This window comes from Achromobacter sp. Root565 (assembly GCF_001427425.1).
GTDB classification, from domain to species: domain Bacteria; phylum Pseudomonadota; class Gammaproteobacteria; order Burkholderiales; family Burkholderiaceae_B; genus Achromobacter; species Achromobacter spanius_D.
Map to the genome: position 1 here is coordinate 112,030 of NZ_LMGO01000007.1, position 54,758 is coordinate 166,787.

General features: G+C 66.1%; 55 protein-coding genes (2 of these 55 only partly in view). 30 read left to right on the forward strand and 25 right to left on the reverse strand.

What is annotated here, in order from left to right; all coding sequences use genetic code 11:
- From ASD71_RS24755 to ASD71_RS24780, 6 genes are all read left to right on the forward strand, one after another.
- Positions 1–276 carry the final stretch of an NAD-dependent succinate-semialdehyde dehydrogenase gene (locus ASD71_RS24755; protein ID WP_056570838.1) on the forward strand. Its footprint begins 1,161 nt before the window's first position, so the window shows 276 of its 1,437 coding nt (coding positions 1,162–1,437); its start codon lies off the left edge, out of view; it ends in the stop codon at positions 274–276.
- 14 nt (positions 277–290) lie between these two features.
- Positions 291–638 carry a carboxymuconolactone decarboxylase family protein gene (locus tag ASD71_RS24760; RefSeq protein ID WP_056570840.1) on the forward strand — a complete coding sequence of 116 codons (348 nt, stop codon included), beginning with the start codon at positions 291–293 and terminating at the stop codon, positions 636–638.
- The gene (locus ASD71_RS24765; RefSeq protein WP_056570841.1) at positions 638–1,627 is read left to right on the forward strand and encodes an NAD(P)H-quinone oxidoreductase; all 990 of its coding nucleotides are present in this window, start codon (positions 638–640) and stop codon (positions 1,625–1,627) included. Before ASD71_RS24760 ends, ASD71_RS24765 begins: the two co-directional genes overlap by 1 nt.
- A gap of 169 nt (positions 1,628–1,796) precedes the next feature.
- Entirely contained in the window at positions 1,797–2,702 is a 906-nt protein-coding gene (locus ASD71_RS24770) for a dihydrodipicolinate synthase family protein (protein WP_056570843.1), read from the forward strand.
- Between the two features lie 83 nt (positions 2,703–2,785).
- On the forward strand, positions 2,786–3,769 hold the full coding sequence (locus ASD71_RS24775; RefSeq protein ID WP_056570845.1) for a tripartite tricarboxylate transporter substrate binding protein: 984 nt from the start codon (positions 2,786–2,788) through the stop codon (positions 3,767–3,769).
- Positions 3,770–3,788: 19 nt separating this feature from the next.
- Entirely contained in the window at positions 3,789–5,216 is a 1,428-nt protein-coding gene (locus tag ASD71_RS24780; RefSeq protein ID WP_056570846.1) for an FAD-binding oxidoreductase, read from the forward strand.
- 40 nt (positions 5,217–5,256) lie between these two features.
- On the opposite strand, the gene ASD71_RS24785 is transcribed toward ASD71_RS24780, so the two are convergent.
- From ASD71_RS24785 to ASD71_RS24800, 4 genes are all read right to left on the reverse strand, one after another.
- Positions 5,257–5,835: a DJ-1/PfpI family protein gene (locus ASD71_RS24785; protein ID WP_056570848.1), complete on the reverse strand. Its 579-nt coding sequence runs from the start codon at positions 5,833–5,835 to the stop codon at positions 5,257–5,259.
- A gap of 134 nt (positions 5,836–5,969) precedes the next feature.
- Complete coding sequence (gene ybaK, locus ASD71_RS24790) at positions 5,970–6,458, reverse strand: Cys-tRNA(Pro) deacylase (RefSeq protein WP_056570850.1); 489 nt, start codon at positions 6,456–6,458, stop codon at positions 5,970–5,972.
- A 32-nt stretch (positions 6,459–6,490) separates the two neighbouring features.
- A complete protein-coding gene (gene xerD, locus ASD71_RS24795; RefSeq protein ID WP_056570853.1) occupies positions 6,491–7,474 on the reverse strand; it encodes a site-specific tyrosine recombinase XerD in 984 nt (327 codons plus the stop codon).
- A gap of 9 nt (positions 7,475–7,483) precedes the next feature.
- Positions 7,484–8,410: a LysR substrate-binding domain-containing protein gene (locus ASD71_RS24800; protein ID WP_056570855.1), complete on the reverse strand. Its 927-nt coding sequence runs from the start codon at positions 8,408–8,410 to the stop codon at positions 7,484–7,486.
- A gap of 165 nt (positions 8,411–8,575) precedes the next feature.
- Between ASD71_RS24800 and ASD71_RS24805 the strand changes: the two genes are divergently transcribed.
- From ASD71_RS24805 to ASD71_RS24815, 3 genes are all read left to right on the forward strand, one after another.
- Positions 8,576–10,258: a thiamine pyrophosphate-binding protein gene (locus ASD71_RS24805; protein WP_056570857.1), complete on the forward strand. Its 1,683-nt coding sequence runs from the start codon at positions 8,576–8,578 to the stop codon at positions 10,256–10,258.
- 131 nt (positions 10,259–10,389) lie between these two features.
- Positions 10,390–11,583 (forward strand): acyl-CoA dehydrogenase, encoded by a 1,194-nt coding sequence (locus ASD71_RS24810; RefSeq protein ID WP_056570859.1) that lies wholly within the window; start codon positions 10,390–10,392, stop codon positions 11,581–11,583.
- 283 nt (positions 11,584–11,866) lie between these two features.
- The gene (locus ASD71_RS24815) at positions 11,867–12,853 is read left to right on the forward strand and encodes a TRAP transporter substrate-binding protein (protein ID WP_056570861.1); all 987 of its coding nucleotides are present in this window, start codon (positions 11,867–11,869) and stop codon (positions 12,851–12,853) included.
- A gap of 16 nt (positions 12,854–12,869) precedes the next feature.
- Here the strand turns inward: ASD71_RS24815 and ASD71_RS24820 are convergent, their stop codons facing one another.
- From ASD71_RS24820 to ASD71_RS24840, 5 genes are all read right to left on the reverse strand, one after another.
- On the reverse strand, positions 12,870–13,313 hold the full coding sequence (locus ASD71_RS24820) for a MaoC family dehydratase (RefSeq protein ID WP_056570863.1): 444 nt from the start codon (positions 13,311–13,313) through the stop codon (positions 12,870–12,872).
- A 72-nt stretch (positions 13,314–13,385) separates the two neighbouring features.
- The gene (gene boxA / locus ASD71_RS24825) at positions 13,386–14,636 is read right to left on the reverse strand and encodes a benzoyl-CoA 2,3-epoxidase subunit BoxA (protein WP_056570865.1); all 1,251 of its coding nucleotides are present in this window, start codon (positions 14,634–14,636) and stop codon (positions 13,386–13,388) included.
- A 42-nt stretch (positions 14,637–14,678) separates the two neighbouring features.
- The gene (gene boxB, locus ASD71_RS24830; protein WP_056570867.1) at positions 14,679–16,106 is read right to left on the reverse strand and encodes a benzoyl-CoA 2,3-epoxidase subunit BoxB; all 1,428 of its coding nucleotides are present in this window, start codon (positions 16,104–16,106) and stop codon (positions 14,679–14,681) included.
- Between the two features lie 112 nt (positions 16,107–16,218).
- Entirely contained in the window at positions 16,219–17,889 is a 1,671-nt protein-coding gene (gene boxC / locus ASD71_RS24835) for a 2,3-epoxybenzoyl-CoA dihydrolase (RefSeq protein ID WP_056570868.1), read from the reverse strand.
- A 601-nt stretch (positions 17,890–18,490) separates the two neighbouring features.
- A complete protein-coding gene (locus ASD71_RS24840) occupies positions 18,491–19,399 on the reverse strand; it encodes a helix-turn-helix transcriptional regulator (protein ID WP_056570871.1) in 909 nt (302 codons plus the stop codon).
- Between the two features lie 175 nt (positions 19,400–19,574).
- On the opposite strand from ASD71_RS24840, the gene ASD71_RS24845 reads away from it, so the two are divergent.
- From ASD71_RS24845 to ASD71_RS24880, 8 genes are all read left to right on the forward strand, one after another.
- Positions 19,575–20,048 (forward strand): DUF4863 family protein, encoded by a 474-nt coding sequence (locus ASD71_RS24845; RefSeq protein ID WP_056570873.1) that lies wholly within the window; start codon positions 19,575–19,577, stop codon positions 20,046–20,048.
- A gap of 80 nt (positions 20,049–20,128) precedes the next feature.
- Positions 20,129–21,688, forward strand: a complete 1,560-nt coding sequence (locus ASD71_RS24850; RefSeq protein ID WP_056570875.1) for a benzoate-CoA ligase family protein — start codon at positions 20,129–20,131, stop codon at positions 21,686–21,688.
- Positions 21,685–22,506, forward strand: coding sequence for an alpha/beta fold hydrolase (locus tag ASD71_RS24855; protein WP_056570876.1), 822 nt, complete (start codon positions 21,685–21,687; stop codon positions 22,504–22,506). The genes ASD71_RS24850 and ASD71_RS24855 overlap by 4 nt, the downstream gene beginning before the upstream one ends.
- Positions 22,507–22,561: 55 nt before the next feature.
- Entirely contained in the window at positions 22,562–23,722 is a 1,161-nt protein-coding gene (locus ASD71_RS24860) for an ABC transporter substrate-binding protein (RefSeq protein WP_056570878.1), read from the forward strand.
- Between the two features lie 33 nt (positions 23,723–23,755).
- On the forward strand, positions 23,756–24,637 hold the full coding sequence (locus tag ASD71_RS24865; protein WP_056570880.1) for a branched-chain amino acid ABC transporter permease: 882 nt from the start codon (positions 23,756–23,758) through the stop codon (positions 24,635–24,637).
- Positions 24,638–24,665: 28 nt separating this feature from the next.
- Entirely contained in the window at positions 24,666–25,748 is a 1,083-nt protein-coding gene (locus tag ASD71_RS24870) for a branched-chain amino acid ABC transporter permease (protein WP_082579046.1), read from the forward strand.
- Positions 25,741–26,502: an ABC transporter ATP-binding protein gene (locus ASD71_RS24875; RefSeq protein WP_056570882.1), complete on the forward strand. Its 762-nt coding sequence runs from the start codon at positions 25,741–25,743 to the stop codon at positions 26,500–26,502. Before ASD71_RS24870 ends, ASD71_RS24875 begins: the two co-directional genes overlap by 8 nt.
- Positions 26,502–27,212 (forward strand): ABC transporter ATP-binding protein, encoded by a 711-nt coding sequence (locus tag ASD71_RS24880; protein ID WP_056570884.1) that lies wholly within the window; start codon positions 26,502–26,504, stop codon positions 27,210–27,212. Before ASD71_RS24875 ends, ASD71_RS24880 begins: the two co-directional genes overlap by 1 nt.
- Before the next feature lie 55 nt (positions 27,213–27,267).
- On the opposite strand, the gene ASD71_RS24885 is transcribed toward ASD71_RS24880, so the two are convergent.
- From ASD71_RS24885 to ASD71_RS24905, 5 genes are all read right to left on the reverse strand, one after another.
- The gene (locus ASD71_RS24885; protein WP_056570886.1) at positions 27,268–28,827 is read right to left on the reverse strand and encodes an acetolactate synthase large subunit; all 1,560 of its coding nucleotides are present in this window, start codon (positions 28,825–28,827) and stop codon (positions 27,268–27,270) included.
- A gap of 200 nt (positions 28,828–29,027) precedes the next feature.
- Positions 29,028–31,433: a TonB-dependent siderophore receptor gene (locus tag ASD71_RS24890; protein ID WP_056570888.1), complete on the reverse strand. Its 2,406-nt coding sequence runs from the start codon at positions 31,431–31,433 to the stop codon at positions 29,028–29,030.
- A gap of 97 nt (positions 31,434–31,530) precedes the next feature.
- Positions 31,531–32,493, reverse strand: coding sequence for a FecR domain-containing protein (locus tag ASD71_RS24895; RefSeq protein WP_056570890.1), 963 nt, complete (start codon positions 32,491–32,493; stop codon positions 31,531–31,533).
- Positions 32,490–33,008, reverse strand: a complete 519-nt coding sequence (locus ASD71_RS24900) for a sigma-70 family RNA polymerase sigma factor (RefSeq protein WP_056570892.1) — start codon at positions 33,006–33,008, stop codon at positions 32,490–32,492. The genes ASD71_RS24895 and ASD71_RS24900 overlap by 4 nt, the downstream gene beginning before the upstream one ends.
- A 187-nt stretch (positions 33,009–33,195) precedes the next feature.
- A complete protein-coding gene (locus tag ASD71_RS24905) occupies positions 33,196–34,218 on the reverse strand; it encodes an amino acid ABC transporter substrate-binding protein (protein ID WP_056570894.1) in 1,023 nt (340 codons plus the stop codon).
- Positions 34,219–34,571: 353 nt separating this feature from the next.
- Between ASD71_RS24905 and ASD71_RS24910 the strand changes: the two genes are divergently transcribed.
- Genes ASD71_RS24910 through ASD71_RS24925 form a run of 4 tightly spaced genes read left to right on the forward strand, consistent with a single transcriptional unit; the run spans position 34,572 to position 37,808 of the window.
- Positions 34,572–35,591, forward strand: a complete 1,020-nt coding sequence (locus ASD71_RS24910) for a tripartite tricarboxylate transporter substrate binding protein (RefSeq protein WP_056570896.1) — start codon at positions 34,572–34,574, stop codon at positions 35,589–35,591.
- A gap of 43 nt (positions 35,592–35,634) precedes the next feature.
- Positions 35,635–36,315, forward strand: coding sequence for a 3-oxoacid CoA-transferase subunit A (locus ASD71_RS24915; RefSeq protein WP_056570898.1), 681 nt, complete (start codon positions 35,635–35,637; stop codon positions 36,313–36,315).
- Between the two features lie 24 nt (positions 36,316–36,339).
- The gene (locus tag ASD71_RS24920; RefSeq protein WP_056570900.1) at positions 36,340–36,981 is read left to right on the forward strand and encodes a 3-oxoacid CoA-transferase subunit B; all 642 of its coding nucleotides are present in this window, start codon (positions 36,340–36,342) and stop codon (positions 36,979–36,981) included.
- Positions 36,981–37,808 (forward strand): IclR family transcriptional regulator C-terminal domain-containing protein, encoded by an 828-nt coding sequence (locus ASD71_RS24925; RefSeq protein WP_056570902.1) that lies wholly within the window; start codon positions 36,981–36,983, stop codon positions 37,806–37,808. The genes ASD71_RS24920 and ASD71_RS24925 overlap by 1 nt, the downstream gene beginning before the upstream one ends.
- 12 nt (positions 37,809–37,820) lie before the next feature.
- Here ASD71_RS24925 and ASD71_RS24930 read toward each other — a convergent pair whose 3' ends face one another.
- The 6 genes from ASD71_RS24930 to ASD71_RS24950 all read right to left on the reverse strand — a co-directional run bounded on the left by ASD71_RS24930 (position 37,821) and on the right by ASD71_RS24950 (position 42,846).
- On the reverse strand, positions 37,821–38,864 hold the full coding sequence (locus tag ASD71_RS24930) for an L-threonylcarbamoyladenylate synthase (RefSeq protein WP_056570904.1): 1,044 nt from the start codon (positions 38,862–38,864) through the stop codon (positions 37,821–37,823).
- Between the two features lie 11 nt (positions 38,865–38,875).
- Entirely contained in the window at positions 38,876–40,066 is a 1,191-nt protein-coding gene (locus ASD71_RS24935) for a 5-(carboxyamino)imidazole ribonucleotide synthase (RefSeq protein ID WP_056570906.1), read from the reverse strand.
- A 5-nt stretch (positions 40,067–40,071) separates the two neighbouring features.
- A complete protein-coding gene (gene purE / locus ASD71_RS24940; protein WP_056570908.1) occupies positions 40,072–40,593 on the reverse strand; it encodes a 5-(carboxyamino)imidazole ribonucleotide mutase in 522 nt (173 codons plus the stop codon).
- A gap of 104 nt (positions 40,594–40,697) precedes the next feature.
- Positions 40,698–41,270 (reverse strand): disulfide bond formation protein B, encoded by a 573-nt coding sequence (locus tag ASD71_RS24945; protein ID WP_056570910.1) that lies wholly within the window; start codon positions 41,268–41,270, stop codon positions 40,698–40,700.
- 10 nt (positions 41,271–41,280) lie between these two features.
- A complete protein-coding gene (locus ASD71_RS28295; protein ID WP_175138208.1) occupies positions 41,281–41,439 on the reverse strand; it encodes a DUF5993 family protein in 159 nt (52 codons plus the stop codon).
- Between the two features lie 525 nt (positions 41,440–41,964).
- Entirely contained in the window at positions 41,965–42,846 is an 882-nt protein-coding gene (locus ASD71_RS24950; RefSeq protein WP_056570912.1) for a phosphoribosylaminoimidazolesuccinocarboxamide synthase, read from the reverse strand.
- Between the two features lie 243 nt (positions 42,847–43,089).
- On the opposite strand from ASD71_RS24950, the gene ASD71_RS24955 reads away from it, so the two are divergent.
- Entirely contained in the window at positions 43,090–43,542 is a 453-nt protein-coding gene (locus ASD71_RS24955; protein ID WP_056570914.1) for a GFA family protein, read from the forward strand.
- A 106-nt stretch (positions 43,543–43,648) separates the two neighbouring features.
- Here the strand turns inward: ASD71_RS24955 and fba are convergent, their stop codons facing one another.
- On the reverse strand, positions 43,649–44,713 hold the full coding sequence (fba, locus tag ASD71_RS24960) for a class II fructose-bisphosphate aldolase (RefSeq protein ID WP_056570916.1): 1,065 nt from the start codon (positions 44,711–44,713) through the stop codon (positions 43,649–43,651).
- 147 nt (positions 44,714–44,860) lie between these two features.
- Positions 44,861–45,760, reverse strand: a complete 900-nt coding sequence (locus tag ASD71_RS24965; protein ID WP_056570918.1) for an SMP-30/gluconolactonase/LRE family protein — start codon at positions 45,758–45,760, stop codon at positions 44,861–44,863.
- 274 nt (positions 45,761–46,034) lie between these two features.
- On the opposite strand from ASD71_RS24965, the gene ASD71_RS24970 reads away from it, so the two are divergent.
- Both ASD71_RS24970 and ASD71_RS24975 read left to right on the forward strand, forming a co-directional pair.
- On the forward strand, positions 46,035–47,348 hold the full coding sequence (locus tag ASD71_RS24970; RefSeq protein ID WP_056570920.1) for a dicarboxylate/amino acid:cation symporter: 1,314 nt from the start codon (positions 46,035–46,037) through the stop codon (positions 47,346–47,348).
- Between the two features lie 110 nt (positions 47,349–47,458).
- A complete protein-coding gene (locus ASD71_RS24975) occupies positions 47,459–47,872 on the forward strand; it encodes a hypothetical protein (protein WP_235512332.1) in 414 nt (137 codons plus the stop codon).
- A gap of 27 nt (positions 47,873–47,899) precedes the next feature.
- Here the strand turns inward: ASD71_RS24975 and ASD71_RS24980 are convergent, their stop codons facing one another.
- The 3 genes from ASD71_RS24980 to ASD71_RS24985 form a co-directional block, all read right to left on the reverse strand.
- On the reverse strand, positions 47,900–48,334 hold the full coding sequence (locus ASD71_RS24980; protein ID WP_056570922.1) for a hypothetical protein: 435 nt from the start codon (positions 48,332–48,334) through the stop codon (positions 47,900–47,902).
- A 126-nt stretch (positions 48,335–48,460) separates the two neighbouring features.
- Positions 48,461–48,622 (reverse strand): hypothetical protein, encoded by a 162-nt coding sequence (locus ASD71_RS28095; RefSeq protein WP_200949480.1) that lies wholly within the window; start codon positions 48,620–48,622, stop codon positions 48,461–48,463.
- Positions 48,619–49,575 carry a LysR family transcriptional regulator gene (locus tag ASD71_RS24985; RefSeq protein ID WP_056570924.1) on the reverse strand — a complete coding sequence of 319 codons (957 nt, stop codon included), beginning with the start codon at positions 49,573–49,575 and terminating at the stop codon, positions 48,619–48,621. Before ASD71_RS24985 ends, ASD71_RS28095 begins: the two co-directional genes overlap by 4 nt.
- Positions 49,576–49,686: 111 nt before the next feature.
- Between ASD71_RS24985 and ASD71_RS24990 the strand changes: the two genes are divergently transcribed.
- From ASD71_RS24990 to ASD71_RS28100, 6 genes are all read left to right on the forward strand, one after another.
- Positions 49,687–51,522 carry a gamma-glutamyltransferase family protein gene (locus tag ASD71_RS24990; protein ID WP_056570926.1) on the forward strand — a complete coding sequence of 612 codons (1,836 nt, stop codon included), beginning with the start codon at positions 49,687–49,689 and terminating at the stop codon, positions 51,520–51,522.
- 59 nt (positions 51,523–51,581) lie between these two features.
- The gene (locus tag ASD71_RS24995) at positions 51,582–52,556 is read left to right on the forward strand and encodes a tripartite tricarboxylate transporter substrate binding protein (RefSeq protein WP_056570928.1); all 975 of its coding nucleotides are present in this window, start codon (positions 51,582–51,584) and stop codon (positions 52,554–52,556) included.
- On the forward strand, positions 52,553–53,059 hold the full coding sequence (locus ASD71_RS25000) for a GAF domain-containing protein (RefSeq protein WP_056570930.1): 507 nt from the start codon (positions 52,553–52,555) through the stop codon (positions 53,057–53,059). The genes ASD71_RS24995 and ASD71_RS25000 overlap by 4 nt, the downstream gene beginning before the upstream one ends.
- 211 nt (positions 53,060–53,270) lie before the next feature.
- A complete protein-coding gene (locus tag ASD71_RS25005) occupies positions 53,271–53,723 on the forward strand; it encodes a GFA family protein (protein WP_056570999.1) in 453 nt (150 codons plus the stop codon).
- 36 nt (positions 53,724–53,759) lie between these two features.
- Complete coding sequence (locus tag ASD71_RS25010) at positions 53,760–54,296, forward strand: SRPBCC family protein (RefSeq protein ID WP_056570932.1); 537 nt, start codon at positions 53,760–53,762, stop codon at positions 54,294–54,296.
- Between the two features lie 157 nt (positions 54,297–54,453).
- Positions 54,454–54,758 carry the 5' portion of a hypothetical protein gene (locus ASD71_RS28100; protein ID WP_156395300.1) on the forward strand. It continues 61 nt past the right edge of the window, so 305 of the gene's 366 nt are visible here — the first part of the coding sequence; the start codon lies at positions 54,454–54,456; its stop codon lies beyond the right edge, outside the window.

Here is a 54,758-nt window from a genome sequence, read left to right on the forward strand (position 1 = left end):
ATCGCCGTGCTGTTGCCCTTTGATGAACTGGCCGACGGCTTGCAAGAAGCCAACCGGCTGCCTTACGGCCTGTCGGCATACGCGTTCACCCGCAGCGCCCGCACCGCGATAGACGTGGCCGATGGTCTGGAAGCCGGAATGATCGGCATCAACCAATATCGAATCGTGGCAACCGAATTGCCCTTCGGCGGAATGAAGGAAAGCGGACACGGCTCGGAGGGCGGCGTGGAGGGAATTGAGTATTACCTCACGCACAAGTTCATCAGCCAGGCTTGAACCAGGTACACGCCATGACCAACATCGATTTCAGCCATCCGCGCGAGGCAGCGCGCGCGTTCACGCCGGCGCTGTCCGCCTTCGTCGACAACACGCTTTACCCCGACATCTGGGGCGACCCCGCGTTGGCGGCCCGGGACCGCAGCCTGGTCACCGTGGCCGCCTTGATTGCGGCAGGCCATACAGAGGAATTGCCCGCGCATCTGCGCCGCGCGCTCGCCAACGGACTGACGCGCAATGAATTGGCGGCTGCCATCACGCACCTGGCGTTCTACGTCGGGTTTCCCGCCGCGATTACCGCCTCGGCAATTGCACACGCCACATTGGCCGCGTCACCCGAAAACAACCTTGAGGACAAATAATGAAGGCGATCACTTTTGAACAATTTGGCGATGCGGATGTGCTCCAGATGGCTGACGTTCCCCCGCCTGAGATGCGAGACGATGACCTTATCGTTCGAGTCCATGCCTCAGGCGTGAACCGCGCCGACCTGACCCATCGCCGTGGCGGGTACGGCCGCCCGAATTTCGGCGACTCGACCATCATGGGCTTGGAAATTGCGGGAGAAGTGCTGCAGGCAGGCAGTGCGGTGCGCGGCTTCAAACAAGGCGATCGCGTGATGGGCGTGGTGGGTGGCGGCGCTTATGCGGAGATTGCCCGGTTGGACTGGCGCATGGCCTTGCCGATTCCGGACGCCTTGGACTACGTCCACGCCGCTGCGATTCCTGAAGTGTTCGTTACCGCGCACGAAGCGATGCTGCATCTGGGCGGCCTGCAGGCGGGTGATTCCGTGCTGATCCACGCAGCGGCGGGTGGCGTGGGCTCGGCGGCGGTCCAACTTGCAAGGGCAACGGGCGCCACCGTGTACGCCACTGCCGAAGCCAACAAGCTCGAGCAGGTTCAGCGGCTGGGCGCCGATTACGTGATCGACTACCGCACGCAGGACTTTGCGCAGGTGGTGGCCGAGCGGACGTCGGCGCGCGGCGTTGACGTGGTGATCGACTTTATCGGAGAGCCCAACTTTGCGCGCAACATCGCCTCGCTGGCAAACGGCGGACGGCTGGTTCAGGTTGGCATCCTGGGCGGCGGCGGACAAGTCAGCATAGCCCTGGAGGACATCCTGTATCGACATCTGCATATACACGGCACGGTGATGAAATCGCGCCCCCAGGCTGAAAAACACGCGATGGTTCAGCGTTTCCGTGAGCACTGGCTGGACCGCTTTTCCAGTGGCGCGGGCCTGGTGCCCGTGGTTGACAGCACCTACCCGCTTGAACGCGCATCCGATGCGCATCGCCGAATGGAATCGGCGCAGAACGTGGGCAAAATCATCCTGACGATGACGTCCTGAATCTGATCGAGTCGTAAAGCGGCATAGGCAGGAAGGCGCCTCCTGCCGTCGCCCACGCGCTGGCTGCAACGGTCCAGAACCAGGGGAAATTCCCTATCGGCAAATATTAGCGCTAATAAAATATTAGCGCTAATATTTGCCGATATTCACACCAAGATCAGGAGACAACATGCTTGACCAAGCCCGTGGCGTGTACATCGTTGCGCAGACGCCGTCTCAGGAAAATGGCGCCATTGACCTGGAAAGCGTCGACTCGCTGACCGACTTCTATTTTTCGCATGGCGCCAACGGGCTGACCGTGCTGGGCGTTGCAGGCGAGTCCAACAAGCTCACGCCGGCGGAATCGCTGGCGGTGGCGTCGCGGTTCATCGCGCGGGCCAAGGACAAGCCGGTCGTGGTGGGGGTCAGCAACAGCAGCGTGGCGCAGATGGCCGAGCTGACCGGACAGGTGATGGACGCCGGGGCCGCCGGCGTCATGATCGCGCCGCCGGGCGGGTTGCGCACCGAACAGGAAGTGTTGTCCTACTTCGAGGCCGTGTTTGACCGGATCGGCAACGTGCCGACGGTGCTGCAGGACTTTCCGTTTTCGACGGGCACCTGGATGTCGGTGCCGGTGATCGGCCAGTTGATCGAGCGGCATCCGCAAATTCAGGCGGTCAAGGAAGAGGACCTGCCCAGCATCACCAAGATCACCAAGCTGCGCGCCCTGCCCGGCCGCCGGGTCGCCATTCTGACCGGCAACAACGCGATGTTCCTGCCGCTGGAAATGGGCCGCGGCATTGACGGACCGATGGCCGGGTTCTCGCATCCCGAGATGCTGTCGCAGGTGTATGCGCTGTACACGGCGGGCCGTGTCGACGACGCCCACGCGGTGTTCGACCGCTACCTGCCTTTGCTGAGCTACGAGAACCAGAGCCAGTGGGGCGTCGCCGTCCGCAAGGAGATCATGAAACGCCGTGGGGCAATCAAGCATGCGGGCATGCGCCGGCCGGGTCCGAAGCTGGACGCGACCGACCATGCCGAGATCGATCTGCTGCTTGAGCGCCTGAAACGCACCCTGGCCGAGGCGGGTTGACCGAATCTCCCGGACGCCGTTTCCGCGGCGTTGCGGGATGCACTGCAGTACCGAACATCAAAAACCATAAACAAGGAGACAACATGTTCAAGAGCACCAAGCAGGGCATTGCTTACGCGTGCGCGGGTCTGGTCGCGCTGGCTGCATCGGCGGGCGCGAGCGCGGCGGATAACTGGCCGACGAAACCGATCCGCATGGTCATCCCGTTCTCGGCGGGCGGAAACACCGACGTGGTGGCCCGCCTGATTGCGCCGCACATCGAGAAAGCGGTGGGTCAGCCCGTCGTGGTCGAGAACCGTCCGGGCGCGGCGGGCAACATCGCCGCGGACTTCGTGGCGCGCGCCGATGCCGATGGCTACACGCTGTTGATGGGCACCGTGGGCACGCAGGCCATCAACTACGCCATCTACAAGGACATCCGGTTCAAGCCGGCGGATTTTGCGCCGATCACGCTGGTGGCATCCGTTCCCAACGTGCTGGCGGTGACGGCCAGCCTGCCCGTGAAGTCGGTGCAGGAACTGATCGAGTACGGCAAGAAGAATCCGGGCAAGCTGAGCTTCGCGTCCAGCGGCGCGGGCAGTTCGATCCATCTGTCGGGCGAGATGTTCAAGAGCCGCACGGGTGTCGACATGGTGCACGTGCCGTACAAGGGCAGCGCCGCGGCGGTGACGGATCTGGTCGGTGGCCAGGTGCATCTGATGTTCGACAACCTGCCGACCTCGCTGCCCTTCATCAAGAATGGCACGCTGCGCGCGTTGGCGGTGACCAGCGCCGAACGCAGCACCAATCTGCCCGACGTGCCCACCATGGCCGAGGCCGGTGTGCCCAATTTCGAAGCGGGCTCGTGGTTTGGCGTGCTGGCGCCGGCAGGCACGCCGGCGCCCATCGTGAACCGGATCGATCAGGCGATCGAGAAGGCCATGGCCGACCCCGATATGCAGAAGCGCGTGATCGAGCTGGGCGCGGTGCCCACCGTAAAGGGTCCGGCGCAATTCAACGCCTTCATCGGCACCGAGATCGAGAAATGGAAAGCCGTGGTGCAAGCCGCCGGCGCTTCCGCCAACTGACCCGAAGAAAGAGCCGGCCATGCCTGACGAAGACATCAAAGCCTCTTTGCGCGCCGCCTTCCAGGGGCGCGTGCTGGACGACGCCGACGCCCTGGCGCCGCACCTGACCGACTACCGCAAGCGGTGGACGGGCCGCACCCTGGCGCTGGCGCAGCCCGACAGCACCGAGGACGTGGCCAGGCTGGTGCATTGGTGCCGTGAGCGCCGCGTCGCCATCTATCCGCAAGGGGGCAATACGGGCCTGGTCGGCGGCAGCGTGCCGGACAGCGGCGGGCACAGCATCGTGCTGTCGCTGGCCCGCATGAACGCCATCCTGGACGTGGACCGCTACAACAACACCTTGACCGCGCAGGCGGGCGCCGTGCTGGCCAACGTGCAGGAGGCCGCCGCTCAGGCGGACCGGCTGTTCCCGCTGAGCCTGGGCGCGGAGGGAAGCTGCACGCTGGGCGGCAACCTGGCCACCAACGCCGGCGGCATCCAGGTGCTGCGCTACGGCAACGCGCGCGACTTGTGCCTGGGTCTGGAAGTGGTGACCCCTGACGGGCAGATCTGGAATGGCTTGCGCGGTCTACGCAAGGACAATACCGGGTACGACCTGAAGCAGCTGTTCATTGGCGCGGAGGGCACGCTGGGCATCATCACGGCCGCCACCGTCAAACTGTATCCGCGCCCGGCCGCGCAGATGACGGCCTTCGCCGCCGTGCCGGATCCGCAGAGCGCGGTGCAACTGCTGTCCCTGGCGCAGTCGTATCTGTCGGCCAGCCTGACGGCCTTTGAACTGATCAGCGGTCCGGCGGTGGAACTGGTGCTGCGACATACGCCGGGCGCGCGCAGCCCGGTGCCCGCCAAGGCGCCGTATTACGTGCTGCTGGAATCCAGCGACGCCGAAAGCGCGGCCCATGCCACGGAGCGATTCGAGGCGTTGATGGAGGCGGCCTTCGAGGCGGGCATTGTCACGGATGCGGCCATTGCGTCGACGCTGGCGCAGTCGGCCTCGTTCTGGCAGATCCGGCATCATCTGCCCGAAGCGCAGTCCATCGACGGCGAGAACATCAAGCATGACATCTCGCTGCCGATCTCGCGCATCGGGGAATTCATCGTGGCGGCGCAGACAGCGGTGCATGGCGTTCTGCCCAACGCGCGCATCTTCGTGTTTGGCCATGTGGGCGACGGCAACCTGCACTACAACGTGTCGACGCCGCCGGGCGCGGACGCGTCGGCCTACCAGGCCATGCGCAATTCAGAGAAGGCAGTTTCAGGCGCGGTGTACGACGTGGTGGCGCGCATGAACGGGTCGATCTCCGCCGAGCATGGCGTGGGACAACTGCGGGTGGGTTCGATTGGCCGGTACAAGCCGGCCAACGAGATGGCGATGATGGCGAGCATCAAGCGCCTGTTTGATCCGCTGGGGTTGTTCAACCCCGGGCGGGTGATCGCCGCGGACTGAGCGCGGCGCCCCGCGCGCCGGCGTCAGTGCGTGATCTTGGTCAGTGGGTGATCTTGGTGCCCAGCACCGCCAGGAACTGCGACATCCATGCCGGATGCGCCGGCCAGGCGGGCGCCGACACCAGGTTGCCATCCGTGTAGGCCTGGTCGACGGCGATCTCGGCGTAGGTGCCGCCGGCCAGCCGGACCTCGGGCGCGCACGCGGGATACGCCGAGCAGGTCCGGCCCTTCAGCACGCCGGCCGCGGCCAGGATCTGCGCGCCGTGGCAGACGGCGGCGATGGGCTTGTTGGCCTTGTCGAAATGCCGCACGATCTCCAGCACCTTTTCGTTCAGGCGCAGGTATTCGGGTGCGCGTCCACCGGGGATCACCAGGCCGTCGTAGGACGAAGGCTCGACGCGATCGAAGTCGTAGTTCAGCGTGAAGTTGTGGCCGCGCTTTTCGGTGTAGGTCTGCGCGCCTTCGAAATCATGGATCGACGTGGCCACCGTGTCGCCCGCTTTCTTGTCCGGGCAGACCGCATGCACCGTGTGACCGACGGTCAGCAGCGTCTGGAACGGCACCATGGTTTCGTAGTCTTCGGCGTAGTCGCCGACCAGCATCAACAGTCGTTTGCTCATGATTGTCTCCGTGGGATGAGGGTAGCGTCCGGTTGCTTGCCCGAGGATCGGGCTCCGGTTCTTGGTGTTCTTGTCCCATTGTGCCCGCCGAGCCGGCGGGCGAGGTGGTAGCGGGATACCACCGGGCTCCTCCCCTACTCCAGCGCCACCATGACCGGCTTGGCGCCCAGCAGGTCCACCAGCACGTTCGGATCAATGCCCACCAGATAGCCACGGCGCCCGCCGTTGATGTAGACCACCGGATATTCCAGCACATCGGCTTCAACCCACACCGGCATCTTCTTGCGCGTACCGAACGGCGATGTGCCGCCCACCTGATAGCCCGAATGGCGCTGCGCGACCTCGGGCTTGCAGGGCTCGACCTTTTTCAGGCCGGCCTGGCGCGCCAGATTCTTGGTGGAGACCTCGCGGTCGCCGTGCATGACCACGATCAGCGGCTTGGCCGATTCGTCCTCCATCACCAGCGTCTTGACCACGGCATGCGGGTCCAGGCCGAGCTGGCGCGCGGCTTCGCCGGCGCCGCCGTGATCGACGTAGTCGTAGGTGTGCTCGGAGTAGGCCACCTTGTGCTGCTTGAGGAACTGGGTGGCAGGCGTTTCGGAGACGTGGCGGGCTTTGCTCATTTTTGTGCCGGTGGGTAGGAAGATGGCGGCGGTCAGCCGCGTGGATGATGCGCCGCGTGCAACGCCTTCAGGCGTTCGCGCGCCACATGGGTGTAGATCTGCGTGGTGGAAATGTCCGCGTGGCCCAGCAGCATCTGCACGACGCGCAGGTCCGCGCCGTGGTTCAGCAGGTGGGTGGCGAAGGCGTGGCGCAGCACGTGGGGCGACAGCGGTGCATGCACGCCGGCAAGCACGGCGTATTTCTTGACCAGTTGCCAGAATGCCTGCCGCGACATCGCCTCTGCGCGGCTGGTGATGAAGAGCGCGTCGCTGACGCGGCCTGACGCCAATTCGGGTCGCGCAGTGGCCAGGTACTGCGAAATCCAGTGCGCGGCTTCGGCGCCCAGCGGCACAAGGCGGTCCTTGCCGCCCTTGCCCAACACCACGCGCACCACGCCTTCGTTCAGGCTGACGTCCAGCGCGCGCACGCCGACCAGCTCGGACACGCGCAAGCCGGTGGCGTACAGGGTCTCAAGCATGGCGCGGTCGCGCAGGCCGCGCGGCTGACTGACGTCGGGCGCGCGCAGCAAGGCGTCCACCTGTTGCTCGGACAGCGTTTTGGGCATGCGCGGCGGCTGCTTGGCGGCGACCAGCGTCAGGCACGGATCGCGCTCGGCGCGGTGTTCGCGCAGCGCCCAGGCGTAGAAGCGGCGCAGCGCGGCAAGCCGGCGGTTGGCGGTGGTGGCGCGGGTTTCTTCGTGACGGAAGGCGAACCAGGCCTCGATGTCGGCCTTTTGCGCGTCGCGGATCGGCTTGGCCGGGCCGAGAGGCAGGGTCTGCGCGCGTGCGGGTTCGCCGTGCCGGTCGGCCAGTTCCCGGGCATAGGCCTCGGGGTCTTCGAGCCAGCGGGCGAAACCCGTCAGGTCGCGCCGGTAGGCAGCCAGCGTGTTGGCGGAGAGGCCGTCTTCAAGCCAGACGGCGTCGATGAAGGCGTCGATGTCGGCTTGGGAGGCAAGCGGCTGGCGGGTTTTGGACATGGCGGGATTCTACGGCGCGGCGCGGCCGGGCAGGCGCTCGCCCACGCCGGCGGCGGCGGACTTGAGCCACGTTTCAAACGCCTTCAATGCATCGGACCGTTCGCTGCGTTGCGGATAACCGAAGTAATAGCCCTGACTGACCGCCAGCGACTGCGGCACCGGCATGGCCAACGCTCCCTGGTCCAACGCCGGCTGCGCCAGAAAGCGCGGCATCAACCCGACGCCCAGGCCGGCCTGCACCGCCGCCATCACCATGGTGAAAAGCTCGTAGCGCGGGCCGCCGGCCGCCTGCGGACCATACAGATAGCCATTGGCCCCGTACCACTGGCGCCAGGCGTCCGGCCGCGAAGCCAGGTGCAGATGCGTCATGCCGGTCAGGGCGCCGCCGCTCTGCTCCGCCACGCGCACCGCCAATTCGGGCGCACAGACCGGCACCAGTTCGCGTTCGGGAAACAGCAGCCCGCCCTGCGTGCCGGGCCAGAGTCCGTCCCCGTGGTACAGCGCGCCGTCGAACGGCTGATCCTTGAACTGGAACGGCAGCGTGCGCACGGACAGGCTGACGGTGATGTCACCGTGCTCGCGCTGAAAATCGGCCAGACGCGGAATCAGCCAGGTGGTGGCCAGCGTCGGCACGACGGCGATGTGGATGCTGCGCCCCATGCCGGTCCTGCTGACGAGACCAAAGGTGTCCTTTTCGATCTGGTCCAGATGGTGACGGATGCGGCCGGCGTATTCGGCGCCGTGATCGGTCAGTACGATCCGGCGCCGCACTCGCGTGAACAACTGCACGCCCAGCCGCGCCTCCAGGCTTGCCACCTGCCGGTAAACGGCGCTGTGCGTCAGCGACAGCTCTTCGGCGGCGCGCGAAAAGCTGCCCAGCCGGGCCGAGGCCTCGAACGCCTGCAAGGCGGTCAGATTGGGGATGCCGTTTCTCATGGAAATACCGCCGGAAAGCCGGCCCGCCGCCGTGCGCCCGCATGCTGCGGCGCACCAGCCGCCACGTGCCGGGGGATCAACAGAATGTGCAATTTTATCAATTGCGTTGTGCGCTCAGGGAACATATGCTCGGGAGTTCTACCCTAGGCTAACCACGACACCACCATGCCCCAGCAAGATTCCCGCCTTGGCGGTCACATTCTGGTCGACCAACTGGTCGCCCATGGCGTCAAACATGTCTTTTGTGTCCCCGGCGAAAGCTATCTGGCGGTGCTGGACGGCCTGCACGATGCCGATATCAAGGTCACGGTGTGCCGCCAGGAAGGCGGCGCGGCCATGATGGCCGATGCGCACGGCAAGCTGACGGGCGAACCCGGCATCTGCATGGTGACGCGCGGCCCGGGCGCGTCCAACGCGCTGGCTGGCGTGCACATTTCCAAGCAGGATTCGTCGCCGATGATCCTGTTCGTCGGCCAGATCGAGCGCGGCATGCGCGAGCGCGAAGCCTTCCAGGAAATGGACTACCGCGCCGTGTTCGGCACGCAGGCCAAATGGGTGACCGAGATCGATCAGGTCGAACGCATCCCCGAACTGATCTCGCGCGCATTCCACATTGCGACGTCGGGCCGCCCCGGCCCGGTCGTGATTGCGCTGCCGGAAGACATGCTGGTCGAAGCCGCCAAGGTGGCCGACGCGCCGCGCTACGAAGTCATCGAATCCGCCCCCACCGCTGGTCAGCTGGCCGACCTGGAAAAACTGCTGGCCGATGCGAAGAACCCGGTCGCCATCCTGGGCGGCACGCGCTGGGACGCGCGCGCCGTGCAGGAATTTGCCGACTTCGCACAACGCCATGCGCTGCCGACCGCCGTGTCGTTCCGCCGCCAGATGCTGTTTCCGGCCGACCACCCGTGCTTCATCGGCGACGTGGGCCTGGGCATCAATCCGGCCCTGCTCAAGCGCGTGGCCGACGCCGATCTGATCCTGCTGGTGGGCGGCCGCATGTCGGAGAACCCCAGCCAGGCATACACGCTGCTGGACATCCCGGTGCCCAAGCAAAAATTGGTGCACGTGCATCCCGATGCCGCCGAGCTGGGCCGGGTGTACCGCCCCACCCTGGCCATCAACACGTCGCCGTCCGCCTTTGCCGCGTCGCTGGCCGACCTGAAGGCGCCGGCCACGCCGGTCTGGGCCGACGGCACCAAGGCCATGCGCGAGTCGTACCTGAAATGGAGCGACCCCGAAACCGTCACCACGCCCGGCGCGCTGCAGCTAGGCCAGGTCATGGCGTATCTGGAAAAGACGTTGCCGGCCGACGCCATCATGACCAACGGCGCGGGCAACTACGCCACCTGGCTGCATCGCTTCCACCGCTTCACGCGTTTTGGCACGCAGTTGGCGCCCACCTCCGGGTCCATGGGCTACGGTCTGCCGGCGGCCGTGGGCGCCAAGCGCGTCTGGCCGGACAAGACCGTCGTGTGCTTCGCGGGTGACGGATGCTTTCTGATGCACGGCCAGGAGTTCGCGACGGCGGTGCAGTATGACCTGCCCATCGTCGTGATCCTGGTGGACAACGGCATGTACGGCACGATCCGCATGCACCAGGAAAAGCACTATCCGGGCCGCATTTCCGCGACCGAACTCAAGAACCCCGATTTCGCCGACTACGCGCGCGCCTTCGGCGGCCACGGCGAACGCGTGGAGACGACCGAACAGTTCGCTCCGGCCTTCGAACGAGCACTGGCCAGCGGCAAGCCGGCGATCCTGCACTGCTTCATCGACCCGGAAACCATCAGCCCGTCCACGACCCTCGAGAAGATCCGCGAGGCGGCGCTGAAGGCCCAGCACTGAACCCCACTCGGGCGATAAGACCGGCGGCGCGCCCAGGCGCACCGCCGTGCAAACCCCAACTTGCCGCCCGAATTATTTTAAGTTTAAACTTTTTAGATTCCGATCTCGGAAATCCATAGCGGAGACCCAGCATGTCCTCGAACCCCTCATTCCACTGGCAAGATCCTCTGTTGCTGGACCAGCAACTGACCGACGAAGAGCGTATGGTGCGCGATGCCGCCTACGCCTACTCGCAGGACAAGCTGGCTCCGCGCGTGCTCAACGCGTTCCGCAACGAGAAGACCGATCCCGAGATCTTCTCCGAAATGGGCGAACTGGGCCTGCTGGGCGCCACGATCCCCGTCGAATACGGCGGCGCCGGTCTGAATTACGTCAGCTACGGCCTGATCGCCCGTGAAGTCGAACGCGTCGACTCCGGCTACCGCTCGATGATGAGCGTGCAGTCCTCGCTGGTGATGGTGCCGATCAACGAATTCGGCAGCGAAGAACAAAAGAAGAAGTACCTGCCCAAGCTGGCGCGCGGCGAATGGATCGGCTGCTTCGGCCTGACCGAACCCAACCACGGCTCCGACCCCAACGGCATGGAAACCCGCGCCGTCAAGACGGCCGACGGCTACAAGGTCAGCGGCAACAAGATGTGGATCACCAACTCGCCCATCGCGGACGTGTTCGTGGTGTGGGCCAAGTGCGTCGGCGGCGACTTCGACGGCAAGATCCGCGGCTTCATCCTCGAAAAGGGCATGAAGGGCCTGTCGGCCCCCGCCATCCACGGCAAGGTCGGCCTGCGCGCGTCGATCACCGGCGAAATCGTCATGGACGAAGTGGAAGTGTCCGCCGACCAGATGATGCCCGGCGTGTCCGGCCTGAAGGGTCCGTTCACCTGCCTGAACTCCGCCCGCTACGGCATCGCCTGGGGCGCTGTCGGCGCTGCCGAGGCCTGCTGGCACACTGCCCGCCAGTACACCCTGGACCGCAAGCAGTTTGGCCGCCCCCTGGCCGCCAACCAGCTCATCCAGAAGAAGCTGGCCGACATGCAGACCGAAATCACGCTGGCGCTGCAAGGCTGCCTGCGCCTGGGCCGCATGAAGGACGAAGGCACTGCTGCCGTCGAAATCACCTCGATCATGAAGCGCAACTCGTGCGGCAAGGCGCTGGACATCGCCCGCCTGGCCCGCGACATGCTCGGCGGCAACGGCATCTCCGACGAGTTCGGCGTCGCCCGCCACCTGGTGAACCTGGAAGTGGTCAACACCTACGAAGGCACCCACGACGTGCACGCCCTGATCCTGGGCCGCGCACAGACGGGCATCCAGGCGTTCTATTGATCGCCTGCCTGGTGTAGCAAAGGAAGCCGCCCGCTTGGGCGGCTTTTTTTTGCGCGTTGCTGCAGCGCCAGGTGTCTGACACCCACGACGACTTACTCGGTGTCTGACACCCTCTGAGCCGTCGGCACAAACTGACGGCCATCTCCCCGGGGTGTCAGACACCGACCGAATGGGAATACCCCATACGCCCGATCCCGCCCCGCCTGCGCATTGCCGAAAGCCCGACTAGGCGTACGCCTGTATACCTCTTACGCTTTGCGGGTCCCTTCAAGAGGAGTCGCGCATGCAAGGCATCACCCCCCTGCGCCTGGCGGCGGTCATCGCCATGGCATTCGTTGCCCACGGCGCTCAGGCCGCCACGACGCTGACCATGACCACCGAATACCCGGCCACCTCCATGCCCGGCCAAGGCGTGTCCACGTTTGCCGAGCTGGTGCGCGCTAAGTCCGCAGGCAACGTCGTCATCGACACGAGTTTCGACGCGGCCAAGGGCATCAAGTCGGGCGACATGATCGACGCGGTGCAGGCGCGCAAGGTGGATGCGGGCGACGCCTTCGCCGGCGCGCTGGCCACGAAGTATCCGCTGTTTGGCGTGTCGTCCCTGCCCTTCCTGGCGGACTCGCTGTCCAAGGCGCGCAACCTCAACAAGGCGGCGCGCCCGGCATACGAGAAGCTGCTGGCCGCGCACGGCCAGAAGTTGCTCTACACCACGCCGTGGCCGGCCTCGGGCATCTGGTCCAAGCAGAAGGTGGACAGCGTGGCGGCGCTCAAGCGCCTGACCATCCGCACCTACGATGCGACGTCGCAGGACGTCATGCAGCGTGCCGGCGCGCGCGCGGAGAACATCTCGTTTGCCGACGCCATGCCGCGTATCGCCTCGGGCGAGGTGAACGCGGTGCTGTCCTCCGGCGACGGCGGCGCGGGCCGCAAGTTGTGGGAGTACCTGCCTCACTTCGCCGAGATCAATTACGCCATGCCGATTTCGGTGGCGACGATGAACCTGAAAGCCTACGAGGCGCTCGACGCGCGTTCGCGCAAGGCCATCGACCAGGCGGCCGCGCAGACCGAGGCCGAACAGTGGAAACGCATCGAAGGCCGCCTGCAGCAGAACTACGCAAACATGCGCAAGAACGGCGTGGCCATCAACACCGCCGTGCCGCCCGCGGTGCGCAAGGCATTACAGGACGCCTCCAAGGAATCGATCAACGCCTGGAAAGCGGCGGCCGGCCCGGAAGGGGCCGCCATTTTGAAACAGGCGGGCAAGCGGTAAAAAAACGCCGCGTCGGCTAGTTGTTGCCGGACAGGTCGAACAGGCTGGTCGCGTCCATTTCCAGCACGCTTTCGTCGTGCTGGTTCACGACCGTCCACGCCCAGTTGATGATGCCCAGGTCCGGGCGCGAGGACGAATGCCGCGCGCCTTGTACGCGCGCGTGCAGGTGCAGGGTGTCGCCAGGGCGCACCGGCGTGCGCCAGCGGACTTCGCCCAGGCCGGGCGAGCCGAAGGATTCGGAATCATGCAAGGCGGCGTCAACCGCCATGCGCATGGCCAGCGCGCAGGTATGCCATCCGCTGGAGATGAGGCCGCCCCACCGGCCTGCCGCGGCGCGCTGCGGATCGGTGTGAAACCATTGGGGATCGTACTTGCGGGCAAACTCCAGGATTTCCGCTTCCGTCACGGTGACTGGCCCGCCCTTGATCACCATGCCGTCCTTGAATTCGGCGAACTTCATGTCTTGTTTTCCCCGTGCCAACGAAATCGGCGCGCCCAGGCGCGCCGATCGTCACGCATCTGTTGTTGTGGATCAGTAAGTCTCGAAGTGCAGCCGGCCTTCGCGGCGCAGCGCTTCATGCAGGATAGACCAATCCTCGCCGGACTGCACCACCACCTCGCGCAGCGCGTCCAGCACGCCGACCTCCATGCCCTTCAGACCGCAGACGTAGATGCAGGTGTTGCGATCGGCCAGCAATCCGCGTACCTGCGCGGCACGCTCGCGGAGCAGGTCCTGCACGTAGCGTTTGGGCTGGCCGGGTTCGCGCGAGAGCGCCAGGTTGATGTCGATGAAGTCGCGTGGCAGCTTCATCAATGGGCCGAAATAAGGCAGCTCGCGTTCGGTGCGCGCCCCGAAAAAAAGCATGAGCTTGCCGATGTCCGCCGTGCCGATCAGGCGGCGGCTGCGCTCGGTCATGGCGCGCATCGGCGCCGAGCCGGTGCCCGTGCAGATCATGATGAGATTGGCCTTCGGATGATTCGGCATCAGGAAGGTGTGGCCGAACGGTCCGATCACCTGCACCGTGTCGTTCTTGGCCAGATCGCACAGATAATTGGAGCAGACGCCGTGCGCGGCCTCTCCACCGTGGTCCTGCGTGACGCGCTTTACCGTCAGCGACAGGTTGTTGTACCCCGCCCGTTCGCCGTCGCGCGGGCTGGCCAGCGAATACTGGCGCGCGTGATGCGGCCGGCCCATCGCGTCCACGCCCGGCGGCAGGATGCCGATCGACTGCCCTTCCAGCACCGGAAACGGCTGTTCGCCGAAGTCGAGCACGATGTGGTGGATATCGCTTTCCGTGTCGGCGCCGGTGACACGGTAGTTGCCCACGACCGTCGCGGTGATGGGCGTCTTGTGCGTGTACAGATTCACATAGGGGTGGGCGGCGGACCACGGGGGCACGGCGGCGCCGGGCGTCACAAGCATCGCCGGCGCGGCTGCCGGTTCAGCCTGCGGATCCGCCGCGGCCTGCTGCGCGGCGTCGCCCGCCACGGCGGCGTCCACCGGCAACGACTTTTCCTGCGGCAGTTCTTCCCAGCCGAACTGGTCCTGCACGGAATAGGCTTCGGCGCGCACCACCAGCCGCCAGTTGTCGATGGAACCGGTCGGGCAAGGCGGCACGCAGGCCATGCAGCCGTTGCAGATCTCCGGATCCACCACATAGTTGTTCGAATCGTGCGTGATCGCATCGACCGGACAGGTCTCTTCGCAGGTATTGCAGCGGATGCAGATCTCGGGATCGATCAGGTGCTGCTTCAGGACTTCCACCGGTAACGGGGCGTTCATCGCCGTCCTCCCAAACGCGCGGGCACGCGGCCCGCGCGGCCATCAGTTGAAACGCACGTACTCGAAATTCACCGGCTGGCGGTTGACACCCATGACAGGCGGCGCGATCCAGTTGGCGAACTTGCCCGGTTCCGTGACCCGGCCCATCAGCGACGCGACGAACGCGCGATCTTCCGGCGTGGGCAGCCACTTGTGCTGATTGGCCTGCCATTGCGATTCGGACACGATCTCGCCCTCGGGCGACATGCGGATGCCGGCCAGCGTGCCGATCTGGCGGTTGAACGCCTTGTGCGGCACTTGCAGGCGGAAGGCCAGGCCGCTCTTTTCGATGACCTTGTTCCAGCGGCCGATGCCGGCCACCGAGTCGCGGATGAAGTCATCGCGCAGCACTTCGTTCAGCGCGTTGAGCATCGGCACCTCGATCTCCGTCAGCTTGCCGTTGCTGACGTTCAGCACCCGGTAGGTGTCGTTCTTGAGCTGATGGTCGTCGTTGCGCTTGGTCTCTTCGTAGCGGCCCTTCAAGCCCGAGCCGTAGAAGATGGCGGCGTTGGACGACTGGTCCGCGCCAAAGAGGTCGATGGTGACGCTGTAATGGAAATTCAGGTAGCGCTGGATGGTCGGCAGGTCGATCACGCCGGCCGCTCGCACGGCTTGCGGATCGTCGGTCTTCAGTTCCTTCATCACTTCGCAGGTGCGCTGAATGACGCGCGAGATGCCGGACTCGCCCACGAACATGTGGTGCGCTTCCTCGGTCAGCATGAACTTGGTCGTGCGGGCCAGCGGATCGAAGCTGGACTCGGCCAGCGCACACAGCTGGAACTTGCCGTCGCGGTCGGTGAAGTACGTGAACATGTAAAACGCCAGCCAGTCCGGCGTCTTTTCGTTGAAGGCGCCCAGGATGCGCGGGTTGTCGGAATCGCCCGAGCTGCGCTGCAGCAGCGCGTCGGCTTCCTCGCGCCCGTCGCGCCCGAAGTAACGATGCAGCAGGTACACCATCGCCCACAGGTGCCGCCCTTCTTCGACGTTGATCTGGAACAGGTTGCGCAGGTCGTACTGCGACGGCGCGGTCAGGCCCAGGTGCCGCTGCTGCTCGATCGAGGCGGGTTCCGTGTCGCCCTGCGTGACGATGATGCGTCGCAGGTTGGCGCGGTGCTCGCCCGGCACGTCCTGCCACACATCGCGGCCGATGTTCTCGCCAAAATGGATCTTGCGCTGCCCATCCTGCGGCGCCAGGAAAATGCCCCATCGGTAGTCGGGCATGCGCACGTGATTGAAGTGCGCCCAGCCGTCGGGCTCGACGCTGACCGCCGTACGCAGATAGACGTCGAAGCCGTGCGAGCCATCCGGCCCCATGTCCTGCCACCACTGCAGGTAATTGGGCTGCCAGTGTTCCAGCGCGCGCTGCAACGTGCGGTCGCCGGACAGGTTGACGTTGTTGGGAATCTTGTCGGTGTAGTTGATGCCGGACATGTCTCTCTCCTGATTCTTGGAATGGGGCCGCCAGCCGCGCGGCGCTAGGGTCTCAGTGCCTGCGGGCAGGCGCGCATGGCGCCTTGCCGCCCGCTGAGCGAACGTTTGCCGCTCAGACGCGGTTCCAGTCGAATGCCGCCTGCTCGCCCTTGCCGTACAGCTTGAGCGCGCCCTTGTCGCCCGCCGCGTTGGGACGGTTGAAGATCCAGTTCTGCCAGGCGGTCAGCCGGCCGAAGATGCGGGTTTCCATGGTTTCCTGCCCGCCGAAGCGCAGGTTGGCTTCCAGGCCGGTCAGCGCATCGGGCGACAATGCACGGCGCTCTTCCAGCGCAAGCCGAACTTCGTCGTCCCAGTCGATGCTGTCGGGGGCATAGGTGATGAGGCCAAGCTCCAGCGCGCCGGTGGCCGACAGGGTGCGCCCGGCCTGCGCGCGCACCGCTTCCAGCGGCTGCGTTTCGCCGTAGAAGCGCCGTTGCAGGCGGCTCTGGCCGTTCACCATCGGGTACGCGCCGAAATTGCGCTCGCCCACCACAATCTGCGGAGGCGCGGCGTCGATGGCTTCGTCATCCTCCACGTCCAGCATGTAGCTGCGGTCGGCGGCCAGCGCCAGTTCCAGCAGCGTGCCGGCAAAGCACGAACCCGGTTCGATCAGCGCGAACAGGCTGCGCGACGTCACGTCCAGCCGCGCAAGCGTGCGGCGCAGCATGCCGGCGGTCTCGCGCACGAACCAGTGATCCGCGTGCCGTTCCAGCGCCGCGTCGGCCGCCAGCACGGCCTCGGGGTCGCCTTCGGTCTTCAGGATCCAGGTGCCGATGTCCAGCTCGTTGGTGCGCATCGACAGGATGGCGTCGTCCAGTTCCCGCGCCATCTGCAGCGGCCACCAGGCGGCGCCCGCGGTGACGATGTCCTGCAGTTCCGTTTCAATGGAGTCTTGCGGGGCGCGAACCGTCCACGTCGCCTGGCGCTTTTCGCGGTCAAGCTGCACGTCTACGTAGCGATACGACAGGCGGGTCTCGGTCTCGGTACGTTCCAGCGGCGTCAGCGACACGCCTTGCTCGCCAGCCGGGCGGTGGCTGTCCTGCGCCAGCGCCTGCGCGCGGGCGCGGACTTCTTCTTCGAAGCGAGCGGGCTTGACCACGTCGTCCACCAGCCGCCAATCCTTGGCGCGTTGCCCGCGCACGCCTTCGACCAGCGTGCAAAAGATGTCGGCATGGTCGTGCCGCACGCGGCGCTTGTCGGTGACGCGGGTCAGTCCGCCCGTGCCGGGCAGCACGCCCAGCAGCGGCACTTCGGGCAGGGCAACGGAGGACGAGCGGTCGTCGATCAGCAGGATTTCGTCGCAGGCCAGCGCCAGTTCGTAGCCGCCGCCCGCGCAGGCGCCGTTCAGCGCGGCGATGAACTTCAACCCGCCGTGGCGGCTGGAGTCTTCAATGCCGTTACGGGTTTCGTTGGTGAACTTGCAGAAGTTCACCTTCCAGGCGTGGGTGGACAACCCCAGCATGAAGATGTTGGCGCCGGAACAGAAGATCCGGTCCTTCATGCTGGTGACGACCACGCTGCGCACTTCCGGGTGTTCGAAACGGATGCGCTGCAGGGCGTCGTGCAATTCGATGTCGACGCCCAGGTCGTACGAATTGAGCTTGAGCTTGTAGCCGGGGCGCAGGCCGCCGTCTTCGGCGACGTCCATGGCCAGTGTCGCGACCGCACCGTCGAAGGCCAGGCGCCAATGCCGGTACTGGGCGGGATCGGTTCGGAAGTCGACCCGGCTGATGGGGCTGCTCATAGTGTGTCTCCTCATACGCCCTGTGCTCGGACAGGAAAAATACTGCACCACATGAATTATTATGCAGATTAGTGCAGGCAATTTGGTGCGTCAAGCGGAATATGCAGGAAAGTGCAGGTGCTGAAGTTCGGGGGATGTGTTTGGTTGAAGCCTTGTATTGGGTGAGACCGGCTTACTAGGGTCGGTGTCAGACACCCGGTCGAGAGGATCGTCAGCTTGTGAYGGCAGTTAAGCGGGTGTCAGACACCTGGGCATGCCGCCGCTTGAAGTGTCTGACAGCCGGCAGAAGGGAGACCGGGTTACTAGGGGCGGTGTCAGACACCCGGTCGAGAGGATCGTCAGCTTGTGATGGCAGTTAAGCGGGTGTCAGACACCTGGGCATGGCGCCACTTGAAGTGTCTGACAGCGGGAGAAGGGAGACCGGGTTACTAGGGTCGGTGTCAGACACCCGGTCGAGAGGATCGTCAGCTTGTGATGGCAGTTAAGCGGGTGTCAGACACCTGGGCATGGCGCCACTTGAAGGTGTCTGACACCCGGCAGAAGGGATCGTCACGATGATGAGGGCGCCACGAGGGTGTCTGACACCTGGCCAATCGAACCGCTACAGCGGCAAGCCGCAAGCTTTACGCACCTGGGTCCGCAAGCCAGCAAAGCTCTCTGGGACTTCCAGATTGCTCGTCACCCATGTCAGATCCGCCTTGGCATAAAACGCCTCGCGCCCGGCCAGGATGCGCTTGAGGTCGGCCATCGCTTCGTTATTGCCGGACATGGGGCGGAAGTCGCCCTGCGCCATGACGCGGCCCATGTGCTCTTCGGGCGTGGCGCGCAGCCAGACCGTGTAGCAATGGGTCAGCAGCAGATTCAGCGTGGCAGGTTCCGACACCAGACCGCCGGGCGTGGCCAGCACCATTTCCGGGTAGATCTGCACGGCCTCTTCGAGCGCACGCCGTTCGTAACGGCGATAGGCGTTGGGGCCGTAGAGGTTGTGGATCTCGAGGATGCCGCAGCCCGCCACGCGCTCGATCTCGCGGTTCAGTTCCACAAAGGGATAGCCCAGGTCGTCGGCCAGCATCTGACCCAGCGTCGACTTGCCCGCGCCGCGCAGGCCGATGAGCGCCACGCGCTGCGTGCGGTTCGGGCGCTGTGCCCCCGCCCCCACGCCAAACAGCTGCGACAGCGCCTCGCGGGCGCGCTGCAGATCGGATTCGGTGCGCCCGCTGAGCAATTCCCGGATCAGCAGCCAGTCGGGCGATTCCGTGGTGACGTCACCGACCAGCTCCGCCAGCGCGCAGTTGAAGGCGCGGGCAATCTGCAGCAGCACCAGAATCGACGCGTTGCCGACGCCATGTTCCAGATTGGCCAGGTGGCGTTCGGACACGCCGGTCGCCTGGGACAGCCCCTTGCGCGTCATGCCGCGAATGGCGCGCAGACGGCGCACGCGCTCGCCCAGAGCGATCAGAAAGGGCTCGCGCCGGGGTTCGATGGGCGCCGTGTCTAGCGCTTGATTCATGGTTCGACTGACTCCGCAAAAACCCTGATTACCGCTCTTTTATGCACTATAGTGCTTGACCCACATCAACGGAAGCACTATTTTTCCATCCAACGAGTCCACAGCCGATCCGGTGCAAAAAAACAGCAGTCCAGTGCGGACTGCCGGAGCGCCGACAGTGTAAAGGAGCCGCCTGGTGAGTACGCCTGACCAATTCCATGCCCTGATGCGCGACGTGACGCGTCTGACGGCCGGCCAGCCGCTGGATGCAGCGCTGCAGGCCCGGCTCAATGACGCGGCCGGCCCGGACAGCGCGCTGTTCCAGGACATCTTTGCCACCTGTAGGCAGGGCGTGGCCGACGGCTGGATGTGCAACCGTGAAGGCGGCGGCATCAAGTATGGCCGGGTCATCAAGCCGGCCGATGATCTGGGCGGCTGCTCGGTGGACGTCGTCGACATGATCGATCTGGCCGGTCCGCACCACGCGCATCCCAATGGCGAGATCGACATGATCATGCCGCTGACCGAAGACGCCCGCTTTGATGGCCACGGCGCCGGCTGGCTGGTTTATGGCCCGGGGTCGGCGCACCGCCCCACTGTCACGCAGGGCCGCGCCCTGGTGCTGTATCTGCTGCCCGGCGGGGCCATCGAATTCACGCGCCCCGGCTGACAGCCGGTCCGGACACCCGCCCTGCCGCCAACAACAAACACAGGCACGGCGTCCGCCCACCAGGACATCAGGAGACAACCGTGAACACCTGCCCCGCCGAACTGAATTTCGCCAGCCACCTTGCCGCGCTGAACGCGCCGCGCGCCGCCAAGCTTGCCTACATCGACGACACCCGCCAGCTCACGTATGGCGATCTGGCCGAGCGGGTGGCCCGCATGGCGGGCGCGCTGCGCAATCTGGGACTGCGCCGCGAGGAGCGCATCCTGCTGCTGATGCAGGACACAGCCGACTGGCCTGTGGTGTTCCTGGGCGCGCTGCACGCCGGCGTGGTGCCGGTGGCCGTGAACACGCTGCTCACCGCCGACGACTACGCCTACATCGTTGCGCACAGCCGCGTGCGGGCGGTGTTCGTGTCGGGCGCGTTGCTGCCGGTCCTGCAATCGGCGCTTGGCCAGGCGCCGGCTGACATTGAACACCTGATCGTGTCGCAGCCCGGCGCAAACCTGCCCGACGGCGCCCACGAATTTGAATCGCTGCTGGCGGCCGCCCCGCTCGTGCCCGCCGCCCGGACGCTGTCGGATGAGATTGCGTTCTGGCTGTATTCGTCCGGTTCCACGGGCAAGCCCAAGGGCGTGGTGCACACCCACGGCAACCTCTGGCACACGGCCGAACTCTATGCCAAGCCCGTGCTCGGCATCCGCGAAGGCGACGTGGTGTTCTCGGCCGCGAAACTGTTCTTCGCGTACGGCCTGGGCAACGGCCTGACGTTTCCGCTGTCGGTGGGCGCCACCGTCGTGCTGATGGCCGAGCGCCCCACCCCGCAGGCCGTATTCCAGCGCCTGGTCCGGCATCGTCCCACCGTGTTCTATGGCGTGCCGACGCTGTATGCCAGCATGCTCGCGTCGCCCGACTTGCCCGCCCGCGAACACGTGGCGATGCGCGTCTGCACGTCCGCCGGCGAGGCCCTGCCGCGTGACATCGGTGAGCGCTTCACGCGCCACTTCGGCTGTGAAATCCTGGACGGCATCGGCTCGACCGAGATGCTGCACATTTTCATTTCGAACCGCGCGGGCCAGCTGCGCTACGGCACCACGGGCAAGCCCGTGCCCGGCTACGAGGTGCAACTGCGTGACGACAACGGCGCGCCGGTCCCGCCGGGCGCCATCGGCGATCTCTACATCAAGGGCCCCAGCGCCGCGCTGATGTACTGGAACAACCGCGACAAGACGCGCCAGTGCTTTCTGGGCGACTGGCTGAAAAGCGGCGACAAGTACGTGTGCGACCCCGACGGTTACTACACCTACGCCGGCCGCAGCGACGACATGATCAAGGTCAGCGGCCAGTACGTGTCGCCGGTGGAAGTCGAGAACATCCTGATCCAGCACGAGGCGGTGCTCGAAGCCGCGGTGATCGGCGTGCCGGACCACGACGGCCTGGTCAAGACGAAGGCCTACGTGGTGCTGCGCGCCGGCTTCGACCCCGACGCGCAGACCGGCGCCGCCTTACAGCATTACGTGAAGCAGCATCTGGCGCCGTTCAAGTACCCGCGCCAGATCGACTTCCTGGAAGAACTGCCCAAGACCGCCACCGGCAAGATCCAACGGTTCCGCTTGCGTGCGCTGGAAGAGGCCGCGCTATGACCGCCGCCGAGGCCGCCACGGTCTTTGCCACCCTCCACGCGCGCGGCCGCGACATGCGGCTGGAATGCGCGTGGATCGCACCGGAACGCGTTGATGCGCCGCTCATCGTGTTCCTGCACGAGGGGCTGGGATCGGTGTCGATGTGGAAAGACTTTCCGCAACGCGTCTGCGACGCGGCCGGCTGCCGCGGCCTCGTGTACTCGCGATACGGATACGGCCAGTCGACCGCGCGCCCGCTGCGCGAAGCGTGGCCCGTGGACTTCATGCACCGAGAGGCGCACGACGTCCTGCCCGCCCTGCTTGAAGTCCTGGGCGTGAACGCGCGCCACGACAAGCCCGTGCTGTTCGGCCATAGCGACGGCGGCTCGATCGCGTTGCTGTACGCCGCGCGGTATCCGGACGCCGTCGCCGGCGTGGTGGCCGCCGCGCCGCACCTCTTTGTCGAAGACATCTCCGTGGCCAGCATCGCGCAGGCGCGCCAGGCCTATCTGGAATCGGACCTGCGTGCGCGGCTGGGGCGTCATCACCGGGATGTGGACTCGGCATTCTGGGGTTGGAACGACATCTGGCTGAAGCCCGAATTCCGCGGCTGGAACATCGAAGACGAGCTCGCCCGTATCACCTGTCCCGTGCTGGCCATCCAAGGCACGGACGACGAATACGGCACGCTGGAGCAAGTGCGCGGCATCCGCCGCCGCGCGCCGCAAACCGAACTGCTGGAGATACCGGCGTGCGGGCATTCGCCGCACCGGGATCAGCCCGCCACCGTTGTCCAGGCCGCCGCACGCTTTGTGGGCGCGCTGGAAAAACCCGGTTGACCCTGGCCCTGCTACCGGCCCAGGCGTCCGCCCATAACAAGCACGGAGACAAACCATGAACCACGTCCTGACCCGGGTCGCGCTGGCCGCCGCCCTGACGATCGCCGCAAGCGGCGCGCATGCCGACGACAAGCTCAAGGTCGGCTTCATGCTGCCCTACAGCGGCACCTTCGCCGCGCTGGGCAACGCCATCGAGAACGGCTTCAAGCTCTACGTTGCCGAGCAAGGCGGCAAGCTGGGCGGGCGCGAGATCGAATACTTCAAGGTGGACGACGAATCCAACCCGGCCAAGGCCGCTGAAAACGCCAACCGCCTCATCAAGCGCGACCAGGTGGACGTGCTGATCGGCACGGTGCATTCGGGCGTGGCGATGGCGCTGGCCAAAGCCGCCAAGGATGCCGACACCACGCTGATCGTGACCAACGCCGGCGCCAACGCAATCACCGGCCCGCTGTGCGGCCCCGGCATCTTCCGCACCTCGTTCACGAACTGGCAGCCGGCCTATGCGATGGGACCGGTGGCATATGCCAAGGGCCACAAGACTGCCGTGACCATCACGTGGAAGTACGCGGCGGGCGACGAAGCCATCGGCGGCTTCAAGGAAGGCTTCGAGAAAGCCGGCGGCAAGGTTGTGCGCGAACTGAGCCTGCCGTTTCCCAACGTGGAGTTTCAATCCCTGCTGACGGAGATTGCCGCGCTCAAGCCCGACATGGTCTTCACCTTCTTTGCGGGCGGCGGCGCGGTGAAGTTCGTGCAGGACTATCACGCGGCCGGCCTGGACAAGACGATTCCGCTGTACGGATCGGGCTTCCTGACGGACGGCACGCTGCAGGCGCAGGGCGCGTCCGCGCAGGGGTTGCTGACCACCCTGCACTACGCTGACGGGCTGAACACGCCGCGCGACAACGCGTTCCGCGCCGACTATTCCAAGGCGTACAAGATGCAGCCGGACGTCTACGCGGTGCAAGGCTATGACGCCGCGCAGCTCATGCAATCGGGCCTCTCGGCCGTGAAGGGAGATTTCTCGAAGAAGGACGCCTTCCGCAGCGCCATGCGCACGGCGACGGTGGACAGCCCGCGCGGCTCGTTCACGCTGTCCAAGGCCGGCAACCCGGTGCAGGACATCTACCTGCGCCGCGTCGATGGCCTGGAAAACAAGGTCGTCGAGGTTGCCGTGCAGAAGCTGGCCGACCCCGCGCGCGGCTGCAAGCTGTAACGCCGCGCCACGCGTCCGCCACAGGGAGGCCCCATGGACATCAGCATCCTGCTCATCCAGAGCCTGAACGCATTCCAGTACGGCTTGCTGCTGTTCCTGGTGGCCAGCGGACTCACGCTGATCTTCGGGATCATGGGCATCATCAACCTGGCCCACGGCAGTTTCTACATGATCGGGGCGTACATGGCGTTTGCGCTGGGCCCGGTGGTCGACCGCTGGCTGGGTGGCGGGTTTCTCGCGACGCTGGCCGTCTGCGTGCTGGCAGCCGGCGTGCTGGGCTATGTGCTGGAGGCCGCGTTCTTCAGCTACCTGTACAAGCGCAACCACTTGCAGCAGGTGCTGATGACCTACGGCTTGATCCTGGTGTTCGAGGAACTGCGCAGCATTCTTGTGGGCAACGACGTGCACGGCGTGCCGCTGCCGTCGTGGCTGCAGGGCAGCATTGCGCTGGGTGACGTGATGACCTATCCCGTCTACCGGCTGTTCATCTCGGCCGTCGGCATTGCGGTCGCGCTGCTGCTGTACTGGATCATCTCGCGCACGCGGCTGGGCATGATGCTGCGCGCCGGCGCCAGCAACCGCGAGATGATCAGCTCGCTGGGCATCGACATCAACAAGCTTTACCGCGTGGTGTTCGCGGCCGGCGTGGCGCTGGCGGCGCTGGCCGGCAGCATTGCCGCGCCCGTCTCGTCGGTGTATCCCGGCATGGGCAACGGCGTGCTGATCATCTGTTTCGTGGTGGTGGTGATCGGCGGCATCGGGTCGATCCGCGGCGCGTTCCTGGCCGCGATGCTGGTCGGTTTTGCCGAGACCTTCGGCCAGGTGCTCTTCCCCTCCGCGGCGGGCGTGCTGGTCTATCTGCTGATGGCCTTCATTCTGCTTTGCAAGCCCGAAGGGCTGTTCAAACAGGGCTAGGTCCTGTCGACATCAAAAGGACCCACGCATGCGCACGCCTCTGCTCAACCGACTTCTGCCCTTCGCGGCGCTGCTGGCGCTGGCCGCCTTTTCGTTCAGCGGCAGCGACTACTACACCGGCCTGGTGGTGAAGATCATGATCTACGCGATCTTCGCACTGAGCCTGCAATTGCTGGTCGGCGGCGCGGGGCTGGTCAGCCTGGGACACGCCGCGTTCTTCGGCATTGGCGCCTACGTGGCGGCGCTGCTGTCGCCCGAGTCGGAAGCGGCCGGGCTGTGGTGGCTGCTGCCGGCTGCGCTACTCGCCGCGGCCGCCTATGCGCTGGTCACCGGCGCGCTGGCGCTGCGCACGCGCGGGGTGTACTTCATCATGGTCACGCTGGCGTTCTCGCAGATGGCCTACTACGTCTTTCACGACACCAAGATCGGCGGCGGCAGCGACGGCATCTATCTGTACTTCCGGCCCGAGCTCTCGCTGGGCGGCTGGATGCCGTTCGATCTGAGCAACGGGACCACGTTCTACTTCTTCGTCCTTGCGTGCCTGGCGCTGGCGTGGGGTTTTCTGGCGCTGCTGCGGCGCTCGCCGTTCGGCGCGGCGCTGGCCGGCATCCGCATCAACGAGCAGCGCATGCGCGCGGCCGGCTATTCAACGTATCCGTACAAGCTGGCCGCATACGTCATTGGCGCCACGCTGGCGGGGCTGGCGGGCTTTCTGTTTGCGCTGAAAGACGGCTTTGTCACGCCCGAACTGCTGGCGTGGGAACAATCGGGGCTGGTGCTGTTGATGGTGATTCTGGGCGGCATGGGCAGCCTGGGCGGCGCGGTGCTGGGCACGGTGACGATGGTGCTGCTGCAGGAGCTGTTCCAGTCGCAGGAATTGTTTGGCGACTACGCGCGCCATTGGCACCTGCCGCTGGGCCTGGCCATCATCGCGCTGGTGGCACTGCTGCCGAACGGACTGGCGGGATTGCCCGCGCAATGGCGCGAGCGCCGCCATGCACGGACGGCGGACGCGAGCCGAAAAGCCGCCAGAGACGTCATTACCCCGGCACGCGCGCAAGGCACGGCGCCTGCGTCCCGCCTGCCCATTCAGGGAGAACGCCATGTCTGATGTCCTGCTCGCCGCAAGCGCGGTCACGCGCCGCTTCGGCGGCCTGACCGCGGTCAACGGCGTGTCGCTCGAATTGCAGCGCGGTCAGGTGCACGCCGTCATCGGCACCAATGGCGCGGGCAAGTCCACGCTCATCAACATCCTGTCGGGCGAACTGACGGCCAGCAGCGGGCAGGTCACGCTGGCGGGCCGCGACATCACCACGTGGCCGCAACCCGAGCGCGCGCGCGCCGGGCTGGGCCGCAGCTACCAGCGGTCAACCATCTTTCCTGAACTGAGCGTTTTCGAAAACTGCCGGCTGGCCGCGCAGGCCAGCCGCCAGCGCTTCTGGCACTGGTGGCGCGATGCCGCGAGCTGCCGGCGCAGCGCCGACCTGGCCGCCGAGGCACTGGACCGCACTGGCTTGGCCGCCGACGCCCGGCAACCCGCCGGTCTGCTGGCCCACGGCCGCAAGCGCCAGTTGGAGATCGCGATGTGCCTCGCGGGCGAACCGCAGGTGCTGCTGCTGGACGAACCGCTGGCGGGGATGGGTCCCGAGGAAACCGACCGCATCCTGGACCTGCTGCAGACGCTGAAGGCCGGCCACGCGATCCTGCTGGTCGAACACGACATGGACGCCGTGTTCCGCATCGCCGAAACCATCACCGTGATGGTCAACGGCAGCGCGATCGCAAGCGGCGCGCCGGCGCAGATCCGCGCCAATCCCGAGGTGCGCACCGCCTACCTGGGCGAAGACGGACAAGGAGCCCATTGATGCACACGCTGATCGAAGCCGGCGGCCTGCATGTGTACTACGGCGCCAGCCATGTGCTGCGGGGCGTGGACATGCACATCGCGCCAGGAGAATCGGTGGGCCTCGTGGGCCGCAACGGCATGGGCAAGACCACGCTCATCCGCAGCCTGATGGGCCATGTGAAAAGCGCGCAGGGCAACGTGCGGGTGCGGGGCAGCGACTGCACGCACGCGCAGCCGCATGCGATTGCACGCATGGGCGTGGCCTACGTGCCCGAGGGGCGCGGCATCTTTCCCAACCTGAATGTGCGCGAGAACCTGCAGGTGGCGGCGCGCCCCGGCAAGCGCGCGGGGCAGGACTGGACGTACGCGCGCGTGCTGGATACGTTTCCGCGCCTGCGCGAGCGCCTGGGCCACGGTGGTCAGCAGTTGTCGGGCGGCGAGCAGCAGATGCTGGCCATCGGCCGCGCGTTGATGACGAATCCCGATCTCTTGATCCTGGACGAGGCCACCGAGGGCCTTGCGCCGCTGATCGTGGCTGAGATCTGGCGCATCATCCGCGAGATCCGCGCGACCGGCATGTCCACGCTGATCGTGGACCGCAACTACCGGGCGGTGCTGGAACACACCGACCGGTGCCTGGTCATGGAAAAGGGATTGATCGTGCAGGATGGCGACAGCGCGTCGCTTGCCCAACAGCCGGAGCAATTGACGCGCTATCTAGGGGTGTAGCGGCGCGGCGCGTGCGAAGACGATTCGCCAAGCGCTCGCGCCAATGCGGCAATCGTCAGATCACCGCTTCGATCAGGAAGGGGCCGCGGCGCTTCAGGCCTTCGGCCAGCGCGCGCGCAAAGCCTTCGACCGTATCCACGCTGACGGCTTCGACGCCCATGCCGCGCGCCAGATGGGTCCATTCCAGATGCGGATCCTGCAGGTCCAGCATGCGGCGCGCATTGCGGCCCGGCTCCTGCACGCCCACGTTCTTCATTTCGCCGTGCAGCGTGGCATAGGAACGGTTGGCCAGGATGATGGTCAGGCAATCCAGGTTTTCGCGTGCCTGCGTCCACAACGCCTGCAAGGTGTACATGCCGCTGCCGTCCGCCTGCAGGGTCACCACCTTACGGTCGGGGCAAGCGACCGCCGCGCCCGTCGCCATCGGCAGGCCGATGCCAATCGCGCCGCCGGTCAGCATCAACCAGTCGTGCGGCGCGCTGTTGACGCTGTAGAGCGGGAATTCGCGCCCCTGCGTGATGGACTCGTCGCAGACGATGGCCTGCTCGGGCAGGTGGTGCGCCACCAGAACGTTGACCGCGGCGCTGGTCAGCTTGCCGGAGGCAGGCACTTCATAGCTGGGCGCGAGCGCGAGCAGCCGCGGCGCGTCGGCGGCGATGCCCAGTTCGTCGGCGAGCCATTCCAGCGCGTGCGGCAGGTCCTGGTCGGCGGTGGCCAGCACGAGCTGGTTGCTGTCCTGCGGGGCCAGCAGGCTGGGCTTGCCGGGGTAGGCAAAAAAGCCGACCGGGGATTTGGCGCCCGCCAGCACCAGATGCTTCACGTCCTTCAGCTTGGCCACGGCCATGTCGATCGGATACGGCAGGCGGTCCACGGGGGTGCGCGAGCCGCCGCGCTCGATGCGGCGGTTCGACGTTTCCGACACCAGGCGCACCCCGGTGGCCCGCGCAATGCGGCCGGCGGCGTTCAGGGCGCGCTCGCGCAGCGCGGCGCCACCCAGCATCAGCACGGTGACTTCGCCCGAACGGATGGCGGCGGCGGCGGCGCGAACGGCGTCGGCGGTGGTCTGCGCCAGCGGCTCGTCCTTGGCCACGATGGGCGCGGGCGCGTTATCGGGCAGCTCGGTCCAGGCCGTGTCGGCCGGCAGGATCAGCGTGGCGATGTTGCCCGGCGAACGGCGCGCCACGGCCACGGCCTCGGCGGCATCCGCGGACAAGGCCGATGCCGTCATCGTGCGCTTGACCCAGTGCGACATCGGCCGCGCCACGCCTTCCACGTCGCTGGTCAGCGGCGCGTCGTACTGCACGTGATAGGTGGCGTGGTCGCCCACGATGTTGACCATCGGCGTGCGCGCACGCTTGGCGTTGTGCAGATTGGCAAGGCCATTGCCCAGGCCCGGGCCCAGGTGCAGCAGCGTGGCTGCCGGCTTGTCGGCCATGCGCGCGTAGCCGTCGGCCGCGCCCGTCACCACGCCTTCGAACAGGCCCAGCACGCAGCGCATCTTGGGCTTGCGATCCAGGGCCGCCACAAAGTGCATCTCGGATGTGCCCGGATTTGCAAAGCAAACGTCCACATCATTGGCAAGCAAGGTGTCGCAAAGGCTATCGGCGCCGTTCATCGTTGTTTCCCTGGTAGTTATCAATGGCAGTAGCGGGTGGCAAGGCCACCCGCGCAACGGACATCATAGGGAGCCTGGCGGATTCGCGATAGTGCCATTTCCGCTTGCGCGCATGGAACCATTCCGGGCAGTGTTCCGCCTGGCGGAACATAACATGGCGGCGCCCGGGAAGCGGACGGCCGCCCCCGGTTCGCATGCCGTCAGAACGTGGCGCGCAGCGCGAGGCGAATAGTGCGCGGCTGGCCGAAGTAATTGAAGTAGTCGGTGTTGCCCACCGACTGGTAGTAATTCCGGTCGAAGAGGTTGTCCACATTGAACTGCACCGCCAGGTTCTTGTTGACGTCGTAGACCGCATGCAGGCCGACCAGCGTGTAGGCGCCCTGCGAAATCCTGTAGTCGACTCCGCCCGTCGTGCCGGTGTTGAAGATGCCGCTCTGCGCATAGACCGAGCCGCCCACGCGCAGCTTGTTCCATTGGTCCGGCAGTCGGTAGTCGGTGGACACCTTCAGCAGGTGACGCGGAAAGGTGCTGGCAAATGTCTGGCCGGCGAGCGGACCCTGCGCATATTTGGACTGCGTGTACGTGTAGCCCAGGCTGACATTCCAGGCCGGCGTGATGGCGCCGTTGATCTCGAAGTCCACGCCCCGGTTGCGCACCTTCTCGGCAGCGCGAAAGCACGAAAGGACGCCCGGCGGGCACAGGTCCATGTCGTAGATCCGGTCGGCCCGGCCCTTCTGGTCCGTCTGGAACAGCGCCAGCGCGGCGTTCACCCGGCGGTCCATGAACTCGCCCTTCAGACCAATCTCGTAGTTCTGCCCCGTCATCGGCGGCAGCACGCTGCCGTCGACGCCAATGTTTTCCTGCGGCTTGAATATTTCGGTATAGCTGGCGTACGCCGACAGGTTCTCGTTCAGGTCCTGCACCACACCGGCGTACGGCGTGACCTTGCCGCGCTGCTCATAGCGGCTTCCTGTGCGCACGGTGGTCTGCGCAAAGCGGTCGAATTCGAACCAGCTCATGCGCGCCCCGACGAGGAAGGTCGTGCTGTCGGTCAGGCTGAAGCGGCCGGCGGTGTAAATCCCTTGCTGCTTCTGCGTGATGTTGTACTGCCACATGTCCACGTCCAGCCCGGTCGGCACGGGCGGATCGAAGGCGCTCAGGTCGTTCATGTCGACCACGTAGCGATAGCTGGCGTCGCGCCCACCGTGATAGTCGAAGTCGTCCTTGCGCGTGGAGGCGCCCACCACCAGCTCATGCTGGCGGCCCAGCAATTGGAACGGGCCCGATGCATACGCGTCCACGCCCCACTGCGTATCGTTGAAATGGAAGAGGCGCGGGTTCAGTGTGAAAAGGTCGCCGGTGGTGCGCTGCGTGTAATTTCCCAGGAAGTCCGACTTGGCGGACAGCCAGTTCCCGGCCAGGGTGAATTTCCAGCCGTTGTCGAATTCATGCCTGATGTCGGCGAACAGGTTGGTGTTGCGCTTGTTCACGTAGTTCCAGTCGCCGACCAGGCTCGTCTTGCGCGACATCGGGTAGAACGAACCGTCGGTCCGCGTCGGCAGGCCGGACCAGTCATAGCCCTGGTTGCGGTCCTTCTGGTAGGTCAGGCCCGCCGTCACCGTGGTGGCGGGCGTGATGTCGGCCTCCAGGATGCCGTAAAAGAGCGTGTTCTCCTTGCCCGCATGTTGCTGGAAGTCGCCCGAATTGGTGTAAGCCATCACGGCGCGTCCGCGCAGCGTCTTGGCGTCGTTCAAAGGCGAGGACACGTCGAGCATGGTGCGGTAGTCGTCCCACGATCCCGCCGACACCGTCATGACCCCCGTCGTCTCGTAGCCGGGCCGCTTGCGCACCAGGTTGATGGCGGCCGCCGGGTTGCCGGCCCCTTCCAGCAGGCCCGTGGCGCCGCGCACGACCTCGACCCGGTCATAGATCTCGGTGGTGGGTTTGTTGATGGCGTCGAACGAATACGGGTTGGTGATGTTGACCGGCACGCCGTCGATTTGCAGGTTGTCGATCTGTTGGCCACGCGCCTGGTAGGTCGAGCGCTCCGAACCGCTCTGAACCACCGAAATGCCGGTGGTCGCCTGCAACACGTCGTCCAGGTTCCGCATGGACTGGTCATCCATGCGCTGGCGCGTCACCACCGTTACCGATTGCGGCGTCTCGCGCTGCGACAGGTTCAGGCGCGTGGCGCTGTTCGTCACCTGCACGACGTAGGTGTCACTGGTATCCACGGGCGGCAAATTACCGGACACCGTGACCGGTGCGAGCGTGGGGGTCTGAGGCGGCGCACGCCGCAGGGTCAGCGTGCCGTCCGCGGCCTGTGTGGATTCGAGTCCGCTGCCCGCCAGGGCGGCGCGCAGCGCAGCGTCCGTGGTGTATACGCCCCGCACCGCGGGGGCATTCAGGCCGCGCACGAGCTGCGGATCGTAGGAAACGACGGTCCGGCTCAACCTCGCAATCTCGGTCAGCGTGGCGTCCAGGCTGCCAGCGGGCAGATCGAACGCGATGGGCGCCCGCGGCTGGGCCTGGACGGGCTGGCCAAGGCTGGACGCCGCCAGGACCACGGCGATACTCAGGACATGGGGAACAGGCAAAACGCGCATGAAGCTCTCCGATACGTTGCGCACAGTGATATCTGGGTATGTGCCGCGAGATCGGAAAAGTGACAGTCCTCGTGCGAAAAAAAGTGAAAAAAACCGGTCAGGCCGGCCGGACGTCGATCAAAGTGAGCCAGCGCGTATAGCGGCTGACCGTGATCGGCAGCGTGTGTTCCAGCGCGCTCAGCGCGCGGTCGGTGTCGTCCAGCGGATATAGACCGGACACCGCCAGGCGGGCGGCCTGCGGGCTGACGCGCAGCACGCCCGTGCGGTAGCTGGCCAGCGCCGCGGCAATCTCGCCCAGCGGCTGGTCGCGCACCTTCAGCCATCCCTCGCGCCACGACGCGGCGTCTTCCATCGCTTGCGGGCGGTCCGCCCAGGCGGCGCCAAAACGCGCGCCTTGCCCCATCGCCAGCGTCAGCGGCGACGCATCGCGCGGAAGCACTTCGACGCTGCTCTGCAACGCCACGGCCAGGCTGGCTTCCTCTTCCAGCCGCACCATGCAGCCCGCGCCCGCGCTGCGGACCTGCCCGTGCGCCGTGTGCACCGCAAACATCGCCGTAAGGCCGGTGCGCGGCTGCACCACCAACGCACCCTCCAGCAGCCGCACGCTGCGCGCGTCCGCCGTGAAGTCCAAGTCCACCCGGCTGCGCGCATCCAGGGTCAGCAGGCTGCCGTCCGGCAGCGTGTAGGTCCGGCGTTCACCCGTGGCGGTGCCCAGATCGGCCGTCAGATTGCCCAGCGGGGAAATGCGGTTGGCCACCCAGCCGCCGGCCGCGGCGGCGCCGGCCAAGGCGGCCGCGTTGAGCAGCACGCGGCGGCGCGCCGGACGCACCAGCGTGCGCCGCAGCGCGTGATGCTCGTTCTTCATGACCGATTCCAGCCGTCCCACCGACTGGCTCAGGCCCTGCTGCAGCCGCGCCCAGGCATGTTCGTGGGCCGGGTCAGCCGCGCGCCAGGCGGCACAGGCGGCGTGATCGGCGTCCGTCGCCTCGCCTGAGGTCAGCTTGACCCAGAAGCCGATCGCGCGGTCCCCGGCCTCGGCCACGGTTTGCTCGCGGCTCATTGCGCATCCGCCAGCGCGTAGCAGCGCTGCAGCGCCTGCGAGATGTACTGGCGCACCATGCTCACCGACACGCCCAGCGCGGCGGCGATTTCCTTGTGCGTCAGGCCGTCGAGCTGGCTGTACAGGAACGCGGCGCGCGCCTTCGCAGACAGGCCGTCGAGCATCTGGTCCACCTGCTGCAGCGTCTGCAGGATGGCAAGCTGTTCCTGCGGCGACGGCGCAAACTGCTCGCCCTGATGAAACAGGCTTTCCAGCCACGCGGCTTCCAGCTCGCGGCGGCGCCACAGTTTCCAGACCAGGCGTTTGGCGATGGTGATGATGAGCGCGCGCGGCTCGCGCACGGAGGCGAGACGCGGCGTCTGGATGAGCTGCACGAACGTGTCGCCCGCGACGTCTTCGGCGTCTTCGAGGTTGCGCAGCCGGGTGTAAAGGCGACCCAGCAGCCATGGCCTGTCTTCGGTGTAGATCCGGGCCAGCAGAGGATGGTCCGAGGTAAGCGTGGAAGGCGGAAGCATGGCGCGGCGGGCGGTTATCTGCAAATGGGAATCGCTCGCATTCTATCGCAGACGTGCCAAGGCGTCCCCTTTCCGAGGCACGCCTCGTTCCCGTTCGGGTCGCACCCGGAAACAGCAAGGCCTCCCGAAGGAGGCCTTGCGCGATTGCATCGGACGGGTTTATCCGGCCGCTATGGGTGATTACGTATCAGCGGATCGGCCACGGATACATCGCGCCGCCCTGATTCCACAGCGCGTTCGTGCCGCGTTGCAGGCCCAGCTTGCTGTCCTTGCCCACGTTGCGCTCGAACACTTCGCTGTAGTTGCCCACGGCCTTGATGGCGTTGTAGGCCCATTTTTCATCCAGCCCCATGTTCTTGCCGGCGCCCGGCGTCACGCCCAGGATGCGCAGCACGTTGGGGTTCTTGCTCTTGAGCATGTCGTCCACGTTCTTCTGGGTGATGCCGTACTCCTCGGCTTCCAGCAGCGCGAACAGCGTCCAGCGCACGATGCCCAGCCAGTTCTCGTCGCCCTGGCGCACCATGGGGCCCAGCGGCTCTTTCGAGAAACGCTCCGGCAGGATTTCGTAGTCGTTCGGGTTGGCGACCTGCGTGGCGCGCACCGCGGCCAGTTGCGAGGCGTCGTCGGTGAAGGCGTCGCAGCGGCCGGATTCAAAGGCGCGCACGACTTCCGTGACCTTGTCGATCACGACCGGCTTGAACTCGATGTTGTTGGCGCGGAACCAGTCGGCCAGGTTCAGTTCGGTGGTGGTGCCGGGCTGCACGCAGACTGTGGCGCCGTTCAGTTCCTTGGCGCTCTTGACGCCCAGCTTCTTGCTCACCAGGATGCCCTGGCCGTCATAGAAACTGGCGGCCACGGCGGACAGGCCCAGCGACGTGTCGCGCGTCTGGGTCAGCGTCACGGTGCGCAGCAGCACGTCGACCTCGCCCGATTGCAGTGCAGTGAAGCGTTGCTGGGTGGACAGCGCGGTGCCCTTGAACTTGGAGGCATCGCCAAACACCGCCGCGGCCACCGCGCGACAGATGTCCACGTCCATGCCTTCCCATTCGCCTTTGCTGTTCGTCGCGGAGAATCCGGACACCCCGTCCGTCAGGCCGCACTGCACGAATCCCTTCTTTTTCACCGCGTCCAGCGTGGGACCGGCCATCGCCGCCTGGGACGCGCAGGCCAGGGCAATCGCGCCGGCCGCAACCATCAATTTCCGCTTCATGTTCTGCTTCTCCTGAGATAGATGACCGCCCTGGGCTCGTAGCCGGGGACAGTTGAAACCAGGTCCTGCCTTACTGGACCGGCCGCCAGATTAAGGCATGTCCACCCTGTGAACAACGCGCGAATCGCTAGTGAAAACCCGTAAAACGGACGCACGGGTGCCACTGCCCCGTGTCCGGTGATCGAACTTTTTTGGGACGGTCATGCGCCGTCGTGCCGATTCCCCCGTGCCATACTTTTTTTGCGTCTTTGTCCGATAGTCAGCAAAGCCGCAGCCCCTTTAAAAAGCCGTCGCGTCACATAAAAACCCGGACGCACAGCGGCAATCGGCCGATTCATGGAGGAGACAAGTCCATGGCACATGCATGCAAGTCGCAGCCCCATCGCCCGGCGGTCACTGACCGCCGCCGCGTTCTGAAAAACGTCCTGTTCGCCGCGCTGGCGGCTGCCAGCCTGGCCGCCGGTCCCGCGCACGCGGCCGACAACTGGCCCAGCAAGCCGATCAAGATCATCGTTCCGTACACGCCAGGCGGATCCACCGACATCGTGACGCGCATCGTGATGGAAAAGCTGGGCCCGCGCCTGAACCAGACCATCGTCGTCGAGAACCGGCCGGGCGCGAACAGCAGCCTGGGGTCGGCGCTGGCCGCCAAGGCGGAACCCGATGGCTACACGTTCCTGTCGATGCTGCCGGCCTACATCATCAACTTTCACCTGTACAAGCTGGGCTATACGCCTGCGGACCTGACGCCCGTTGTGCAGATGGCGGATCTGCCGCTGTTCCTGTTCGTGGCGAACGAGCTTCCCGTCAAGACCGTGGCGGAGCTGGTTGCGTATGCCCGCAAGAATCCGGACAAGCTCACCTACGCGTCCAGCGGCAACGGCTCGAGCGCCCACCTGACTGGCGCCGACTTCGCGCTGCAGAACAAGATCACGATGACGCACGTGGCGTACAAGGGCAGCGCGCCGATCCTGACCGATATCCTGGGCAACCGTGTGAGCATGGTGTTCGATCCCGTGCTCGTGCCGATGCAATACGTGAAGCAGAACCGCCTGAAGGCGCTGGCGTTCACGGGCAAGACGCGCTGGCCCACGGAGCCGGACATTCCCACGATGGAAGAAGCCGGCATGCCGGGCTTTGTCACCGGCTCGTGGGCCGGCCTGATGGCGCCGGCCAACACGCCCAAGCCGATCATCGAACGCATGGCGCGCGAGATCAGCGAGATCGTCAAGGAGCCGGACGTGCGGCAGAAGTTCGTGGACGCGGGCTTTCTGCCGGTGGGCGGCACGCCGGCCGAGTTTGCCGAATTGATGAAGAAGGACTCGGCGCGCTACGCCGAGATCATCAAACAGGCAAACATCACCGTGAACTGAGCGAGGCCGGGCGCCGCAGCGCCCGCCTCATCGGAGCCCCCCCATGATCGACAAGTTCTTCGACACCCCCGAGGCCGCGGTTGCAGACGTGCACGACGGCGCCACCGTGCTCATCAGCGGGTTCGGCGGCGCCGGGATGCCCACCGAACTGATCCATGCCCTGATCGACCAGGGCGCGCGCGAGCTCACGGTAGTCAGCAACAACGCCGGCAATCGCGAGACGGGCCTGGCCGCGCTGGTCAAGGCCGGGCGCGTGCGCAAGGTGATCTGCTCGTTTCCAAAGGCCTCGCACTCGTGGGTCTTCGACGAGCTCTACCGGCAAGGCCGCATCGAACTCGAATGCGTACCGCAAGGCACCATCGCCGAACGCTTGCGCGCGGCCGGCGCCGGACTGGGCGGCTTCTTCACGCCCACCGCGTACGGCACCGAGCTTGCGCGCGGCAAGGAGACCCGCATCATCAACGGCCGCGGCCACGTATTCGAGGAACCGCTGCATGGCGACTTTGCGCTGGTCAAGGCCGACCGCAGCGACCGCTGGGGAAACCTGACCTACAACATGAGCGCGCGCAACTTCGGTCCCATCATGTGCATGGCCGCCAAGACCACCATCGTGCAGGTGCGCGCCAAGGCCGAACTGGGCGAGCTGCCGCCCGAGGCCGTGGTGACGCCAGGCATCTTCGTCAAGCGCGTGACCGAAGTGCCGAACGCCGCCTTTTCCAGTTAACGCCATCAGCGTGTAGGAGTCCGCATGTTTCGTCCCCTGACCCGCGAAGCCATGGCGCGCCGCCTGGCTTTGGACATTCCCGACGGCAGCTACGTGAACCTGGGCATCGGCATGCCGGTGCTGGTGGCGGCCCATCTGCCCGAGGGCCGCGAGATCGTGCTGCACAGCGAAAACGGCATCCTCGGCATGGGCCCGCCCCCGGCCGAGGCCGACATCAACCTGGATCTCATCAATGCCGGCAAGCAGCCCGTAACGCTGCTGACGGGCGGCTCGTACTTCCATCACGCGGACTCGTTCGCGATGATGCGCGGCGGCCATCTGGACATCTGCGTCATGGGCGGCATGCAGGTTGCGGCCAATGGCGATCTGGCGAACTGGTCGCTGAACAAGCCAGGCGAGGCGCCCGCCGTCGGCGGCGCGATGGACCTGGCCGTGGGCGCGCGCAGCGTGTTCATCATGATGGAGCACAACAGCAAGAACGGCGATCCCAAGATCGTCGAGCGCTGCACCTATCCGCTGACCGGCGCGGGCGTGGTCAACCGCATCTACACGGACCTCGCGGTCATCGACGTCACGCCGGACGGCCTGGTGGTCCGGGATATGATCGACGGCATGACTCTGACCGAACTGCAGACGCGCACCGGCGCGCCGCTGCGCGCAGGCTGATGCTGCCCAACCTGCCCGCTCCCGGCTACGCCGCGCCGCCCACGGCCGAAGACCATCCGGACCAGTTGCGCGGCGACCCGGACTACATGCTGACGCTGGCGCGCGGCCTGCATGTCATCCGCGCCTTCGGCACGCGCCGCCATCCGCAGACCGCCGCCGAACTGAGCCGGCGCGCGGGTCTGCCGCGCGCCGTCGTGCAGCGCTGCCTGCACACGCTGATCCTGCTGGGCATGGCCGAGCAGCACGGCCGGCTCTACGTACTGACGCCGCGCATTCTTGGGCTGGGCTACGCATACTTTTCGTCCACGCCGTTTGTCTCGCTGGCGCAGCCGGTGCTGGAAGAATTGAGCGCGACCGTGAACGAAACCTGCGCGCTCGCCATCATGGAAGGCCACGAAATGCTGTACCTGGCGCGGTCCGAGGTGAACCGCCTGCTGGCCACGTCGATGGGGTTGGGCAGCCGCCTGCCCGCGTATTGCACGTCGATCGGGCGCGTGCTGCTGGCGGAACTGCCCGAGCCCGCGCTGGCGCGGTATTTCGCGGCAACCGACCTGCAGCCCTACACCGAGTTCACGCTGACCACCGAGGCGAAACTGCGCGCGGAACTGGCGCGCATCCGCGAGCAAGGCTATGCGGTGGTCGACCAGGAACTGGAGTTGAACGTGCGCGCGATCTCGGTGGCCGTGCGATCGGCCAGCGGCAAGGCCTGCGGCGCGGTGAATGTCAGCGTGAAGGCGGCGCGCGTGCCGCTCAACCGCCTGCAGGACGAGTTCCTGCCGCCCTTGCGGCAGGCCGTGGAACGAATCGGGGAATTCCTGGCCGCGTGAGCGGCCAGCAGGCTACAGGCCGGTGGTATCCAGCGTGAAGGCCGCGGCGGCCCGCCCGATGCGGTCGTTGACCGCGTGCCAGTCATCAGTGGCGGGCGGCGCCTGCACGATGATGCGCGCATAGCCCTGACCGTCCAGATCGCGCAGCAAGCCATACAGCGCCTGCGCGTAGCGCGCCGGGTCTGCGGATACCGGCTGCCACTGCACACGAGGATCGGATGCGGCGGGTTGCGGGTCGTAGGCCACCAGCACCACGCGGCCCTCGGGCAGATTGCGTCCGGCCAGCACGTCGTTCATGCGAGCCTCGCTGGCCAGTTCCAGCGGCGTGCGCGGCGCGTAATGCGCCTTCAGCGTGCCGGACGCGCGCGGCGCGGCGGCGTCAGGCGCAAAGACCTGCACGCCCAGCACGGCCTCGATCTGCGCGGCGCTGATGTGGCCGGGCCGCAGCAGCACGGGCCCCGCGCCGCGATCCAGGCGAGACAGGTCGAGAATGGTGGATTCGATGCCGACGTCCGACGCGCCGCCTTCCAGCACGGGCATGCCGGCGGCGACCTCGTCGGGGAACTCGTTGCGCACGTGTTCGGCACGGGTGGGCGATACCTGGCCAAACTTGTTGGCCGACGGCGCCGCCACACCGCCCTGCCCGTTCGGCTTGCCGGCCGCAAACGCCGCCAGCAGCGCCTGCGCCACCGGATGCGATGGGCAACGGATGCCAATGCTGTCCTGCCCGCCGCTCACCGTGTCGACGATGTGCGGCGCGCGCTTCAGGATCAGGGTCAGCGGACCGGGCCAGAACGCGTCGATGAGCAGTTGCGCCTCGGGCGGCACGTGCGCCGCCCAATACGCCACGTCGCCCTGCGGCGCGATATGCACGATGACGGGATGGTTCGAGGGCCGGCCCTTGGCCGCGTAGATCTTGGCGACGGCTTGCGGGTTTTCGGCGTCCGCGCCCAGGCCGTAGACGGTCTCGGTCGGGAAGGCGGCCAGTTCGCCGTCCAGCATGCGCTGGGCGGCGTGCGCGATTTCCGCGGCGCTGGCGGACGGGGATGAAGACATCGGCGTGTCGCTTACTCGGGAGCCTGCATGCCCAGCGCGGCTGCCACGCGGGCAGCGTCGTCACGGGCCTGCTGCAAGGTGGCCGCCACGATCGTGATGTGGCCCATCTTGCGGCCACGGCGCGCCTCGCGCTTGCCATACAGGTGCAACTTGGCCGACGGCACGGCCAGCACGGCCGCCCAATCGGGTTCGCGTTGCGCATCGCCCGTGGCGTCGGCGTACCAGATGTCGCCCAGGATGTTCAGCATGACGGCGGGCGCCAGCAGGTCGGTGCTGCCCAGCGGCAAGCCGGCCATGGCGCGCGCCTGCTGCTCGAACTGGCTGGTGACGCAGGCGTCGATCGTGTAGTGGCCGCTGTTGTGCGGACGCGGCGCGATCTCGTTGACGATCAGACTGCCGTCCTGGAGCACGAAGAACTCCACGCACAGCACGCCGTGGTAGCCCAACCCCTGCGCGATGGCTTGCGCGGCTTCGGTGGCGCGGGCCTGGCGTTCGGCGTGGGCCGCGTCCTGCTGCACGGGCGCCGCGGTGGACACGGCCAGGATGCCGTCGCGGTGCACGTTGCGCGCCACGGGAAACACTACGCTCGCGCCATCAAAGCCGCGCGCCAGCACGACCGAGATTTCGTAGTCCAGCGGCATCAACGCTTCCAGCACGCAGGCCACGCCGCCGAATTCGGCGAAGGCGGCGATCGCTTCCTGGCGGGTGTTGATGCGGGCCTGGCCCTTGCCGTCATAACCCAGGCGCGCGACCTTCAGGATGCCGGGGAACAGCGCATCCGAGGCGGCGTTCAGATCGGCTTCACTGCGGATCGCGGCATGCGGCGCGACCGGGATGCCTTGCGCCGCGATGAAGGTCTTTTCAGCGATGCGGTCTTGCACGATGGCCACGGCGTCGCCCGCCGGGCTGACGCGGCAGCGCGTCGCCAGCGCGCGCAGGCTGTCGGCGGGAACGTTTTCGAATTCGGTGGTGACGGCCTGGCACGTCTGCGCCAGGCGGGCCAGGCCGGCCTCGTCGTCATAGGCGGCCTGGATGTGCAGGTCGGCCACCATGCCGGCCGGACATTCCGCGGCCGGGTCCAGCACGGCGACCTTGTACCCGAGGCTTTGCGCGGCGTGACAGAACATGCGGCCCAGTTGGCCGCCGCCCAGCATGCCCAGCCAGCCGCCGGGCGCGATGAGGAAAGGAGTCGATTGAGTCATTCGCATCAAGCCTCGGGCGGAACCTTCATGTCGCGCGCGGCCTGCGTCTGGCGGGCGCGGAACGCCACCAGCTTTGCGTGCAGGCCGGCATCGGTGCCCGCCAGCGTGGCGATCACGTGCAGCGCGGCGTTGGCGGCGCCGGCTTCGCCGATGGCAAAGGTGGCCACCGGCACGCCCTTGGGCATCTGCACGATGGACAGCAGCGAGTCTTCGCCGCGCAGGTACTTGGAGGGGACCGGCACGCCGAAGACCGGCACTTCGGTCAGGGCGGCCATCATGCCCGGCAGGTGCGCCGCGCCGCCGGCGCCGGCGATGATGCCGCGCAGGCCGCGCTGGTGCGCCGCGGCGCCGTACTCGGCCATGTCCTGCGGCATGCGGTGCGCGGAGATGACGCGCGCCTCGTAGGCCACGCCGAAATCCTCCAGCATCGTCACCGCGTGCTTCATGACCTCCCAATCGCTGGAAGATCCCATAATCACGCCCACCACGGGGGAGGCTTGCGCCGCTGCGGAAGTCTGGTCTGTCATAACCGGTGTTTAGTAGTTGAGACCACGGCGCACGCGCCGCGAAATGTCGGGGGACCGCGGGATCAGCCCGCGAAACCCAGTATTTTACCCGGCGCCGGAGACCGCTATGGCAACGCGGCGCTTTTCAGCCAAAGGTAGCTGACCGGATCGTCGGGGCACGGTCCGAAACCGCACTGCAGCGTGGTGCTGCCGGCGTTGGCCAGGGCGACGATGAAAAACAGGGCCATGACCACCATGCCCAGTGCCGAGACGGGCTTCTTGAGCATGCTGTCGCCCCACTTGCGGTCCACGCACAGCATGACGACGCAGAACACGATGATTGCCGTGAAGGCAACGAACGCCCAGGTATAGAAGTGCACGCCCAGAAAGGGGGTGCCGTAACCCGCATCGCCCGGCGCAATGTGCAGCAGCACCTGGCGTCCCGCGGCCAGCATGCCGGCCAGCGCGCCGGCAATGCTCATCGCATAGTGCATCGGCGATGGGCCCAGCCGCAGGTTCAAGAGGAAACCCACACCGGCAAGGATCAGCGCCACGCGCTGCAGCAGGCATAGCGGGCACGGCAGTTCGTCATACGCGAATTGCCAGGCGAAGGCCATGCAGAGGATGCCGGTGACCCCGAGCAGCGCCAGGGCATTGAGAATGCGCGAGCCGCGCGCCGGGTTGCTGGAAAAGATCATCGCCGCCGCTTTATAGAGACAACGCCAGCGGACTGGTCATGTGGTATTTGCACCAGGCGGCAAAGATGGCCAAAGTCAGCAGCCAGAACGTCACGCAGGGGCGGCGCCGGCCCACGAGACCAAACCATACTGCCAACGTCCCAGTCACAAAGGGCAGCATCATCACCATGCGGCGCTCCATTTATCGGAAATCCCGAACCAAGCAGCGGACGAGTATAGCGTAACAATCCGAAATAATTTCGTGCCAAAGATGCGGGTTTGCCCGGGTGGGGGAGCGTTGGTGGCAGCTTGGCCGGTGTCTGACACCCTTGRGCCGCCGGCTCAGGATGAAGCGYTTCTCACCAGGGTGTCAGACACCTCGYGGMGGCWGCGGCGGCGGTCCGGCCGGTGTCTGACACCCTTGAGCCCGCTTCTCACCAGGGTGTCAGACACCTCGCGGAGGCTGCGGCGGCGGTCCGGCCGGTGTCTGACACCCTTCGGCCGCCGGCTCAAGATGAAGCGCTTCTCACCAGGGTGTCAGACACCTCGYGGMGGCWGCGGCGGCGGTCCGGCCGGTGTCTGACACCCTTGRGCCGCCGGCTCAGGATGAAGCGYTTCTCACCAGGGTGTCAGACACCGCTTGAAGGTGCCGATCAAGAACACGCGACGAAAAAAAACCCGCTCGGCGGGAGCGGGTTTTTCAATGCTGGTCCGATCAGGCGATCAGGCGGTCCAAGGCTTCGCGGTACTTCGCGGCCGTCTTTTCCAGCACTTCCTGCGGCAGGCGCGGCGCGGGCGGGGTCTTGTCCCACGTTTGCGTTTCGAGCCAGTCGCGCACGAACTGCTTGTCGAACGACGGGGGGCTGATGCCCACGCGGTAGCCGTCCGCGGGCCAGAAGCGCGACGAATCGGGCGTCAGCACTTCGTCCATCAGGTGCAGCGTGCCGTTGTCGTCCAGGCCGAATTCGAACTTGGTGTCGGCGATGATGATGCCCTTGGTCGCGGCAAAGGCGGCGGCTTCGGCGTAGAGCTTGAGCGTCACGTCGCGGATGCGCTCGGCCATTTCCTGACCGACTTCCTTGACCACGTGCGCGAAGTCCACGTTTTCGTCGTGCATGCCGAACTCGGCCTTGGCGGCGGGCGTGAAGATGGGCTCGGGCAGCTTGCTGGCCTGTTGCAGGCCGGCCGGCAGCTTGATGCCGCACACGGCGCCGGTCGCCTGGTAGTCCTTCCAGCCCGAACCGATCAGGTAGCCGCGGGCCACCGCTTCCACCAGGATGGGCTTCAGACGCTTGACCACCACGGCGCGGCCGCGCACCTGGTCCACTTCATCGGGCGCCACCACGTCTTCGGGCTTCACGCCGGTCGAGTGGTTGGGCAGGATGTGCGCGAGCTTCTGCAACCAGAATTCGGTCAGTTCGGTCAGCACCTGTCCCTTGCCGGGAATGGGGTCGTCAAGGATCACGTCAAATGCGGAGATGCGATCCGACGCGACGATCAGCAACTTGTCGTCGCCGACGGCGTACATATCGCGCACCTTGCCGCGTCCCAGCAGCGGCAGGGACTTGATGCTGGATTCATGCAAAGCAGAAGTCACGGGAATGGCCTATGGCAAAAATGAACATTCCCGCCGCGGGCAGGCGCCAGGGCGGGAAGGGAAACGAAATCGGACACTGGGCGGAAGCGGCGCCGGACGGCGGCTCCTGCAAAGCGCATAGATTACTGCAAATAAGTTCGCCTTGCCGCAGGCCGAGGCGCGGGGTAGGCTTTCTTTCCCATCCATGATTCGCGCCGACCGCCCCCAGCGTCACGGCGCAACACCGCCCGGAGACAAAGCCGTATGCAGGATGCTTCCCCCAAACGCATGCCCCACGCCGACGCGCAGGTCCACATGACAGGCGGCTGCCAGTGCGGCGCCATCCGCTACGCCCTCACCGACGAGCCCATCACCGCCGCCACCTGTCATTGCCGCGACTGCCAGTATTCCAGCGGCGGCGCGCCAGCCCACGCCCTGATCTTCCCGGCAGGCACTGTCACGCTGCTGCGCGGCCAGCCCAAGGAACACCGCTACCAGGGCGACTCCGGCCACACCGTCATGCGCAGCTTTTGTGCGTCCTGTGGCACGCCGCTGTTCGGCGGTTCGGAAGGCATGGGCTATGAAGTCGTGCGCGCGGGGTCGCTCGATGACCCTGAAGCGTTTCATTCCACGGTGAGCCTGTGGACGGACTCGGCGCCTTCGTGGCACCACGTGGACCGGACGGTGCCAAGCTTCGGGAAGAATTCCCCGGCGTAACGCACGCGTCCGTCATGGCCGCAAAAACAAAAAGAGCTGGCCCGCGAGGACCAGCTCTTTTACCTGCCTGGACCGCCTTCGTGTGAGGGCGGCGATGGCGAAAACCTTATTGCACCACTTGCGACAGCTTGCCCGAGGCGTATTGCGCGGCGATCTCGGTCAGCGGCAGCGCCTTGATCTTGCTGGCGTTGCCGGCGGTGCCGAATTCCGTGTAGCGAGCGACACAGATCGCCTTGGCGGCGGCGCGGGCGGGCTTGAGGTATTCGCGCGGGTCGAACTTCTCGGGGTTCTCGGCGAAGAAGCGGCGGATCGCGCCGGTCATGGCCAGACGGATATCGGTGTCGATATTGATCTTGCGCACGCCGTACTTGATGGCTTCCTGGATTTCCTCGACGGGCACGCCGTAGGTTTCCTTCATGTTGCCGCCGAATTCACGGATTTCGGCCAGCAGTTCCTGCGGCACGCTGGAGCTGCCGTGCATCACCAGGTGGGTGTTGGGCAGGCGGGCGTGGATTTCCTTGATGCGGGAGATCGACAGGATGTCGCCGGTGGGCTTGCGCGTGAACTTGTAGGCGCCGTGGCTGGTGCCGATGGCAATCGCCAGGGCGTCCAGTTGCGTGCGGCGCACGAAGTCGGCGGCTTGTTCCGGATCGGTCAGGAGCTGATCCATGGTCAGCTTGCCGTCGGCGCCGTGGCCGTCTTCCTTGTCGCCTTCCATGGTTTCCAGGGAACCCAGGCAGCCGAGTTCGCCTTCGACGGTCACGCCCAGCTTGTGCGCGATGTCCACGACCTTCTTGGTGACTTCAACGTTGTAGTCGTAGTCAGCGATGGTCTTGCCGTCTTCTTTCAGCGAGCCGTCCATCATGACGCTGGAGAAGCCCAGGTCAATGGCGCCTTGGCAGATCTTGGGCGATTGGCCGTGATCCTGGTGCATGACCACAGGGATGTGCGGGTAGGATTCAACGGCGGCTTGGATCAGGTACTTCAGGAAGCCTTCGCCCGCGTATTTGCGCGCGCCGGCCGAGGCCTGCATGATCACCGGGCTGTCGGTCTCCGCCGCGGCTTCCATGATGGCCTGGACCTGTTCCAGGTTGTTGACGTTGAAAGCCGGAATGCCGTAGCCGTGCTCGGCGGCGTGGTCGAGCAACTGGCGCATGGAGACTAGGGCCATGAGTGGTCCTCCTTGAGTACTGTCTATTGAGAGATGGTTGAAGCCTTGCTGAATGGCGTGATTTTACGGGGGAATCGAAGAAAGGTCTTGCAACGGCCGGTATCCTATCCATTCAGGTGAAACCGTAAGGCTTAGGACGGGTGTGGACTACGGCCTGCCCGCGTGCGGCACATCCACCCGAGTGGCCAGGATGCGGGCCTGCGGCTTTGCGCGCCGGTTGGCTTCAACGAAATCCGGCGCGGCGGCCATGAAAAGCGTTTTGCCGTCCGGGCCGCCGAGTGCGGCCGCAAAGATGCCGAACTCGCCGGTGTCGATCTGCTCAAGAATCCGCCCGCCCCTTTCGACGCGCACGATGCGCTTGCCGATGGCGTCGCCCACCCAGAGCGCGCCCTCCTCATCCAGCGCGCCGCCGTCCGGGGCAATCTTGGACGCCGCAATCAGGGCGGTCAGGTCGTCGGTTTCAGGCAGCTCGCCGAAGTTGGCCCAGTCGCGGCGCGGACCGAGCACGCCGTTGGGCTCGATGTCGAATTCGGAAATCCGGTTGGCGAAGGTCTCGTTGACGATCAAGGTCTTGCCGTCGGGCGTGATGAACGAGCCGTTGGGAAAGCACAGGCCATCCGCCACCACCTGCGCCACGCCGTCAGGATCCACGCGCACCAGCGTGGTCGTGCGGACCGGTTCGCCCGCCATGATGTCGAATCCGAAATTGCCCACGTAGGCGCGGCCCTGCGCGTCCACCACCATGTCGTTGATATGGCCGCCGGTCAGCGCGGACAGGTCGGCGTGCACGGACAGGGTGCCGTCCGTCTCGCGGCGCAGCAGCTTGCGGTCTTTCATGGATGAGATCAGCAGGCGCCCGTCGGGCAGCCAGCCCAGCCCGGACGGTTGCTGCGGGACCAGACAGACGCGGTCCACCGCCCCCTGCAGCGACACGGTGATGACCTGCCCGGTATAGAAGTCCGAAGCCCACAGGCGGTTTTCGTGCCAGCGCAGCCCTTCCAGATAGGTGTAACCGGAAGCCAGTACGGACAATTCGCGATTCGGCATTGCTTTGTCTCCTTTGTCGCCCCGCGCGGGGCTGGTTCCCAGGTGGCGCCCGGCCTTCTTGATGAAGCCGGAAGGGGCATTCTGGCACGGCTGATCCGTCCCCAAACTGACAACTCACTGTCAGGTTCACGGCGTTAACATCGCGCCCCAAGGGTTAACCCGAGCAGCACCTGGACCCTGGCATGTCCGTCACCGGACCGCCTGCCCCGCCTCATGCCGGCGGACCTGGCCCCTCCCTCGGCCAAGCGGCGGCTCCCCGTTATCCCGTATTCAAATGAACACTAAGAAGCTGACGCGTTATATCGGCATCGCCATGGTGCTGGGCATCGTGGTGGGCTATGTCTGCAACAAGTTCGCGCAGACCCCGCAAGAGGCGGCGCAGATCGCCTCGTACTTCAGCCTGGTCACCGACATCTTCCTGCGCATGATCAAGATGATCATCGCGCCGCTGGTGTTCGCCACCCTGGTGACCGGCCTGGCCAGCATGAGCGACGCCAGCGCGGTGGGCCGCATCGGCATGCGGGCCATGATCTGGTTCATCGCCGCCTCGGCGATCTCGCTGCTGCTGGGCCTGGCGCTGGTCAACATCTTCCAGCCCGGCGCGCACATGAACCTGGCGATCCCGGACGCGGGCCTGACCTCGGGCCTGAAGACGGGCGATTTCACGCTGAAGGCGTTCATCGCGCATGTGTTCCCCAAGAGCATCGCCGAAGCGATGGCCAACAACGAGATCCTGCAGATCCTGGTGTTCTCGCTGTTCTTCGGAGCGGCGCTGTCGTTCATCCGCGGCAAGGGCCACAACACGATCTACAACATGATCGACGAGCTGGCCAAGATCATGTTCCGCGTGACCGACTATGTGATGCGCTTTGCGCCGCTGGGCGTGTTTGCCGCCATGGCCGCCGCCATCACGACCGAAGGCCTGGGCGTGCTGGTCAGCTACGGCAAGCTGATCGGCGAGTTCTACCTGGGTCTGGCGCTGCTGTGGGCCATCCTGTTTAGCGTCGGCTACCTGTTCCTGGGCAAGTCCACGTTCCGTCTGGGCGGCCTCATCAAGGAACCGACCCTGCTGGCGTTTTCGACCGCGAGCAGCGAATCGGCCTATCCCAAGACGATCGAGGCGCTGGAGCGGTTTGGCGTGTCCAAGCGCATCTCGGGATTCGTGCTGCCGCTGGGCTATTCGTTCAACCTGGACGGCTCGATGATGTACCAGTCGTTCGCGGTGCTGTTCATCGCGCAGGCCTACAACATCGAGATGAGCTTCACGCAGCAGTTGACCCTGTTGCTGGTGCTGATGGTGACCAGCAAGGGCATGGCCGGCGTGGCACGCGCGTCGCTGGTCGTGGTGGCCGCGACGCTACCGATGTTCCATCTGCCGGAAGCCGGCCTGCTGCTCATCATGGGCATCGACCAGTTCTTCGACATGGGCCGCACCGCGACGAACGTGGTGGGCAACAGCCTGGCCACCGCCGTCATTGCCAAGCTGGAAGGCCAGGAAGAAGGCAGCGAGGAAGGCAACGAAGACACCGCGTCCGCCCAGGCCCCGGACGAGGCGCAGCCCAGCCGGACCGCCAGCCAGAGCGCATAAGGAAAACGGGCCGCAATGGCCCGTTTTTCATGGGTGGCGTCCGCTTGACCGTCACGGGCGGCCGGGCGCAACATAAAGGCCCATTTCGACCACGTACCGGCGCGGCGCGCATGGGCGCCTCGTTTGGCCCGCACACCATGAATCTTCTGTCTCCCCGGGCGGCCGCAGCCGCCGCGCTTGCTGCCGGCCTGTTTGCCGCCCTGCCCGCCGCGCATGGCTGGACCCGCCTTTCATGCGACCTTTCCGGCACGGTTACCACCTTTCCCACCACCTTCCGGCAGTTCCGTACCGACGGCACGGAACTGACCCAGGTGCTGTTCAAACTGAAGGTAAAAGCCGCCGGCATTCCGGACGGCGAGCGGGCAGACACCGACTGCGCCGAATTCGTGGACAAGGACGTCGACGTGGTGCTGGAGAACGTGGCCGCGCGCAATATCCTGCGCGGCAAGCCACTGAAGGTGCGCTACAGATACGACGAATCGCTGGGGCAGACGCTGGCGACCCACTACGAGCTGGCGCGCTAGCCCGCGCGGGTGCCGCCGCAGGCGGGCTTAGTCGTTCACCGAGCAGGAAACGGGCGCGCCGTCTTCGAATTCCACGTCGTAGGTGTGCACCGGATCCCAGGGCAGCGTGAACCACAGTTCATAGCCATCGCCGTCTTCGTCGAATAGCCACAGGGCGCGCAGCACGGCCTTTTCAGCCATGGCTTCGGCAGTTTCTTCGGCCAGGAGCTGGTCGTCTTCGATGCCCAGCTTTTTGTAGTGCTCGTACGAATAGTTGTCGAGCAGGAACTCGGCCGCAGCGAGAATCTGGTCGTCCAGGGTGTCGAGGATGCCCTTGACCACCTTGGAGGCGCCGGCAAGAGGCTCTTCGCCGTCGGTCTGGATCATGACGTGGATGGGAGGCCGGCCCTCTCCGGCGGGGACGTTTTCCGCCGCCCACAGATCGGGTTCTTCGAGGTCCTGGGTGAAATTGAATCGTGCCATCGGGGGCTCCGTAAATTGAAATGGCAGGCCGGAAAAGGCAGCGGCTTGCCCTAGGCTGTGAGGCCTTTCGGCCATTTAACCAGATGCGGGCTCCTGCGTCTGTGGCGGGAAGCGACGTTTTTGCGCCTAGGACATGCGCAGGTCTTGCCAGACCGGTGCTTGACGGTGACGCCCAGGTGCGGCGTCGCCCTCCACGCCCAATCCGGCCAGTAACCGGATGGACGCCGTCACGGGTTTGGTGAAGGTATGCGAGGCGCTGAGCGCTACGGCGGTCACGATGGGAGTCATGGGTTTTGCGAAGGCGCGGCTGCATTGGCGCACAGGTCCAGCAGAATATCCGAAAACTGCGATTCCGCCGTCAACGCCTGTTCCCGCTTGCGCCGGATCAGGTTGATCGGCGGCAGCTCCCAGCCGAAATCCCACGGCACCATGCCCAGCCTGCCGCGCTGGCACAGTTCGCGCGCGATGTCCTCGGGCACGACGGAGATCGACGATTCGTTCAGCGACAGAATTCCCTCGATCACGTCCGTGGAATAGGCTTCCAGCACCGGCGATGGCGGCTGCAGCCCGGCGCGGATGAAATGCTCGACGATCAACTGCCGCGTCGGCGTGTTGGACGCCGGCAGCACCCAGTCCAGGGCTGCCACGGCAGCCCAGTCCGGCTTGCGGCGCGCCAGCCGCTGGGCCAGTCGGCCGTGCGCGATGAGCCGAGGCCGCTGGCGGTACAGCACACGATGCATCAGGTCTTCGTGCATCACCGTGGACGTGGCGCGGCTGATGATGCAGTCCAGTTCGTGCTGGCGCAGCATCGGCACCAGGTGGTCCGTCGTGGCGCGGTGCAGGCTCAGCGTCACGCCATGCCGCTGATGCAGGCGGCTGATGGCGGCGGTCAGCAAGGCGCTGGACACGTACGGCACCACGCCCACATGCAGATGCGCCGACCGTCCCGCATGCAGCGCCTCGACCTCGCGCTCCCATAGATCCAGGTCGCTGAGCATGTGCCGCGCGCGTACCAGGGCCAAATTGCCCAGCGCGGTGGGCTGCAGGCCGCTGCCCGTACGCAGGAACAGCGGCGCGCCAAAAATGTCCTCCATTTCGGCCAGCGCCTTGGTCACTGCGGGCTGGCTGATGCCGGTCTGCGCGGCGACCCGCGTCAGCGATTTATGGCGGTCGATATTGACCAGCAGCGTCAGATGACGGTGCTTGAGACGATTGGCAAGACGAACGGCATCCCGGCTCATGGCGGTTTTCTCAATAACCATTTGGTTATGCAATTATGCCCACAAAGATAAGACCAGTTATTTCAGGATCCTATACTGCTCGCATCCTTTCCTGCCTTGCGGACCCGCCCGATGAATCCGTCCTTCACCACCCGACCTGAAATACGCGGCACATTCGGCGTGGTGTCGTCCACGCACTGGCTGGCGTCGCAAGTGGCCATGAGCGTGCTGGAACGCGGCGGCAATGCCTACGACGCCGCCGTGGCCGGCGGTTTCGTCCTGCAGATCGTCGAGCCCCATCTGAACGGGCCGGGTGGCGAAGTCCCCATCCTGTTCTGGAGCGAGCGCGATCAACGCATGCGCGCGCTGTGCGGACAGGGCCCGGCGCCCGCGCTGGCGACGCCGGCATACTTCCGCGCAATGGGGCTGGACCTGGTGCCGGGGATCGGCCTGCTGCCCGCGACGGTGCCCGGCGCGTTCGGCGCCTGGCTGACCCTGTTGCGCGACTACGGCACGTGGGAACTGGCCGACGTGCTGCAACCGGCCATCGACTATGCGCGCGACGGGTTCCCGTTGGTGCCGCGGATCTCGCAAGCGATTCTGGCGGTGCAGGCGCTGTTCCGCGACGAATGGAAGAGTTCGGGCAACGTCTGGCTGCCGGGCGGCCGCGTGCCCGCCCCCGACGCGCTGTTCCGCACACCCGCCATCGCGGCCACCTACTCCCGCATCCTGGACGAAGCGCACGCCGCCAGCACCGACCGGCGCGGCCGCATCGACGCGGCGCTAGACGTCTGGTATCGCGGTTTCGTGGCCGACGCGATTGACAGCTTCTATACGAACGAGGCCGTGCTGGACACCACCGGCCAGCGCAACCCCGGGCTGCTGCGCAAATCGGACCTGGCCGACTGGCGCGCCACGTACGACGAACCGCTGACCACGCAATACGGCCGTTACACGGTGGCCAAATGCGGCGTGTGGTCGCAAGGGCCCGTGCATCTGCAACAGCTCGCGCTGCTGCGCCACCTGGACGTCGACAAACTGGACCCGCTGTCGCCGCAGTTCGTGCACCGCGTCGCCGAGGCCGCCAAGCTGGCGTTCGCCGACCGCACCGCCTGGTATGGCGATCCGAATCACACGCAGGTGCCGCTCGCAGCCCTGCTCAGCGACGACTATGCGCGAGCGCGCGCCGCCGGCATCGGCGAGCGCGCTTCAACCACACTGCAGCCCGGCAGCCCCGGCGGACTGGCGCCGCGCCTGCCCGACCTGGAGGCCGCGATCCGCACGCTGGCCGCGTCGGACACGCGCTACGGCGTGGGAGAACCGACCTTTGCCGCGTTGCCGCCCGTCTCGGAGTGGGCGACGCGCGAACTCTTCGTGGGCGACACCTGCCAGATCGACGTCATCGACCGCGACGGCAACATGGTGGCCGCCACGCCGTCGGGCGGCTGGCTGTCGTCCAGCCCCGTGGTGCCCGAGCTGGGCTTTTCGCTGACGACCCGTCTGCAGATGACGTGGCTGGACGACGGCGTGCCGGGCCAGTTGCAGCCGGGCAAGCGTCCCTGCACCACCCTGTCGCCCGGTCTGGCGCTGCGCGACGGGCTGCCGTACATGGCGTTCGGCACGCCCGGCGGTGACCAGCAGGACCAGTGGACCGTCGCGTTCTTTTTACGTCACGCCATGGGCATGAATTTGCAGGCGGCCATTGAGGCGCCGTCCTGGCACATCGATCACTTTCCGGGATCGTTCTGGCCGCGTTCGCAGACGCTGAACCGCCTGACGGTCGAATCGCGCATGCCCGCCGCCACGCTGGATGCGCTGCGCGCCGCGGGCCACGACGTCAAGGTTGGGCCGGACTGGTCCGAAGGCCGCATCAGCGCCTGCACGCGCACGCCGGCCGAGGGCGGACGCTTGCTGCTGCGCGCCGCGGCCAATCCCCGCGGGATGCAGGGATACGCCGTCGGCCGCTAAATCGATTTTCATACGACCGGCTCTCAGAAGCCGGACACACTACTCAAGGGGTAAACACCATGACACTGCACTTCAAACGACTGCTGCGCACGTTCGCGCTGGGATTGGCGATGGCCGCGCCCGCCCTCTCGCACGCCGCCTGGCCCGAGAAGCCCATCACGCTGGTCGTGCCGTGGGCCGCTGGCGGCTCCACGGACATCCTGGCCCGCGTGCTGTCCGAAGGGCTGACGCAATCGCTGGGCCAGCCGGTCATCGTCGAGAACCGGTCGGGCGCTTCGGGCAATATCGGCACCGCATTCGTCGCGCGCGCCAAGCCGGACGGCTACACGCTGCTGGTGGGCTCGATGAGCACGCACACGATGAACCAGGCGCTCTATTCGAACATGCCGTTCGACGGCGTGAAGGACTTCACACCCATCGCCGAGCTGGCCCTCGTGACCAACACGATGGTCGTGCATCCGTCGGTGCCGGCATCGAACCTGAAGGAATTCATCGCCTACGTGAAGGCCAATCCCGATACCGTGGCCTACGCCTCGGCGGGCCAGGGCTCGACCAACCACCTGAGCGCAGTCCTCTTCGAAAAAGCCGCCGGCGTGAAGATGATGCACATCCCCTATCGCGGCGGCGCGCCCGCCGTGCTGGATACGGTGGCGGGCCGCACGCAGGTGTTGTTCAGCGCGGGCACGCAGACGCTGCCGCACGTGCAGTCGGGCAAGCTCAAGCTGCTGGCCGTCACCGAGGAACAACGCTCGCCGCTGCTGCCCGATGTGCCCACCGTGGCCGAAACGCTGCCCGGTTATGAGCTGGCGGTCTGGTACGGCGCATTTGGCCCGGCCGGCATGCCGCCCGAACTGGCTGCCAAGCTGAACCGCGAGATCAACGTGATTCTGAAGCGGCCCGACGTCATCAAGAAAATGGGCGACATGGGCGTGCTGCTGACCGAAACCACGCCGGAGCAGTTCGGCCAGATCCTGGCGCGCGATGCCGACAAGTACGGCAAGCTGATCAAAGAACTGGGAATCACGGCGGAATGACGGACGCATCCCCCAGCGCGGCGCTGGCCGGCGTGCAGGCGATTGCCCGCGCCTACGCGGACGGCCAGCCGTCCGCCGCCTTCCAGGCGATCGACGATTACGCGCGCCTGCACCTGGCGCATGCGCTGTGCACGGTTAATCGCTACGATGCCGACGCCATGCGCGTGGTGCGCCTGTACAGCTCGAATCCACAGGCCTACCCGCCGGGCGGCAGCAAGGACAAGGCCGGCACGGCATGGGGCCGGCACGTCCTGTTGGAGCAGCGGGTATTCGTGGGCGAGGGAGAGGCCGCCATCCGCGAATTCTTCAACGACCACGACGCCATCCGCAGCCTGGGGCTGCAATCGGTCATCAACGTGCCGGTGGCGTACGACGGCGCGTGCCTGGGCACCGTCAACTTCCTGATGCCGCGCCCGGCGGTGTCCGACGACGACGTTCACGCAGCGCGCTTGGCAGGTCTGCTGGCGCTGCCCGCGTTCCAGGCGCTGCAACGGGCGTCCTGAAGGGGAAGGCGCAGATGCCGTGAGCATCACGGTATCTGCCGGCGACGCCCGCCGCGGGATACGCCCGCCGCGGGATACGCCCGCCGCAGGTTACGCCCGCCGCAGGAATGTCCCCCGGCAACGATCTGAAAGACATCGCTCACAAATGCCAAAGTCGCCGGCCAGCGCCGCGGGTATATTGGGCTTATTCCCCAATTGCCTGGCGCTCATCATGATCAAAGGTTCCTGCCTGTGCGGCCGCGTCGCGTACGAGATCAACGGTCCGCTCACCGATGCCCTCAACTGCCATTGCGAGATGTGCCGCAAAACGCACGGCGCGGCCTTCCGCAGCCGAGCGACGGTCCAGGCGAAGGATTTCGTCTGGACACAAGGCGAAGACCATGTGACCTGGTATGCCTCGTCGCCCGGCAACTACCGGGGATTCTGCGAGGCTTGCGGCACGCCGCTGCTCAGCCGCTTTGACCAGACGCCGGACGTTTACGGCCTGCCGCTCGGCGCGCTGGATGACGATCCGGGCGTCAAGCCCGAGGCGCATTACCACGTCGCCAGCAAGGCGCCCTGGTACGACATCACGGACGCGCTGCCCCAGCACCCCGGCGCCATGGACGAAGCCCCGGAGCACGAGCCGCAGGTGTCGCCCCTGACCTTTTCGCACGGAAGATGAACCCACGTCCGGCTCCGGACTTCACAGGAGACTGATATGAGCGACTACGGCGTCGTACTGGACCCCTCCACCCTGCAATTCACGCGCAGGCTGCCTGCCAGCGTGCAGGAGGTGTGGGCCTGGCTGACGGAATCCGACAAGCGTGGCCAATGGCTGGCATTTGGCGACATGGACCTGATGGAGGGCGGCGGCGTCACCCTGCGGTTCCTGCATGCCGACCTGTCCTCCGTGCGCGAACCGACGCCCGAGGCCTACAAGCCCTACGAGGAAGGCCTGACCACGCAGGGCCTCATCACCCGGTGCGAACCGCCGCACGTGCTCAGTTACACCTGGGGCGGCTCGGCCGGCGCCCCGTCTGAAGTGACGTTCGACGTGTCCCCCCAGGACGACGGCGCCCAACTGGTGCTTACGCACCGCAAGCTGGCCACCCGGGAAGACATGGTCGACGTGGCGGGCGGCTGGCACACGCACCTGAATGTCCTGGCGGCACGCCTGGCCGGACGCGACCCAGGTCCCTTCTGGTCGGCCAATGCCGCCTGGGAAGCGGAATACCAGCGCCGCATCCCGCGTTGATAGAGTCGTTCAAGCGCAACTATCGCGGGCCAAGCCGGCATAAAAGCTGGCTAATCGGCATGCTTTGCAGTAACATGGATCCGTGATTTTTCCGCAAAAACCGGACTTCGGTCATCCTGCGTGCCAACTTGTAGCGCCCTCGAAAGGGCGCTACTGAATGAACGTCAGCGACGCCAACGAGATCCGGTTTTTTATTGGGGCCACCGCTTTTGGGTGCTCCCCGTCACTGCCCAGCACGCCGCTGCAGTCCCCGCGGCGCCAGGCGTTGCCGCACACGCAGCAACCCCGCTTCATCCGGCAAGGTGCCCGCAGCACCGCCGCCGCGACCACAGCGCGCATCGCGCGCACTTACCTCAGGGCGCGAGTATCCGCCATTTCAGACATCCATCCGGATGCCGTGGCCCGTACCCACGCTTGCCCGAACGTTTTTTTGCGTTCAAACCGCTGGACCGGTTTATCCGA

Excerpts from the sequence above, each read along its gene's own strand:
- ASD71_RS24965 (WP_056570918.1), bottom strand. The coding sequence starts at position 45,760 with ATGCCGAATCGCGAATTGTCCGTACTGGCTTCCGGTTACACCTATCTG.
- ASD71_RS24840 (WP_056570871.1), bottom strand. The coding sequence starts at position 19,399 with ATGAATCAAGCGCTAGACACGGCGCCCATCGAACCCCGGCGCGAGCCC.
- boxB (WP_056570867.1), bottom strand. The coding sequence starts at position 16,106 with ATGTCCGGCATCAACTACACCGACAAGATTCCCAACAACGTCAACCTG.
- purE (WP_056570908.1), bottom strand. The coding sequence starts at position 40,593 with ATGACAGACCAGACTTCCGCAGCGGCGCAAGCCTCCCCCGTGGTGGGC.
- ASD71_RS24985 (WP_056570924.1), bottom strand. The coding sequence starts at position 49,575 with ATGAGCCGGGATGCCGTTCGTCTTGCCAATCGTCTCAAGCACCGTCAT.
- fba (WP_056570916.1), bottom strand. The coding sequence starts at position 44,713 with ATGGCCCTAGTCTCCATGCGCCAGTTGCTCGACCACGCCGCCGAGCAC.
- ybaK (WP_056570850.1), bottom strand. The coding sequence starts at position 6,458 with ATGAGCAAAGCCCGCCACGTCTCCGAAACGCCTGCCACCCAGTTCCTC.
- ASD71_RS24990 (WP_056570926.1), top strand. The coding sequence starts at position 49,687 with ATGAATCCGTCCTTCACCACCCGACCTGAAATACGCGGCACATTCGGC.
- ASD71_RS28295 (WP_175138208.1), bottom strand. The coding sequence starts at position 41,439 with ATGGTGATGATGCTGCCCTTTGTGACTGGGACGTTGGCAGTATGGTTT.
- ASD71_RS24765 (WP_056570841.1), top strand. The coding sequence starts at position 638 with ATGAAGGCGATCACTTTTGAACAATTTGGCGATGCGGATGTGCTCCAG.
- ASD71_RS24910 (WP_056570896.1), top strand. The coding sequence starts at position 34,572 with ATGGCACATGCATGCAAGTCGCAGCCCCATCGCCCGGCGGTCACTGAC.
- ASD71_RS24970 (WP_056570920.1), top strand. The coding sequence starts at position 46,035 with ATGAACACTAAGAAGCTGACGCGTTATATCGGCATCGCCATGGTGCTG.
- ASD71_RS24895 (WP_056570890.1), bottom strand. The coding sequence starts at position 32,493 with ATGAGCCGCGAGCAAACCGTGGCCGAGGCCGGGGACCGCGCGATCGGC.
- ASD71_RS24800 (WP_056570855.1), bottom strand. The coding sequence starts at position 8,410 with ATGAGAAACGGCATCCCCAATCTGACCGCCTTGCAGGCGTTCGAGGCC.
- ASD71_RS24770 (WP_056570843.1), top strand. The coding sequence starts at position 1,797 with ATGCTTGACCAAGCCCGTGGCGTGTACATCGTTGCGCAGACGCCGTCT.
- ASD71_RS24865 (WP_056570880.1), top strand. The coding sequence starts at position 23,756 with ATGGACATCAGCATCCTGCTCATCCAGAGCCTGAACGCATTCCAGTAC.
- ASD71_RS24900 (WP_056570892.1), bottom strand. The coding sequence starts at position 33,008 with ATGCTTCCGCCTTCCACGCTTACCTCGGACCATCCTCTGCTGGCCCGG.
- ASD71_RS24995 (WP_056570928.1), top strand. The coding sequence starts at position 51,582 with ATGACACTGCACTTCAAACGACTGCTGCGCACGTTCGCGCTGGGATTG.
- ASD71_RS24920 (WP_056570900.1), top strand. The coding sequence starts at position 36,340 with ATGTTTCGTCCCCTGACCCGCGAAGCCATGGCGCGCCGCCTGGCTTTG.
- ASD71_RS24810 (WP_056570859.1), top strand. The coding sequence starts at position 10,390 with ATGTCCTCGAACCCCTCATTCCACTGGCAAGATCCTCTGTTGCTGGAC.
- ASD71_RS24890 (WP_056570888.1), bottom strand. The coding sequence starts at position 31,433 with ATGCGCGTTTTGCCTGTTCCCCATGTCCTGAGTATCGCCGTGGTCCTG.
- ASD71_RS24980 (WP_056570922.1), bottom strand. The coding sequence starts at position 48,334 with ATGGCACGATTCAATTTCACCCAGGACCTCGAAGAACCCGATCTGTGG.
- ASD71_RS24780 (WP_056570846.1), top strand. The coding sequence starts at position 3,789 with ATGCCTGACGAAGACATCAAAGCCTCTTTGCGCGCCGCCTTCCAGGGG.
- ASD71_RS25005 (WP_056570999.1), top strand. The coding sequence starts at position 53,271 with ATGATCAAAGGTTCCTGCCTGTGCGGCCGCGTCGCGTACGAGATCAAC.
- ASD71_RS24915 (WP_056570898.1), top strand. The coding sequence starts at position 35,635 with ATGATCGACAAGTTCTTCGACACCCCCGAGGCCGCGGTTGCAGACGTG.
- xerD (WP_056570853.1), bottom strand. The coding sequence starts at position 7,474 with ATGTCCAAAACCCGCCAGCCGCTTGCCTCCCAAGCCGACATCGACGCC.
- boxA (WP_056570865.1), bottom strand. The coding sequence starts at position 14,636 with ATGAACGCCCCGTTACCGGTGGAAGTCCTGAAGCAGCACCTGATCGAT.
- ASD71_RS24870 (WP_082579046.1), top strand. The coding sequence starts at position 24,666 with ATGCGCACGCCTCTGCTCAACCGACTTCTGCCCTTCGCGGCGCTGCTG.
- ASD71_RS24885 (WP_056570886.1), bottom strand. The coding sequence starts at position 28,827 with ATGAACGGCGCCGATAGCCTTTGCGACACCTTGCTTGCCAATGATGTG.
- ASD71_RS24975 (WP_235512332.1), top strand. The coding sequence starts at position 47,459 with ATGGGCGCCTCGTTTGGCCCGCACACCATGAATCTTCTGTCTCCCCGG.
- ASD71_RS24945 (WP_056570910.1), bottom strand. The coding sequence starts at position 41,270 with ATGATCTTTTCCAGCAACCCGGCGCGCGGCTCGCGCATTCTCAATGCC.
- ASD71_RS24880 (WP_056570884.1), top strand. The coding sequence starts at position 26,502 with ATGCACACGCTGATCGAAGCCGGCGGCCTGCATGTGTACTACGGCGCC.
- ASD71_RS24855 (WP_056570876.1), top strand. The coding sequence starts at position 21,685 with ATGACCGCCGCCGAGGCCGCCACGGTCTTTGCCACCCTCCACGCGCGC.
- ASD71_RS24775 (WP_056570845.1), top strand. The coding sequence starts at position 2,786 with ATGTTCAAGAGCACCAAGCAGGGCATTGCTTACGCGTGCGCGGGTCTG.
- ASD71_RS24875 (WP_056570882.1), top strand. The coding sequence starts at position 25,741 with ATGTCTGATGTCCTGCTCGCCGCAAGCGCGGTCACGCGCCGCTTCGGC.
- ASD71_RS25000 (WP_056570930.1), top strand. The coding sequence starts at position 52,553 with ATGACGGACGCATCCCCCAGCGCGGCGCTGGCCGGCGTGCAGGCGATT.
- ASD71_RS24760 (WP_056570840.1), top strand. The coding sequence starts at position 291 with ATGACCAACATCGATTTCAGCCATCCGCGCGAGGCAGCGCGCGCGTTC.
- ASD71_RS24905 (WP_056570894.1), bottom strand. The coding sequence starts at position 34,218 with ATGAAGCGGAAATTGATGGTTGCGGCCGGCGCGATTGCCCTGGCCTGC.
- ASD71_RS28095 (WP_200949480.1), bottom strand. The coding sequence starts at position 48,622 with ATGACTCCCATCGTGACCGCCGTAGCGCTCAGCGCCTCGCATACCTTC.
- ASD71_RS24785 (WP_056570848.1), bottom strand. The coding sequence starts at position 5,835 with ATGAGCAAACGACTGTTGATGCTGGTCGGCGACTACGCCGAAGACTAC.
- ASD71_RS24935 (WP_056570906.1), bottom strand. The coding sequence starts at position 40,066 with ATGACTCAATCGACTCCTTTCCTCATCGCGCCCGGCGGCTGGCTGGGC.
- ASD71_RS24805 (WP_056570857.1), top strand. The coding sequence starts at position 8,576 with ATGCCCCAGCAAGATTCCCGCCTTGGCGGTCACATTCTGGTCGACCAA.
- ASD71_RS24925 (WP_056570902.1), top strand. The coding sequence starts at position 36,981 with ATGCTGCCCAACCTGCCCGCTCCCGGCTACGCCGCGCCGCCCACGGCC.
- boxC (WP_056570868.1), bottom strand. The coding sequence starts at position 17,889 with ATGAGCAGCCCCATCAGCCGGGTCGACTTCCGAACCGATCCCGCCCAG.
- ASD71_RS24930 (WP_056570904.1), bottom strand. The coding sequence starts at position 38,864 with ATGTCTTCATCCCCGTCCGCCAGCGCCGCGGAAATCGCGCACGCCGCC.
- ASD71_RS24820 (WP_056570863.1), bottom strand. The coding sequence starts at position 13,313 with ATGAAGTTCGCCGAATTCAAGGACGGCATGGTGATCAAGGGCGGGCCA.
- ASD71_RS24815 (WP_056570861.1), top strand. The coding sequence starts at position 11,867 with ATGCAAGGCATCACCCCCCTGCGCCTGGCGGCGGTCATCGCCATGGCA.
- ASD71_RS25010 (WP_056570932.1), top strand. The coding sequence starts at position 53,760 with ATGAGCGACTACGGCGTCGTACTGGACCCCTCCACCCTGCAATTCACG.
- ASD71_RS24955 (WP_056570914.1), top strand. The coding sequence starts at position 43,090 with ATGCAGGATGCTTCCCCCAAACGCATGCCCCACGCCGACGCGCAGGTC.
- ASD71_RS24860 (WP_056570878.1), top strand. The coding sequence starts at position 22,562 with ATGAACCACGTCCTGACCCGGGTCGCGCTGGCCGCCGCCCTGACGATC.